Below are 57,671 nucleotides of genomic sequence, written 5' to 3'. Positions count from 1 at the left end.
CCGTTTGCGGCCAAGCTTGCGCATCAGCTCGGCCTTGTCCTCCACCAGTACGATCTCGCCGCGGTTGATGACGCCGACGCGGTCGGCCATCGCCTCGGCTTCTTCGATGTAATGCGTGGTCAGGATGATGGTGACGCCGTCTTCGCGCAGCCGGCGCACCATCGCCCACATGTCCTGGCGCAGCTCGACATCGACGCCTGCCGTCGGTTCGTCGAGGAACAGGATGCGCGGCTCGTGCGACAGCGCCTTGGCAATCATCAGCCGGCGCTTCATGCCGCCGGACAGCGTGATCGCCTTGGCGTCCTTCTTGTCCCAGAGCGACAGGTCGCGCAGCACCTTTTCGACGAACGCCTTGTCCGCCGGCTTGCCGAACAGGCCGCGGCTGTAGTTGACCGTCGCCCACACGCTCTCGAAGGCGTCGATGGTCAGTTCCTGCGGCACCAGCCCGATCAGACTGCGCGCGGCGCGGTAGTCGCGGTTGATGTCATGGCCGTCGACGGTGACGGAACCCGACGAGCGGTTGACGATGCCGCAGACGATCGAGATCAGCGTTGTCTTGCCGGCGCCATTCGGCCCGAGCAGCGCAAAGATCTCGCCGCGCACGATGTCGAGATTGATCTCCTTCAGCGCCTTGAAGCCGGTGGCGTAGGTCTTGGTGACCCCGGAAATCGAGATGATCGGCTGCATGGCTGAAAACGACTGCTTGAAACAGAGTTGTTGATTTAATCCGCTGAATGTCGGTCCGCAAATCCGGATGTCAATGGCGCTCCCGACAGTTCTGGACATCGAGGTTCGCCGGAATAGGCAACACCTGCCCGGTCGTCCAGCCAAATTCCACGCAAAAGCAGATTAACCGCACTGCGGCGTTCCGCCTCGCGGCGGGACGCCGCTTTGACCGTCCGGTGCATCAAGCCTATCCTTCAACAAACAAGCAGCAGCCGGAGCCGCCATGGACCCGCTCATTCTGTCGCGCATACAGTTCGGCGCGAACATCTCGTTCCACATCCTGTTCCCGGCGATCACCATCGCGCTCGGCTGGGTGCTGCTGTTCTTCAAGCTCCGCTACAACGCGACAAACGATTCCGCCTGGATGCGCGCGTATTTCACCTGGGTTAAGGTATTCGCGCTGTCCTTCGCCATGGGCGTGGTTTCCGGCGTCACCATGAGTTTTCAGTTCGGCACCAACTGGCCGGGCTATATGGAGACGGTCGGCAACATTGCCGGCCCGCTGCTGGCCTACGAAATCCTGACCGCCTTCTTCCTCGAGGCGGCGTTCCTCGGCATCATGCTGTTCGGCTTCCGCCGCGTCTCGAACCGCGTCCATACGCTGGCGACGGTGCTGGTGGCCGGCGGCACCACCTTGTCCGCCTTCTGGATCATCGCGCTCAATTCGTGGATGCAGACACCGGCCGGTTTCGAGATGCGCAATGGTGTTGCGCACGCCACCGACTGGTGGGCCGTTGTCTTCAATCCGTCCATGCCCTACCGGCTCGTTCATATGCTGCTTGCTTCGGGGCTGACCGTCTCGTTCCTGATCGCCGGCCTGTCGGCGCTGCGCTATCTCTACGGCGATCGCTCGGAATCGATGTGGAAGGCCCTGCGCACCGGCGTCTTCACCGCCGCTATCCTGATTCCCATCCAGATCTTTGCCGGCGACCAGCACGGCCTCAACACGCTGGAACACCAGCCGCAGAAGATCGCCGCCATGGAAGCCAACTGGAACACCGGTCCCAACGTGCCGTTGGTGCTGTTTGCTCTTCCCGATGAAGCGGCCAAGCAGAACAGGTTCGAGCTCACCATTCCGGATGGCGCCAGCCTCATCCTCAGGCACAGCGCCGGCGGCATCGTGCCGGGTCTGAACGATTATGCCGGCAACCATCCGCCGGTATTTCCGGTGTTCTGGGGCTTTCGCATCATGGTCGGCACCGGCCTCCTGATGCTCGCCGTCTCCTGGTCGGCGGCCTTCTTCCTCAAGCGCCGCCACGGCCTGCCCAAGCCGCTGGCGCTCGTCATGGTGCCGATGGCGCTGTCCGGCTGGCTGGCGACGCTGGCCGGCTGGTACACCACCGAGATCGGCCGCCAGCCCTGGCTGGTCACCGGCGTGCTGCGTACCGCCGATGCTGTCGGGCCGGTCGCCGGCAGCCATGTCGCGCTGTCGCTCGCGGTCTATCTCATCCTCTACGTGCTGCTCTTGATCGCCTATCTCGGCGTGTTGGTGCATCTGGCATTGAAGGCGGCGAAGGATGGTGACACCTCGCCGCTACCGGGCGTCATGAACAGGCCGCTGTCGCAGCCGGTTGCGCAACCAGGAGAAACATCATGAGCTTCGACTGGCCGACCCTGCTGCCTCTGATCTTCGCCGGCCTGATGGGCCTCGCCATCCTGATCTACGTCATCCTCGACGGCTTCGATCTCGGCATCGGCATCCTGTTCGCCGCAGCCGAAGACACCGAACAGGATACGATGATCGCCGCCATCGGCCCGTTCTGGGACGCTAACGAGACCTGGCTGGTGCTGGCGGTCGGCCTGCTGCTGGTCGCCTTTCCATTGGCGCATGGCACCATTCTGACGGCGCTCTACATTCCGGTCTTCGTGCTGCTGGTCGGCTTGATCCTGCGCGGCGTCGCCTTCGATTTCCGCGCCAAGGTGCCGGCCGGCAGGAAGCACCGCTGGAACCGCATCTTTTTCCTCGGCTCGGTCGTCGCGTCGCTGGCGCAAGGTTATATGCTCGGCGTCTATGTGCTCGGCCTCGACGTCGGCCCCGGCGGCGTCGCTTTCGGCGCGCTGGTGGCGCTCTGCCTTGCCGCGGCCTACGCGGCGATGGGCGCGGCCTGGGTCATCTATAAGACCGAAGGCGATCTGCAGAAGAAGGCGGTGCTGTGGCTGCGCACGGCGCTGGTGCTGACCGCGCTCGGCATGGTCGCGGTATCGCTGGCCACGCCTTTTGCCAGCGCGCGCATCTTCGACAAATGGTTCGTCTGGCCGGCCATGCTCTATTTGTCGCCGCTGCCGATCCTGTCGGCAGTGCTGTTCCTGTGGCTGTGGCGCCAGACCTTCCATCTGCCGAAACCCGGCGACCGCCACGCGCTGCTCCCGTTCCTGACATTGGCCGCGATCTTCACGCTCGGCTTTGCCGGCCTCGCCTGGTCGTTCTACCCCTTCGTGGTGCCCGACCGGCTGACCATCTGGCAGGCTGCTTCGGCACCCGAAAGCCTGGCCGTCATCCTGGTCGGGACGGTCGTCGTGCTGCCGATCATCATCTTCTATTCGTTCTTTGCCTACCGGGTGTTCGCCGGCAAGGCGACGGATCTGACCTATGACTGACCGGCATCGCCGTCGCAGCCTGAAACAGAATATTCATCTTCAAGCGGAATAACCTTCTCTGGCCGGCCCAGCAGAATCGCCGGCAAGAAGAAGGGCAACAGAATGAACCCCTTTTCTGCGGCAGGACAGGATCGGCTGCTGCTTTTGCTGATCCGGACGGTCGCGCTGATCGGCGCACTCGCGCTTGCCGGCCTGCTGCCGGCCATGCCGCAGGCGCATGCCCAGGACGCGGCCAACTGGACGGGCGTGTGGGACACGAAGTGGCGCGGCGGCGGCGCCCAGATCAAGTTCGAGCAGACCGGCACTGACGTAAAGGGCGTGTACCCGCTTTATAACGGCCGTATCGAGGCCAAGGCCGAAGGCGACAAGCTTGTCGGCCACTGGTTCGAAGGCGACCGCCAGGGCGCCTTCACCTTCGTCCAATCGCCCGACGGCGGCAGCTTCATGGGCCGCTTCGATGCCGCCACCGCCGAGTGGTGGACAGGTGTGCGCGTCAGCGCCGTCGAGGACGTCCGCGTCGACCAGTCGAGCCCGATGAGCACCATGCGCTCGTTCCTGCAGACGATGAACGAGAGCGGCGCCGACAACGTGCCGCGCGCTACCGGCGGCGGCATGGGTCTTGCCGGTCTGGCAGCGGGTCTCGTCGACGTCACCGAGGCCGACCGCGGCGGCCTCAACATGCCCGATTACACCAAGCTTCTGTTCACCGTCATCGACAACGCGACGTTCCGTCTGTGGAGCCTGCCGCATGATGCGATCTCCGGCGACGAGGTGACGGCGACGCTGCCGCAATACGGCACCAGGGTCTCCTTCGCCGTCACTTTTCGCCGCAAGAATGGCGACTGGTTCATCGTCGGGCCGCCACTTGGCCAGCTCCAGGCAAAGCTCGCCGAATTCCAGGAAGCGCGTGGCGAAGCCGTCGACATGGTCGACGATCCGAGCAGGCTCGCCTCGCCGCGCGACACGTTCAAGGTACTGTTGAGCGGCCTCACCGAAGCCGGCGACCCGGCCCAGGCGGCGCTCGACCTGCGCAACTACAGTCAGGCGGTGCGTGGCGACGAGGCGTTCCTGCTTGAGCGCTATCTCAAAAAGGTCATCGACCGCATCGGCTACGTCTATTGGCAGGAGATCCCCGACGATCCGAAGAGCAACACCCCCTTCGTCTATTTCGAGCATCCCGCCGGCAACATCGTCATCGGCCCGGTCGAGACTGAGAAGGGCAAGATCTGGCAGTTCACGCCCGAGACGCTCGCCCACATCCGCGCGCTCTACGCCGATGTCGAAGACGTGCCGGTGGCGCCGGAATTCGCCGCCTTCGCCAGCACCGACCCGTTCTTCATCGCCCGTGGCCTCGCCCGCGAGATCAGCCCCGGCCTGCTCACCCGCGCCGGCCCGATGGAGCGCTGGCAATGGTCGATGCTCGGCCTTGCCGCACTGGCCGGCATCGTCTTCGGTTTCATCGCCAATGCGCTGATTTCCTTGTTTGTGCGAAGGACGGACAGCCCTGCCTTCTTCCGCATCGTCGAATGGGCGGTGCGCTCGATCGTGCTTGGCTTCTTCCTGCTGTTGACGCTGCGCCCGCTCGGTCTGCCGCAAGTGGTCGCCGCCCCGGTCAAGGCAATCGCCTGGAGCCTGGTCGTGATTGGCGCCGTGCCGGTGGTCTGGCACCTGATCGGCAAGGTCGCCGACCATTACCGTGGATTGTGGCAGGTGCCCGGCTATCACGACACGCTGATTTCGCTGTCCACCGGCGTGGCGCGCGTCGCCGTGCTGGTCGTCGCCTTCCTGCTGCTGGCCGAAGTGCTCGCCATCCCCTACGAAGGCGTCATTGCCGGTCTCGGCATCGGCGGTTTGGCGGTGGCGCTGGCCGCGCAGCCGACGCTGCAGAACTTCCTCTCCGGCCTGACGCTCTATGCCGATCGGCCGGTCAGCGTCGGCGACTTCTGCAAGTTTGGCGACCAGTCCGGGACGATCGAGCATATCGGCATGCGCTCCACCCGCATCCGGTCGCTCGACCGCACGATCATCTCGGTGCCGAACTCGGATTTCGCCGGCATGCAGATCGAGAACTACGCGCATCGCGATCGCACCCGGTTCGCGACGACGCTGCAGCTGCGCTACGAAACGACGCCCGATCAGCTACGTTACGTCCTGGCCGAGCTGCGCAAGCTGCTGATTGCCCATCCGCGCGTCATCGATGAGCCGTGCCGCGTGCGCTTTGCCGGCTTCGGCGCCTATTCGCTCGACATCGACGTGTTCACCTACGTCAAAACCGCCGACGTGGCCGAGTTCCAAGCCATCCGCGAGGACATCCTGCTGTCCATGATCAACATCATGGATGATGCCGGCGCGCAGTTCGCCTTCCCTTCGTCACTGGAATACAGAGCCACCGACCTTCCGGTCGACGACGAAAAACGCATCGCCGCGGAGAAAAGGGTCAGCGATTGGCGCGAGACGGAAAACCTGCCTTTCCCCGACTTCAGCCAGATCGACAAATTCGCCCTCAACAACACACTTGCCTACCCGCCTGAGGGCTCGGCGCATTATCGCGAGACAGAGCCCGATCCGGACTCGACCGAGGCAAAGGCGACGCTGGAGAAGGTGCGCTGGAGCCTGCCTTGGAAAAAGGGGAACTAGTGCGAAGCGCGGAAACTGCTGATCTCCCCCCTTGAGGGGGAGATGTCGCTGAAAGCGACAGAGGGGGTCGCCGCGCGTGGAGTGCCAACTTCGTCTTCCTCGATATGCCGGACCGCGTCGCGCCAACCGAACCGACCCCCTCTGGCCTGCCGGCCATCTCCCCCTCAAGGGGGGAGATCAGCAGGCCCTGCAAAAGCTCAGCTCTTGTTAGCGGCCAGCACCAGCACCGGCTTTTCGCGGTAGAGGTTGGGGAACAGCCGCTTCAGGTTCTCGACCTTGGGCAAATCGTTGTAGACGATATAGGGATAGGTCGGGTTGAGCGTCAGAAAATCCTGGTGATAGTCCTCGGCCGGATAGAAGGTCTTGCCGGTCTCCAGCGTCGTCACGATCGGCTTGGGAAACACCTTGGCCTTGTCGAGCTGGGCGATGTAGCTTTCGGCGATCTTTTTCTGTGCGTCGTTTTCGGCAAAGATCGTCGAACGGTACTGGGTGCCCGTGTCCGGGCCCTGGTAGTTCAGTTGCGTCGGGTTGTGCGCCACCGAGAAATACACCTGCAGCAGCTGGCCGTAGGTCACCTTGGACGGCTCGTAGGTGATCTCGACGGATTCGGCATGGCCCGTCCGGCTGGTGCCGACCATTTCATAGATGGCCGTGTCCTGGTCGCCGCCGGCATAGCCGGAAACGGCGCTGGTGACGCCCTTGATGTGCTGGAACACGCCTTGCACACCCCAGAAGCAGCCGCCGGCGAAGACCGCCTTTTCGGTGCCGGCGGTGGCCTTCTCGTCCATTGCCGGCGGCGGGATCACCACCGCGTCTTCGGCCGAGACTGCCGGCGTCTGCCAGAATCCGGCCGCGGCGGCCGTGAGGATGAGCGCGGCAAGTGCTGCTTTTGCGAAAATCGACGATCGTTTCACGGCTCCGGTCATGTCTGATCTCCCATGATGCTGGTTTGGATTATACGACGGATAGGTCCGCCGGGCTCTCACATTGCTGTGCGCATCGCCTATTTGGTCGGAGCCATGGCATCGCAGGCCTTGGTCGCTTCGGCTTTCTTCATGGCGTCCGTCTCGGCGGCGGCCTTGTTCATGCAGTCGGCCTTCATCGGATCGCCCGCCCTCATCGCGGTCGTGGCCATCGCGTCAGCGGCCATGGCGCCGGCCGGCTTCATGGCATCCGTTGCCGGCTTCATGGCGTTTGTCGCCATGGCCGGCTTCATCGCATCTTCGGCCCGCGCCGCGCCTCCTGCGAACAGCGCCGTCGAGCAAAGTGCGAAGGCGAGTGCCGCCAGGGTCGGGCGATTGGTCAAACGATTGGTCATGATGATCTCCTAGGGTTCTGGCAGGGTTGATCGCATGCGGCGGCGCCGCTGCGCGTTGTGAAAATTTCGGCAGGGTTTCTAGTTCGTAGCGGCAGCAAGGATCGGCCCGCCGCCCGGCACCTGCACCAGCACCGCTGTGCTGAGGCCGCCCGTCGCCGCCGGCAGCGGCAGTGCGGTGGTGTCGCCGGTCCAACTGCCCAGCCTGGTCAGCGAATGCACGACATTGGCGTGCGGCAGCGTGCGGCCGGTGTTTTCTCCGCGCGCCACCGGCACCTCGACGACGCCCTTGTCGTAACGCACCAGCCAGACATCGGCCCTGCCGCCGGGCACCGGACCGGCGCCGATGCTGACCTTCCCGCCGGCGAGCGACAGCGAAGGTCCGTCAGCGTGGCCGCCACTCGAAATCAGCTGCTCGATCTCGCCCGGCCTGGCGCCGACGGCATCGGCCCTGCCGTTGACCACCACTTGCGGCGTGAACGGGCCGGAACGGCCGAGCGACGGTTCATAGCGGACCTGGCGCTGCGTGAATTCTTCTTTGCCGAATGTGTCCTTCCAGCCGAGATAGTCCCAGTAGGTGACGTTGAAGGACAGCGCCAGCACGCCGGGCCGGTCCTTGACCTTGATCAGATTGGCGTTGGCCGGCGGACAGGACGAGCAGCCCTGGCTGGTGAACAGCTCTACGACCGTCAGCGTCTGTCCGGCGGCCGCGCTGGTTGCCGACAGCACAGTCGCGGAAAACAGTGCCGCGGCGAGCCCCATCAGGGCTGTGCGTCGTTTCGCTGTCGATCCGGGCATCGCATTTCTCCTGCGCAGACATCGTTTCATGTCCACACTTCGCCGCCGACGCACGCTTCGTTACAGCATCACCGCTTCGTGATTGAGGAGAAGTCCGAGTTCCTAGAGCATTAGCGAGGGCCGAGGCAATGTCCGATCTCCCCCCTTGAGGACCCACAAGGGGGAGGTCGGCACTCAAGTCGCCCCTATTGTGTGAGCACGGTTTCCGAAGGCCGCTTGTTGAACGCGCACTTGCCGGTCACAAAATAGGAAAAATCGGCATCGTCTATGGTGTTGTTGGTAAGTGATCCGCCATCTTCCCACGCTTGACTGCTGGTGATGCCGCACGGCACGGCCTCAAAGATGTCGACAGTCGTATTGGCCAGTGTCTTGACCTTGTCGATGAACAATCGGTCGGACGTGGCCGGATCGTCCGATCGCAGGGTTTCTTTCGTGCCCGAGGCCAGATAGCCGCCGCCAAGACCAGGATTGGGATTCGGAATCTTCATCTCCAGAGACAGGTTATCCATGTCCTTCACGTCGATCACCGCACCGGCGCCGGTCGCGGGATACATCGTGTTGACGCAGGTGGTTGCGTATTTCCTGGTACCGCTGATCTGAGTGATTGTGCCGGTGGGCAAGCCATAGAAGCTGGTCACCGTGACGGTCGTGCATACTTGTTTCTGGACCAGCGTCTCCGTCGTTCCGTTGATCGTGTAAACAGAGGACGTCCCGTAGCCTTTGGGATCGCCAAACCTGTTGTACGCGTAGGAGATCCTCATCAGCTTGTTGGCCACCGTGTCCCCGAATTTGGTGCCGTAGAGCGTCACCGTCTTGTCCCACCAGCCAGAGATCTTGTCGACCTTGAACGTGGCCTCCACCAATGCCGGCCGCTTTGTCACTGCCGACGCAACGCCGACCTGCACCGTGTTGATCCTGGCGATCTGCATGAAATTCGTCGGCATGGCAAAGCCGGCCGAAGCCTTGATGCTGGCGGCGCCGTCGGTGGCGACGACGAAGCTGTCGAGCTTGGCCGTGCCTTGCCCGCCATTGGCCAGATATGAGTCCTGCAGGCTTACCTGGCGGTCCGCCAACGTCGTGGTCGTCGCAAGCGTCGTGATCGACAGCGACGCTGCATCGAGGGCGTTCTGCATCGATGCCCTGGTTGAAACCGCGGAGGTATAGTCGATGGAAAAACCCAATGCGGCAACCATCGGGATAAGCAAGATGGCGAGCAATGGCGCGAACGAGCCGCTCACCGATCTGAGAAATTTGCGTGCTGACGGCGGCATTCCGATCCCCCCGAAACGGCGATAGACCGGTGGGCTACCACGCCGGGCGCAAACTATGCTCTAATCTCATGGATCAAAGTTTAACGACTTTGCCGCCCCGCCGCCGCACCCGCGCCCCGCCGCTTGCCGATGTAGCGTGCCCCTGCTAAAGCGCGCCGCATGACCACGCCGATCAAGAACATCCGCAACTTCTCCATCGTTGCCCATATCGACCATGGCAAATCCACGCTTGCCGACCGGCTGATCCAGTCGACCGGCGGGCTGGAGCTGCGCGACATGAAGGAGCAGGTGCTGGACTCGATGGACATCGAGCGCGAGCGCGGCATCACCATCAAGGCGCAGACGGTGCGGCTAAAATACCGCGCCAACAATGGCGAGGACTATATCCTCAACCTGATCGACACGCCCGGCCATGTCGACTTCGCCTATGAAGTGTCGCGCTCGCTCGCCGCCTGCGAAGGTTCGCTGCTGGTCGTCGACGCCTCGCAAGGCGTCGAGGCGCAGACGCTGGCCAATGTCTACCAGGCGATCGACAACAACCACGAGATCGTCGTGGTGCTGAACAAGGTCGACCTGCCCGCCGCCGAGCCCGAGCGCATCCGCGAACAGGTCGAGGAGGTGATCGGCATCGACGCCTCCAACGCCGTGCTGATCTCGGCCAAGACCGGCCTCGGCATTCCCGACGTGCTCGAAGCGATCGTCAACGATCTGCCGCCACCGCGCGAGGGCGACATCACGGCCCCGCTGAAGGCGATGCTGGTCGACAGCTGGTACGACGCCTATCTCGGCGTCATCGTGCTGGTCCGCATCATCGACGGCGTGCTGAAGAAGGGCCAGACCATCCGCATGATGGGCACCGGCGCCAGGTACCTGGTCGAGCGCACCGGCGTCTTTACGCCCGCCCGCATCAATGTCGACGAGCTCGGCCCCGGCGAGTTCGGTTTCTTCACCGGCTCGATCAAGGAGGTTGCCGACACTCGTGTCGGCGACACCATCACCGAGGACAAGCGGCCGACGGCGCAAGCCCTGCCGGGCTTCAAGCCGGCACAGCCGGTGGTGTTCTGCGGCCTGTTCCCGGTCGACGCCGCCGATTTCGAGGATCTGCGCGCCGCTGTCGGCAAGCTGCGTCTCAACGACGCCTCCTTCTCCTTTGAAATGGAAACCAGCGCCGCGCTCGGCTTCGGCTATCGCTGCGGCTTCCTCGGCCTGCTGCATCTCGAAATCATCCAGGAGCGGCTGGAGCGCGAGTTCAATCTCGACCTCATCGCCACCGCACCTAGTGTCGTCTACCGCCTGCTGTTGAACGACGGCACGGTAAAGGAACTGCACAACCCGGCCGACATGCCCGACGTGGTCAAGATTTCGGCCATCGAGGAGCCGTGGATCCGCGCCACCATCCTCACCCCCGACGACTATCTCGGCGGCATCCTGAAGCTATGCCAGGACCGGCGCGGCATCCAGGCCGACCTGTCCTATGTCGGCAAGCGCGCCATGCTGATCTACGATCTGCCGCTCAACGAGGTGGTCTTCGACTTCTACGACCGGCTGAAGTCGATCTCCAAGGGCTACGCCTCGTTCGACTATCACCTCACCGACTATCGCGAGGGCGACCTGGTCAAGATGTCGATCCTGGTCAATGAGGAGCCGGTCGACGCGCTGTCGATGCTGGTCCACCGCACGGCGGCGGAAAAGCGCGGCCGCCAGATGTGCGAGAAGCTGAAGGAGCTGATCCCGCATCATCTGTTCAAGATCCCGATCCAGGCGGCGATCGGCGGCAAGGTCATCGCCCGCGAGACCATCTCGGCGCTGCGCAAGGACGTCACCGCCAAATGCTACGGCGGCGACGTCTCACGCAAGCGCAAGCTGCTCGACAAGCAGAAAGAGGGCAAGAAGCGGATGCGCCAGTTCGGCAAGGTGGACATCCCGCAGGAAGCGTTTATCCAGGCGCTGAAGATGGGCGACTGAGGCGGGCCGGCCCGCCCGCTTAATCCCCAAGGGGTGAGGGGACCGAAGGCAGCAAAAAGCAAACGATTTGGCTTTTGAGCGACGAACGCCCGGAGCCATGCGGAGGGCAGAGCGATCCCGCCTGCGACCGGATGCATCAACTTGGGCGAGCGCGAGTGCGATCGCCAGTGTTCTATCCTTTTGTTATTTTAGGTCCGAGATACAATATCTTTAGCTTTCTAGAAGTTGAAGGCACCGGCCACTCAAAATGAACTCTGAAGACACGGTGGCTAATCTTCCCGTGCCAGTGCGCGAAAATTTCACCGCCAACAATCTCAGGATCAGCAAAGGTGAGTTCAGTACGGAAGATATTTTGGTTCGACTGCGATTCGCCCGTAAAGAGTGCGCGTTCGCCAACAAAAAAGTTTTGTACAACGCCTCTTGCCACTGGTCCCTCGGCGCCGTCTGCGCCCCGGTCCGCCATATAACTGTTCAAATGGTCGAAAAGAACCAACGTTCTTTCCCGGATAGCGGGGTCAAAGGGCTCCCGAGCGAGCAAACGGTTCTCATAAACTGAATCAGCTACAATAAGATTGGGAAACCGCTCCCGTGCAGCCTCGACCAATGTCCGCCAAGACGAGATAGATGGCCCAGACAAAATAGCTCGTTGCGTGAGCTCTTCAGTCGACCATACGTTGTCTACATAATATGCTCCAAGTCTGTCGCCTTCCAAGCCATGATAAACGATCAACGGCGAAGCAGCAAAATTTAACGGCCCCCCCTGGAAACTGAAAGCCGAAGCTAGCTCTTTTGACTTTACTCGACGCGTCGCCTCTCCTAGGCCGGCATCGGTAACATCGGTCTCAATACATTCGAAGTAGTCATCGATTTCCTCAAGTCGTTCATTTTCAACAAAGGGACCAGTTTGATCAAGCCATGAGAGGACCGCTCTGAGTAAATCCCGATCGCGGCTTCCCTGAACAGCAGACCGAACCGTTATCCCTGGTGCAACAACGCCCTCTGGGAACATACGCGTTGTTCTGAGTTCGTTGCGAAGGCGAACTACCCGAGCGCGGGCAGCGAGTATCCCAGTAAGAACTGCGATAAAATCTTCTCTTCCGGAAAACTGACCTTGTAACGATGTTTCATTCACATACCATTTCATAAGTCAGGACCACCCCGATAGGCGGGAAAGATCCTTTTCGGATTGGTCGAAGAAACCATCGGGCCATTCATTGATACGGCCTTCAGAATCAATAGTCGGAGACACGACACCATGCCCAGAAGGCGAGGGGCCTGTAAAAAAATGAATTCGCAGAATATCCGGAGCAATTACAGCTTCCTTCACAGCTAGGCGGGCGCCATTTAAAAGATGATCGCTATGAGTCTCCACGAGTATTTGAACTCCGGAACCTGCAAAGTGAGCCAAAATCCTACCCATCTGTGATTGCGCCAACGGGTGCAGATGTGCCTCTGGGCTATCAATTACGACAATTTGCCCAGGTCGCGCAGTCAACAGAGAAACCAAGATCGGAAAAGCATACGTAAGGCCGTAGCCGACATTAGCCGGGCGGCGCCATTCTCCAATTTCAGATAATCGAAACTGCAAGCTCAGGAGAGAGACCAGCGGAATTGATTGCACATTGACTTGCGCGCCGGCAAACAGCGCACCGAACCACGCGTCGAGTTGCTTTCGCATAGACGTAGCAGATTCACCCGGGTACATCTTGGCAGATGACACTTCGTTGTCGACAGAACGATCATAAAGGTAGGCTGCAAACCTTCCATCAGAACCGACATCGCCAAGACGCTCGCTGGCGGAATCAGGAATTGGGTATGCCTCGGCGGTACCCTCACGGATTGCGCTCAGATATGCGAGATCCGCCAGCGACCTTGCGACCGCAGTCTCAGAAGATTTCTCCGAACCGGCGGCGGTCTTGGCAGACAAGTACCTGTCACCCGCCCGAGGGTTGAAGGTCCAGAATTGCGCTCCATGCGTTCCCAACACGCCAAATTTGACGTCGGGATCTTTGGTCTCCGCGGGCAATATATCGCCAACTGTGCCAAGTCGTACAAGCTCCCCATTTAATTCAAAAACCCGTTGTGTAGTCGAAGAACGAAATCCCTGAGAGAGCAGAAGTAAAGGTTGCACTGCGGTCGATTTGCCTCCGCCATTAAATCCAGTAATTAAGGTTAAGGACCCAAAAGACAGCTTCAAATTATCGAAACATTTGAAGTTTTGAATTTCAATAGAGTCTATCAAGGAAATAGCGCGCGACTAATTGCGCCCTCCATCGCTACAAATCTCTTTTGAACAGCAACGGTACTATTGGTAGAATATGTTATTGAGCGCGAAAATTCCTCATCCCTAACAAGATCAATAATTATTTGTTTTAAGCGATGTTCCTCGGCAGCGTCTCCGAATACATGGAAATCAGCCATGGTCACGGCACAGACCTCAAACAGAGAAATATTAATAACGCTACGACTTGGTGCCAAGTCGAACGATGCGAGGGATTTTCGAAATGCATGTTCACCAAATAAGGTCCTATTTAATACCATCGCGCGGTCGAACGAATTTCGTAGCCCTGCTCGTTCTTCATCGGAGGAGCTTCCAAGGAGGAGTAGGCCAGATGCTAAGAAACCGTCCATGTCCCCGGTTGTGTAACTCTTTCGCCCTATTAACTTGAACGCGCAAAATCGATTAATCGCTTCTCTATCGCGCATAGTCTTAGGGTTAAGGGTCTGCGCTGTTGCTGACCTGAAAGCGTCGCCTTCCGCCGCTTGTTTTAGCCATTGAGTTGCCGGGCCATTATACAACGCGTTACGCATCTGCTGCCTAGTAAGAGGTTCTCCACTATTGACACGCTCAAATATATCGAGGCGCGCTCTCTCCGGTGCTTTTGCATCTAGAATATACATCGTGAGCTGTGTGTCTAGAACGCGCTCTTGAAGGTTTAGAGGAAGATCTCGAAAGAACTTACCTTCAAGCGCATGGGAGCTTGTTCCGCCCTCTCCGCTGGCCAAGCCGACTAGTCGAAATTGGTTGCTCACGAATCGAACAAAAGTTGTTAGCCTCTGCAACCCATCCACTACGATGATGCGCCCGTCGCGGGCTTCTGCCACATAAAACACGGGCAGGGGAATGCGCATGATGCAACTTTCAATTAATTTGGATTGCTTCGGATTCGGCCACACGAAATCCCGCTGGAAATCGGGATCTAGTACATATCTCTTGTTTTCGATCCGCTTCACGACTTCAGAAACGGATCGCGTTTCTGTTCGGACAAAGACGGCATCGAGTGGATAGTCACCCCAACCATCACTTGCGCCGACATCGACGCCTTCGACTTCAGTGTCTTCGAGGGGAGCGTCGGTCATCAAAATCTCGATACCTTGCAATTTGCGATCAGAGAAAAGTCGGCCGCAACGTCCCAGAATGATGGTCTATGTCAAGGGGAGTTGGGTTGCATTGCTTGTTTTTGCATGAAACGGGGCGTCTCGGCGCTCGCAGTTCCACCTTCTCCCGCAAGAAGAGGAGCGCGTCCTTCCTAACTTGACGCCGTCTGGGCCACCGCCATAGCGTGAGGCTTGAGCAAAGGAGCGCAGCTATGGCAGGCATGCTCGAAGGCGAGAAGATCGACGTCGGTTTTTCCGGCCGGCGCTGTATCCATTCGCGCAACTGCGTGCTGGGCGATCCGCATGTCTTCGTGCCCAACGCCAAGGGCCAGTGGATCCATCCCGAGGCGGCCAGCGTCGAGAAGATCGTGGCGATCGCCGAAAGCTGCCCGTCGGGCGCCATCACCTATGTCAGGAAGGATGGCGACCCCCAGAAGAAGCCGCCGGTGGTCAACACCGTGCGCATCCGCAAGCATTAGCACAAGGCATTGCAGCGACGAACGATAATTGGCGATCCTCGTGCACGGTCTAACGGTTCTCCAACAGCGTCAGCGCGCCGAAAACCTTCGCTATGTGGACGCGCCTGACCGCGCTAGCCGGAGAGGAGTCTTCCTTACCAACCCCGCGCCTTTCGTGACGCAAATGCCGCAATCCGCCTCTTCCACCCCTCGATCCTCTATGCCATGTTCTCGCTCGCGGCCGGGCAGGCCGCTTCATTCCGGGGGAAATCATCATGTCGTCCTACGCTTTCGCGCGCCGCGTCGCCGCGTCGCTGTTCATTGTGACGCTGTTTGCGCCCGTCGCGCATGCCGGCGATGTCACCTTCGAGATCAAGAACAGCCATCCGAACGCCATGCGCGTCGAGCTCTACAGCCAGGACCGCGATCACGTCTGGCCGGGCAGCAATCAGGATTACTATCTCAACGATGGCGAGACCAAGTCGATCCCGCTGTCCTGCAGTGACGGCGAATCGATCTGCTACGGCGCCTGGGTCGACGGCGACGAGAATACCTATTGGGGCGTCGGCCGCGGCAATACGGAAAAGTGCGACGATTGCTGCTACACCTGCAGTGGCGGCGAGACCGAGGAAATCGATCTGGTTCCGTGACGTGGCAGATCTCCCCCCTTGAGGGGGAGATGTCGCCAAAGGCGACAGAGGGGGTCGCCGCGCATAGAGCGCCAACCTGTTCTGCAGCAGTAGGCCGAGTCCGGTCGTGCCGACCCCCTCTGGCCGCTGCGCGGCCATCTCCCCCTCGAGGGGGGAGAGGGCCGTCCCGCGAGTGCAGGCCGGCAACGGAATTTCAAAGCTGAAACAAAAAACCCGCCTCGGCGGGCGGGTCGTTGGAGCCAATTGGCACCATGCGCAAATTAGTAGCATAGCTGCCGGCACAAAGCAAGAACAAAATGTGGTGCTGCGAGCAAAAAATGGGAATTCCCTTACCGCCGCGCCCGAGGTCGGCCCTCACGAGGGGAGAATGCTGCCTTGACGTCGTCCTGACTGTCGCCATAGCGTAGTCCGACAGGAGACCCACCCATGGCAGTGGTCGAAGGCGAGAAGATCGACATCGGCTTTTCGGGAAAACGTTGCATCCATTCGCGCAACTGCGTGCTTGGCGATCCGCATGTTTTCGTGCCCAACGCGCCCGGCCAGTGGATCCACCCCGAGGCGGCCAGCGTCGAGAAGATCGTGGCGCTCGCCGAAGCCTGCCCGTCCGGCGCCATCACCTATGTCCGCAAGGATGGCGGGCCGCAGGAACAGCCGCCGGTGGTCAACATTGTGCGCATAAGGGAAAACGGTCCGCTTGCCGTCCATGCCGAGATCGTGTTGGGCGGCGAAACGTTTTACCGCGCCACGCTCTGCCGCTGCGGCGCCTCGGAAAACAAGCCGTTCTGCGACGGCAGCCACGCCAAGGCGGGCTTCACCGCCACCGGCGAGCCGGCGCTGAAGGACACGCCGGCGCTGGAGGTGCGGAATGGCCCGCTGACCGTCACACCGACGACCAACGGCCCGCTCAAGCTCGAAGGCAATGTCGAAATCGTCACCGGCACCGGCCACACGGTCGACCGTACGCAACGCACCTTCCTCTGCCGCTGCGGCCACTCCGCCAACAAGCCGTTCTGCGATGGCTCGCACAAGCGCGTGGGGTTTGTGGGGTAGCCTAGCGATCTCCCCCCTTGAGGGGGAGATGTCGCCGAAGGCGACAGAGGGGGTCGGTACGTCCTGACGCCAACGCCATCGCGGCCAGAGAATGCCGGCGCTCCACGCGAGACGCCCCCCTCTGGCCTGCCGGCCATCTCCCCCTCGAGGGGGGAGATTACGCTGCCTTGGCCCAGCGCTCGTGCCTTTATCGGCCCGTTCATATCCGCTAAGGGGCGGAGACGAATTCTCCGGACCCAAATATGACCGCCAAGCCCAAACCCTCACCCCTGTTCCTCGGCATCGACACCGGCGGCACCTATACCGACGCCGTGCTGTGGTCGGAGGCCGGCGGGCCAAGCGGAAAGGTGCTGGCCAAGGCCAAGGCGCTGACCACGCGCCATGATCTGGCGGTCGGCATCTCCGGCGCGGTCGATGCGGTGCTCGAAATGGCCGGCACCGACCCGGCAGCGATCAAACTGGTATCTATGTCGACGACGCTAGCCACCAACGCGCTGGTCGAGGGCCAGGGCGGCCGCGTGGCGCTGGTGATGATCGGCTTTGCCGAGGGCGACCTTGCCCGCGACGGGCTGAAGGCGGCGCTTGGCACCGACCCGGTGGTGTTCTGCCCCGGCGGCCACGATGTCCACGGCAATGCGGCAAAGCTCGATCTGTCCGGGCTGGAGGCAGCTTTGCCGGAACTGGAAAAGTCGGTGTCCGGCTTTGCCGTCTGCGCCTATTTCGCCACCCGCAACCCGGCGCATGAGCTAAGCGCGCGGAACCTGATCCGCGACAGGACCGGCCTGCCGGTCACCGCCAGCCACGAACTGTCGGCCAAGCTCGGCGGCCCGCGCCGGGCGCTGACGACATTGCTCAACGCCAGGCTGATCTCGATGATCGACCGGCTGGTCGCGGCAACGGAAGGCTTTTTGGCCGCGCGCAACATTGCCGCCCCGCTGATGGTGGTGCGCGGCGACGGCGCTCTGGTCTCGGCTGCCTTTGCCCGCCAGCGGCCGATCGAGACCATCCTGTCCGGCCCGGCCGCCAGCCTCGTCGGTGCCCGCCACATGACCGGCATCGACGATGCCGTGGTCTCCGATATCGGCGGCACCACCACCGACGTCGCCGTGCTCGACAAGGGCCGGCCGCGGCTCGATCCGGAAGGCGCCACCGTCGGCGGGTTCCGCACCATGGTCGAGGCCGTCGCCATGCGCACCTTTGGCCTCGGCGGCGATTCCGAAGTGGCGCTGGAGGACGGCGCGCTCAATCCGAGAATCCTGCTCGGCCCGCGCCGCCTGGTGCCGCTGGCGCTGGCCGGCTTGATGCATGGCGAGGCCGTCACGGCGGAGCTCGAGCGCCAGCTGCGCGCACCCAATTCCGGCCGCATGGATGGCCGCCTCGCGGTGCGCACCGGCGTGCCGGAGCGGCTGGCGGCCGGACTGACCGGCGCCGAAGCCAAGCTTTACGAGATGATCGGTGCTGTGCCGCAGGCTCTCGACAGATTGCTGACCTCGAACGCCCAGAACGCCACCTTGAACCGGCTGGTGTCGCGCGGGCTGGTGCATGTCGCCGGCTTCACGCCGTCGGACGCCGCGCATGTGCTGGGCAGGCAGGCCAATTGGGATGCGGCCGCGGCGCGTCTGGGTGCCGAGCTGTTCGCGCGCAGGCGCGACGGCCGCGGCCAGTTCATCGCCGCCTCGCCGGAGGCGATCTCGGAACGGGTGCTGACCGCGCTGACCCGCCTGTCGGCCGAAGTCATCCTCGAAACCGCCTTTGCCGAGGACGGGCTGGATGGCGCGGCGACCGTCGCCCATGCCCTGGTCCAGCGCGCCGTCGACGCGCATCCCGGCATCGCCCGCTTGAGCGTCGCGCTCGACCGTCCGGTCATCGGCCTCGGCGCCTCGGCACCGCTGCATTATGCCGGCCTCGCCGAGCTGGTCGGCAATCGATGCGTGGTGCCGCAGGATACCGATGTCGCCAACGCGCTCGGCGCCGTCGTCGGCCAGGTCCGGGTTTCGGCCGAGGCGCGGGTCAGCCAGCCCAAGGAAGGCCTGTTCCGCGTCGCCTCCGGTGAAAGCGTGCGCGATTTCAACGACGAAGCAGCGGCGATCGCCGCGGCGGAGAAGGATGTGCGGGCGATTGCCGCCGGGCGGGCTAAGGACGCCGGCACCGACAGTGCCGAAATCGAAATCGCCAGCGAGTTCCGCGTCTCCACAGTAGAGGGCCAGCGCATGTTCATCGAGGCGCATGTCGTGGCGGTGGCGTCGGGACGGCCAAGGATTGCGGTGTGAGCGCGTAATCGCCCTCCTCAAGGGGGAGATGTCGCCGAAGGCGACCGAGGGGGTCGCCTCGCATGAAGCGCGACGCGATTTGGTGCAAAGAAGAGGTTGCACTTCCACGCGAGGCGACCCCCTCTGGCCTGCCGGCCATCTCCCCCACAAGGGGCCCTCAAGGGGGAGATCGGCAGCGAAAACGCCCTACCTTCACCCTGAGCTGAATTGACCCTGCCACCGTGACATGCCAAAGGCCCGGCCTAGCCTTTCGTCTGGAGAAGCCCTGATGACCGATCGCGTCGAGATCGCCGGATTGCGGATTGCCCGCGAGCTTCATGATTTCGTCGTGAACGAGGCGCTGCCGGGCACCGGCATTGAAGCGGAGGCATTCTGGAGCGGTTTTTCGGCGATCGTCCATGATCTCTCGCCAAAAAACCGGGCGCTGCTCGAAAAGCGCGATGCCATGCAGGACAAACTCGACCGCTGGTATCGCGACAATGGCGCGCCCGTCGACATGGAGGCCTACAAGACGTTCCTCCGCGAGATCGGCTATCTCCTGCCCGAGGGGCCGGCGTTCAGCGTGACCACCGAAAATGTCGACCCGGAAATCGCTTTGGTTGCCGGGCCGCAGCTGGTGGTGCCGGTGATGAACGCGCGTTATGCGCTGAATGCCGCCAATGCGCGCTGGGGCTCGCTGTACGATGCGCTCTACGGCACCGACGCTATCCCGGAGACGGCCGGCGCCGAGCGAGGCAACAAATTCAATCCGGCGCGCGGTGCCAAGGTCGTCGCCTGGGTGAAAAGCTTCTTCGACGAGGCGGTGCCGCTCACCACAGGCAAATGGGCCGGCGTCAACGGGCTTTCGGTCGCCAACGGCATGTTGCGGCTCGGCGAGGGTGCCGGCGCCACCACGCTTGCCGACCTCAGACAGTTTGCCGGCTATCGCGGCGATGCCGCCGACCCCGAAGCCGTGCTGCTCACCAAGAACGGCCTGCATATCGAAATCGTCATCGACCGCAACAACCAGATCGGCCGCACCGATCCGGCCGGCATTGCCGATGTCGTGCTGGAATCGGCACTGACCACCATCCAGGACTGCGAGGATTCGATCGCCGCAGTGGATGCGCAGGACAAGGTGCTGGTCTACCGCAACTGGCTCGGCCTGATGAAGGGCGACTTGGCGGAGGAGATCACCAAGGCCGGCAAGAGCTTTGTCCGCAGGCTCAACCCCGACCGCACCTATACAGCGCCCGATGGCGGCACGCTGACCTTGCCCGGCCGCTCGCTGATGCTGGTCAGGAATGTCGGCCACCTTATGACCAATCCGGCGATATCAGACCGCGACGGCAACGAGGTGCCGGAAGGCATCATGGATGCGGCGCTGACGGCGCTGATCGCGCTGCATGACATCGGCGTGAACGGGCGCCGCGCCAATTCTCGCGCCGGCTCGATGTACATCGTAAAACCCAAGATGCACGGGCCCGACGAAGTCGCCTTCGCCGTCGAGATTTTCGACCGCGTCGAAGCGCTGCTCGGCGTGCCCAAAAACACCGTCAAGATGGGTATCATGGACGAGGAGCGGCGCACCACCGTCAACCTCAAGGAGGCGATCCGCGCCGCGAAAGAACGCGTCGTCTTCATCAACACCGGCTTCCTCGATCGCACCGGCGACGAGATCCACACCTCGATGGAAGCCGGCCCGATGATCCGTAAGGGCGACATGAAGCAGGCCGCCTGGATCGCCGCCTACGAAGCCTGGAACGTCGACATCGGGCTGGAATGTGGGTTGGCCGGCCACGCCCAGATAGGCAAGGGCATGTGGGCGATGCCCGACCTGATGGCGGCGATGCTGGCCGAGAAAATCGTGCATCCCAAGGCCGGCGCCAACACCGCCTGGGTGCCGTCGCCGACGGCGGCAACGCTGCACGCCACGCACTACCACAAGGTCGACGTCCATGCCGTGCAAGCGGCGCTGAAGAGCCGGCCCAAGGCAAAACTCGACGACATCCTGTCGGTGCCGGTCGCTGTGCGGCCGAACTGGTCGCCAGAAGACATCCAGAAGGAGCTCGACAACAACGCGCAGGGAATTCTGGGCTATGTCGTGCGCTGGATCGACCAGGGCGTCGGCTGTTCGAAAGTGCCTGACATAAACGACGTCGGTCTGATGGAGGACCGCGCCACGCTGCGCATCTCCTCGCAGCACATCGCCAACTGGCTGCATCACGGCGTCTGCACGCCCGAGCAGGTCATGGAGACGATGAAACGCATGGCGGCGATCGTCGACCGCCAGAACGACGGCGATCCGCTCTACCGGCCGATGGCGCCGGATTTCGACAAGTCCATCGCCTTCCTCGCCGCCTGTGACCTGGTCTTCAAGGGGCGCGTGCAACCCAACGGCTACACCGAGCCAGTGCTGCACGCACGGCGGCTGGAGCTGAAGGCGCGGGATAACGGCTGAACCGAAAGCACGATGCACGCCGGCCAAGGGTAAGCGCCGGCGTCCCCCTCCCCCTTGAGGGGAGGGTGGCCCGAAGGGCCGGGTGGGGTCGCCAACGCAGTGCGCCAACCCAATTCTGACGGTGCGCCTTAGGAGGAGCATCGCAACGCTCCGCACCTCGGCCGGTTTCGAAATGCGACAGGCCGAGCGTCTCACCGGCGACCCCACCCGGCCGCTTCGCGGCCACCCTCCCCTCAAGGGGGAGGGGAACGTCACGCCGCCTGTGCCATCCGTTCCGAGCTCATGCGGTAGGAAATCGCTTCGGCCAGATGGATGCGGCCGACCGTCTCGCTGGTCTCGAGATCGGCCAGGGTCCGCGCCACCTTCAAGACGCGGTGATAAGCTCGTGCGGAAAAGCCGAGCTTTTCGCTGGCATCCCTCAGCAGCGACAGGCCGGCGGCGTCGGGCATGGCGATCTCCTCGATGACTGACGGCGAGCAATGCGCGTTGGTGGTGGCGGAGGTCGCGCCGAGCCGCTCGAAGCGCTCTCGCTGGATCGTACGGGCGCGGGCAACACGTAGTGCGACGGCGGCACTTTTCTCCGCCCGGTCCGGCCGGATCAGATCGCTGGCCGAGACCGCCGGCACCTCGATCCTGAGATCGATACGGTCGAGCAGCGGGCCGGAAATGCGCGCCTGGTAGTCGGTGCGACAGCGATCGCCGCGCAGGCAGCGATAGCCCGGCTCGCCGGCCATGCCGCAACGGCACGGGTTCATCGCCGCGACCAGCTGGATACGCGCCGGATAGGTGACGCGATGATTGGCGCGCGCGATCATGCAGTCGCCGGTCTCGAGCGGCTGGCGCAGTGCATCGAGCGCCTGCGGCGAGAATTCGGGGAACTCGTCGAGGAACAGCACGCCGTGATGGGCAAGCGAGGCCTCGCCCGGCCGCACGCGCAGACCGCCGCCGACCATCGCCGCCATCGAGGCCGAATGATGCGGCGCGCGGAACGGCCGCCGGTCGGTGAGTTTTCCTTCGCCGAGTTCGCCGGCCACCGAGGCGATCATCGAGACTTCGAGCAATTCCTTGGGCGCCAGCGGCGGCAGGATCGACGGCAGCCGCTGCGCCAGCATCGACTTTCCCGACCCCGGCGGTCCGACCATCAAAAGATTGTGGCCGCCGGCGGCCGCCACCTCCAGCGCCCGCTTGGCGGTCTCCTGGCCCTTGATGTCGGCGAGATCGGGCAGGTCGCGCGCCGCGGCATGGATGCCGGCTTCCGGCCGTGACAAAACCTGCGTGCCGCGAAAATGATTGGCGATGGCGATCAGGCTGCGCGGCGCCAATATGTCGAAATCCTTGCCGGCCCACGCCGCTTCCGGCCCGCAGGCGAACGGGCAGATCAAGCCCTTGCCTTCGGCATTGGCGCCGATCGCCGCCGGCAGCGCGCCCGCCACCGCGGCAATGGTGCCGTCGAGCGACAATTCGCCAAGCACGACATAGCCGGCCAGCATGTCGCCCGGAATGGCGCCGAGCGCCGCCATCAAACCGAGCGCGATCGGCAGATCGTAATGGCTGCCCTCCTTGGGCAGGTCGGCGGGCGCCAGATTGACCGTGACCTTCTTCGACGGCATCGACAGGCCGGATGCATGCAGCGCTGCCTGCACCCGCTCGCGGCTTTCGGCTACAGCCTTGTCGGCAAGGCCGACGATGTGCATGTTGACCTTGCCCGGCGCGATCATCACCTGCACGTCGACCGGCACGGCCTCGATGCCCTGGAAAGCAACCGTGCGAACCCGCGCCACCATGTCTTCACCCCGGATGCAGGCTTTGCCCCAAGCCTTTGCGATCATGCCGCGAACGGCGTCACCGGAGACAACCACAGATTTCCGGCGAAGGCAAGAACATTTGGGGAACAGCTGAGCGCAACGGCTGCAATGGTTTGCAACGCGGCCGCTCGCGAAGCGAGGCTAGTTGCGCTTCTCCTCCACGGCATCCCAGAACAGGCTGGCGATGTCGGCGCCGCCGAAGCGCTGCACTTCGCGTATGCCCGTCGGTGAGGTCACGTTGATCTCGGTCATGTAGTCGCCGATGACGTCGATGCCGACGAGGATGAAGCCGCGCTCTTTCAGCGCGGGGCCGATGCGGGCGCAGATCTCGCGTTCGCGTTCCGTCAATTCGGTCTTTTCGGCGCGGCCGCCGACATGCATGTTGGAGCGCGAATCATGCTCGGCCGGCACGCGGTTGATGGCGCCGACAGGCTCGCCGTCAATCAGGATGATGCGCTTGTCGCCAGCCCGCACCTCCTTGAGGTAGCGCTGCACGATGTAGGGTTCGCGGAACATCTGGCCGAACATTTCGAGCAGCGAGGCGAGGTTGCGGTCGGCCTCGTGCAGGTGAAAGATGCCGGCGCCGCCATTGCCGTAGAGCGGCTTGACGATGATATCGCCGAACTCCTTGCGAAAGGCGGCGACCTCGAGCGGGTCCTTGGTGATCAGCGTGTCCGGCATCAGGTCGGGAAATTCGGTGACGAAGATCTTTTCCGGGCTGTTGCGCACCCAGGCCGGGTCGTTGACCACCAGCGTCTTTGGGTGGATGCGCTCGAGGATATGCGTGGTGGTGATGTAGTTCATGTCGAAGGGCGGATCCTGCCGCAAAAGGATGACGTCCATCTCCGCAAGATCGGTGCGCACCTTCTCGCCCAGCGAATAATGGTTGCCCTTCTCGTCGCGGACCTGCATCGCCTCGATACGGGCAAACACCTTGCCTTCGCGCAGCGACAGCCGGTCGGGCGTGTAGTGGAACAGCTGGTGCCCGCGCCGCTGCGCTTCCAGCGACAGCGCAAACGACGTGTCGCCGGCAATCGACACGGTAGAGATGTGGTCCATCTGGACGGCGACTTTCAGGGGCATGGGTGCTCTCCGGCGCAGTTGCAACAAACGTGCGTCCACCCGGACGCACATACGCTCCAACACTTTGAATCCATGCATCGTGCTTTCCGAAAATCATTTCCGATTTTTCGGGCCGATGCATCGACGAGAGCGATATAAGGAAATCGGCGGCCTCTGCCAATCGGCCAAGGTCATGATGAGGCTGCGCTTCTGGCGCAGACCCCAATGCGATGTGCGTTCAGCGGTCGAAGACCAGCTTGGAATAGCCGAGGAAGGACAGCGCCATGGCAACCAGCGAGGCGACCGCAAGGGCGACGAGCGGCGGCACCATCGGCAGCGCGAACAGCATGGCGCAATAGACGAGATAATTGACGAGGCTGGTGGCGATGCCGACGCCGCCATAGCGTGCGCCCTCTTGCGCGACGCCGCGGCTGGAAGGCGAGAAGGTCAGATGGCGATTGATCAGCCAGGTGACGGACAAGGCAAAACCGATCGAGATGATGCGAGCCGCGAAGGGGCCAAGCGGCGCTATCGCCAACACCAGCCAAAGCGCCGCCGCGTCGGCGACGAAGCCGATGCCGCCGGCGACAATGAAGCGGGCGAGGCGTCCCATTTAGGGCTCTAAGCCGCCCGCGGGGTCTTGCGCGGTCCGGTCTTCAAAGTCGCGAGCGCACTTGCGCGTTCGCGTTCGACGCGGCCGGAAGGCATCGACAGATAGAAGATGCGCTTCTGTTCGGCCCGGCCGCGCGACACCGAATCGAGGATTACCCCGGTCACCGCCGCCAGCATCGACAGCAGCAGCAGCCCGACCGACAGCACCCACGTCGGCATGCGCGGCACAAGCCCGGTTTCGGCGAACTCGATCAGCACCGGCGCCATCAGAAACAGGCTTGATGCCAGGAAGAACACCGAAAAAGCGCCGAAGAAACGCAGTGGCTGCGTCTCCTTCATCAGCATGGCGAACATCCACAGGATCTTCGCGCCGTCGCGAAAGGTCGACAGCTTCGACGAGGAGCCTTCCGGCCGGCGGCCATAGTCGAGTCCGATCTCGCTGACCGGCAATTTGAGCTGCGAGGCGTGCACCGACATTTCGGTCTCGATCTCGAAACCGCCGGAAACGGCGGGAAAACTCTTGACGAAGCGCCTGGTGAAGGCGCGGTAACCCGAGAAGATATCGGTAAAGTCCGAGCCGAACAAACGTTTGTAGAGGCTGTTGAAGATGCGGTTGCCGAAGGCGTGGCCTGTCCTGCCGGCGTCGTTGGCGACGCCGCGCCTGGTGCCCACCACCATGTCGGAGCGCTCGGTCAGCAGCGTGTTGATCAGTTGCGGCGCGTCCTCCGGTGCATAGGTGCCGTCGCCGTCGGCCATCAGGTAGATGTCGGCCTCGATGTCGGCGAACATGCGGCGCACGACATTGCCTTTGCCCTGGCGCGGCTCGCGCACCACGATGGCGCCGGCGGCGCGGGCTCGGAGCGCCGTCAGATCGCGCGAATTGTTGTCGTAGACATAGATCGCGGCGGCAGGCAGCGTTTCGCGAAAGCGCCGCACCACTTCGCCGATCGTCAGCTCCTCATTGTAGCAAGGCAGGAGCACGGCGATGCTCGGCTCATGGCGCACTTCTTGTGGCATTTTCGTCTCCGGATGCCCTGTAAGGCCCCTGACCGCTCAAACGCCGGCCTCGCTCGGGCGGCTTTACTATTTATTGAAGCTGTTAAGGCTAGGTTTAAACCGCACCGTATTCCTTCCAAAGGTCCCGATATGAGCACAGCCGACGATGGCGCCTCCATTTGGAGGTCCGATATCGCGCTGGCACTGCTTGCCACGGCGCTGGCGCTTACCGTCAATGCCTTTGCCGGCTTCCCGGCACTGACCAATGCCGGCGGCGACAACGACAATCTGCTGCGCCTCGTCGAAGTTCGCGACATGCTGGCCGGCCAAAGGTGGTTCGATCTCCACCAGTACAGGATGGGCCTGGAAGGCGGTTTCGTCATGCATTGGTCGCGGCTGGTCGATGCGCCGATCGCCGCCATCATCATCGCCGTATCGGCCCTGACCGGCAGCGCGGCCTTTGCCGAGAATGTTGCGCAAGTGCTGTGGCCGGCGCTGCTCTTCTGCCTGACCGTATTTTTCACGGCTCGCGCCGCGCGCAGCTTTGCCGGTGACAGCGCCGTGCTGCCCGCTGTCGTGATCGGCGCTGCCGCACTGTATTTCCTCGGCATTTTTTCGCCTGGCGCGCTCGATCACCACAATATCCAGCTGATGCTGAGCATGGCCAGTCTGAGCCTGTTGCTTGAAGCGCCAACGCGCAGGCCGGCGGCATTGCTCTCCGGCCTGTGCGCCGGATTGATGCTGGCCGTCGGCATGGAGACCGCGCCTTATGTGGCCACCATCGGCGCCTCTGTTGCCATACTGTTCGCCCTCGGCGCCAATGGCGAGAGGCTGATCGCCCGGGATTTCGGCCTCGGCTTTGCCGGCGTGTCCGCTCTCGTCTTTGTCGCCACCATTGCGCCGTCTGCCTGGGGTCAGGCGCAATGCGACGCCTTCTCGGCCGTGCAGTTCGTCGTCGCGGCGATTGCCGGAACCGGCCTTGCGGCGATAGCGTCGGTCGAGCCGGCCGGCCGCACGCGCCAATGGCGCATCGCCTCACTTGGCCTGCTTGCCCTGTTATTGGGCGCTGTCGTCGTCTTGTTGTTCCCACAATGCCTGGCAGCGCCCTACGCCAACCTCGATCCGCGCCTCAAGGAGCTATGGCTTGATCACATCGACGAGGCGCAGTCGCTGTTCAAGCTGCTCGCTGAAGATCCGGCCGGGGTGGTGGCGCGCTATGCCACGCCGCTCATTGCGCTCATGCTGATGGCGCTTCGCCTTGGCCGCGGTGGCTGGCGGCGGCAGGACAGCCTTGTCGGCGCGCTGCTTGTCGTGGCCTTCATCGTCAGCGCCTGGCAGGTACGCGGTTCGACATTCTCGATCGCCTTCGCCGTCATCCCGCTTGCCGCCTGGATTGCCAAATGGCGTCAACGGGCCGAGGCCAGCGCGTCGCGCGGTGTGGCGCTGCGCATGGCTGCCGTCTGGCTGGTTTCGGTGAATGCGGTCTGGACTGGGGCTGCCGCGGCGACCTCGGTAGCCTTCGACGACAGCAACACCACGGCAGATAATGGCGACGGCGCCGATGTCGCTTGCCAGCGCATGGCCTCCTTTGCGGCGCTTGGCCGCCTGCCAGGCACCACCATACTGGCAATTTCCAATCTCGGATCGCCGATCCTGGCCTATTCCGGACATCGCGTCTTCGCCGGGCCCTATCATCGCAACGTCGCCGGCAACCTGTTGGCGCTCGATGCCTTCCTTGGGTCCGATGCCGATGCCAGGACCATCCTGGCGGATCATCACGTCGGCCTCGTCGCGCTGTGCCCCGGCAGCGCCGAAAGCAAACTCCTCGCCGCCAAGGCGCCGGCAGGCTTTCTTGCCGGGCTGATGCGCGGCAGCGTGCCGGAATGGCTTGAGCCGGTTGCCGGGACCAGCGGAGCCGCCGTCGAATTGTACCGCGTCCGGCTGGGCAGCTGATCGATCGGCGGCCCGTGCGGCCTTTTGTCGGACATAAGTCCTGACAATCCACTCTTTCGCCCTTGCCCGCCCGACACGGCTGGATAGGATGCGCGCCGGCCGACCGAGATCATTGGACCGGGAGAGAATTTCATGATGCCATCGGCACGCTTTGCCGACCTCGAAGGCGCTTCGGTGCTGATCACCGGTGGCGGCTCCGGCATTGGTGCTGCCTTGACCGAAGGTTTTGTCCGCCAGGGGGCAAAGGTCACCTTCATCGATATCGCGGACCGTCCGAGTGTGGCGCTGGCCGATCGGTTAGACAAGGAACTGGGCCGGCGGCCGCTTTATCTCAAGACCGACATACGCGACATCGAGGCGTTGCGGCTATCGGCGGGCAAAGCTGCAGAGGCGCATGGCGACGTGACGGTGCTGGTCAACAATGCCGCGCAGGATGACCGTCATGCCGTCGAAGACGTCACGGTGGAGTTCTGGGACAACAACCATGCCATCAACCTGCGCCCGCATTTCTTCAGCGCACAGGCGGTGGCGCCGGGCATGAAGCGGGCCGGCGGCGGCTCGATCATCAACTTCACCTCGACGTCGTTTCTCATCAACCATCCCGATATGCCGGCCTACACCGCCGCCAAGGCCGGCATCGTCGGTCTCACCAAGGGTCTTGCCGGCAAGCTCGGCGTCGACGGCATCCGTGTCAACGCGATCGCGCCCGGCTGGGTGATCACCGAGCGGCAGAGAAAGCTCTGGGTCACCGAAGAAGCGCTCGCCGCTCATGTCGCCAAACAGTGCATCAAAGAGGTGATGCAGCCGGAAGACATTGTCGGCACTGTGCTGTTCCTGGCGTCGGATGCCTCACGCATGCTGACCGCGCAGATGCTGATCGTCGATGGGGGATTCCTGTGATCTCATCGAGCAAGGCAGCTTCCGTCGCGGCCGTCGACTGGGGCACCACCCGCATGAGGGTCTGGCTGCTCGACGGCGCCGGCAAGGTTCTCGCCGAGCGGCGCGGCGATGACGGGCTGATCACCGCCCAGGCTAAAGGATTTTCGTCCATTCTCGAAGGGCATCTGGCTGCCTTGGGCGCAGCCGAGGCGCTGCCGGTCATCATTTGCGGCATGGCCGGTTCGCGCCAGGGCTGGCTGGAGGCACCCTATGTCAGCGTGCCGGCGCCGATCGGCGCTATTCTCGCCGGCGCTGCCCGCATTCCTGGCCAGCGCCGCGACATCCGCATCGTGCCCGGCCTTGCCCAGCGTCTGGCCGACGCCCCGGATGTCATGCGCGGCGAGGAGACGCAGCTTGCCGGCGCCGGTTTGCCGGCAAAGGGACGCCATCTCGTCTGCATGCCTGGCACCCATTCGAAATGGGTGCTGGTCGAGGACGGCTCTGTTGCCGGTTTCGGCACCTGGCCGACCGGCGAGCTGTTTTCGGTGCTGGCCGCGCACTCGATCCTGCGCCATTCGCTGGGCGAGCCGCCGAAGCCGGTTGCCGCCGAAAATCCATTTTTCCGGGAGTGGTGCCTGAAGGCGTTGGCCGAAGGCGGTGACATCGGTTCAAGACTGTTCTCGATCCGCGCCGCCAGCCTGCTGCAGGATCTGAAGCCCGAGGATGCCGCCGCCTGCCTGTCCGGCCTGCTGATCGGCGGCGAGATCGCTTCGGCAAGTCGCCGTTATGGGGCGAGTGCCGTGCCCGTCGTGCTGATCGCGTCGGGCGCACTCGGCAAGCTCTATGCCGACGCCCTCGGCCTTGCCGGGCTCGCGGTCAGGGTGGTCGACGCCGACGAGGCGGTGCGTGCCGGTCTTGCTGAAGCCGCGCGCGAAAATGGCATGATCGCTGGAAATGGAGTTGCCGCATGACCGAAACCGCACCTTTTCCAAAGCTCGAGCGGGGTCTGGTCGCCATCCTGCGTGGCCTCAAGCCAAGCGAGGCGGTGGCGATCGGCCAGGCGATCTTCGGCGCCGGTATCGAAGCGATCGAGGTGCCGCTCAACTCGCCCGATCCTTACGCCTCCATCGCCAGCATTGTCGGAGCGCTTCCTCCAACAGCCTTGGTCGGTGCCGGCACGGTGCTCAGCGCCGCCGATGTCGACGGCCTGCACAAGGCCGGCGGGCGGCTGCTGGTCAGCCCGAATATCGATGCCGAGGTCATGGGCCGGGCCATGCACTACGGCATGGTGACGATGCCCGGCGTGTTCACGCCGACCGAGGCATTTCAAGCAATCCGGCTCGGTGCCTCGGCATTGAAATTCTTCCCGGCGAGCGTGCTTGGCGCGGCAGGCATTTCGGCGATGCGCGCGGTGCTGCCGGCCAGTGTGCTGGTCGGCGCGGTCGGCGGCGTTTCAGATAAGGATTTTGCCGGCTACAAGGCAGCCGGCGTCAGCGTCTTCGGTCTTGGCTCCAGCCTCTTCAAGCCGGGCATGAGCGTCGACGAAGTGGCAGCGCGAGCGAAAGCCGCAGTTCAGGCCTGGGACGCGGCGTTTGGAGCGGCATGATGAGCGAGACCATTGTTTCGGTTTTTTCCGACCATGTCTGCCAACTCGGCGAGGGACCAAGCTATGACCCTGCCACCGACACGCTCTACTGGTTCGACATCGTCAACGGCCAGCTCCTCGAACAGCGCCTGTCGGGCGGTGCTGTCAAAATCCACGAGCTCGGTCAGATGGCCAGCGCCATCTGCATCATCGACGACCAACGCCAGCTGATCGCCACCGAGACCGGTCTGCATGTCCGCGACGTCGCGACCGGCAAGCTGACGCTGCACACGCCGATCGAGGCCGACAATGCGGTCACCCGCTCGAACGATTCACGCGTTCACCCTTGCGGCGCGCTGTGGGTCGGCACCATGGGCAAGGGCGAGGAGAAGGGTGCCGGTTCGATCTACTGGTTCTTCAAGGGCGAGCTGCGCCGGCTTTATGCCGACATTACTGTGCCCAACTCGATCTGCTTTTCCGAGGATGGGACGATCGCCTATTACACCGACACCAGCACCGGGCTGTTGATGCGCGTCGGCTGCGATCCGGTGACCGGACTGCCGGTTGGCGAACCGAAGGTCTTCGTCGACCACCGTTCGGCCAAGGGCTATATCGATGGTTCGGTGCTCGACCGTGACGGCATATTGTGGAACGCCTGCTGGGGCGGCAGCGTCGTCGAAGCCTATGGACCCGACGGCAAGCTCGTCCGTTCGGTGGCGATGCCGGCGACGCAGCCTTCCTGTCCGGCTTTCGTCGGCAGGAATGCCGACCGGCTGGCGGTCACCTCCGCCTGGTCGGGCAAGAGCGAGAAGCAGCGCCTGCTCGACCCGCAAGCCGGCATGACATTCATGCTCGACATTCCAGTCAATGGTCGCTTCGAGCCGCGTGTGCTGATTGGCTAGACCCATATCTAGCACTGTCGTGCAGGCGTCCAGCTGACGTCGGTTCCGCGAAAGCCGAATGCGCTCGCCGTGCGATGCTTGAACGCTTCATCGTTTCGCAGGAACGCTGAACCGCTCTATCTCTTTGTTTTGACGCAATTCCGGACGGAAAACCGTTTCACGCTTTTCCTGGAATTGCTTTAGGCAATCGTGCTGCCGGGAAATCGTTTCGATCATGTCAAGCCGCGAGCCGAAGCTGATCCTTGTCTACGAGCCAGAAAAGGCTTGCTTCGATCGGCTGGTCGCCGATAACCACGTGCCGGAGCGTGCCGCCGAAATCGCCTCCTATCTGGCGCAATCGACCGACTTCGCTGCTGAATTCGACGCACTTGCCGCCGCTTGCCAGAAGCGCGGCTTGTCATTTGCCCCGCTGGCGCTCGACGACGCCGCAAGCCTTCTCGGCGGCGAGGACCCGAAGACCACGCTTGTCTGGACGCTGACCGACGGCGTCGCCTATTTCCGCGGCGGCGCGGCACCGGCTCTGGCACGGCTGAATGGCCTCAAGGCGATCGGCGCCGACGATGCGCTGTTCGCGCTCTGTCAGGACAAGTTCCGGTCCGGCGCCGTGCTCGGCGCGCTCGGCTTGCCGGTGCCGCAGGCGGGCCTTGCCCGTGACGGCGCCTGGCTGGTCGCGCCGCCGGCTTCGCCCACCGGCTGGTTCGTCAAGCCGAACCGGCTCGGCGCCAAGATCGGCATCTGGCCAGATTCGCACTGCCACGATCTCGGCCACGCGCTGGAGCTTAGCCGGCGCGTCTTCGCCGCCTATCGCGACGATGTCATCGTCCAGCCCTATGTCGCCGGCCGCAACGCGCGCGTCAGTTTTCTCGGATTGAGGCCGGATACCGGCGTCGAGGCGCTGGGCATCGCCTTTGTCGATTCGGGCGGCGACTTCCAGACCATGCAGGACAGCCTGGCGCTTTACAGCGATGCCGGCGCAGCGGCGAAAGCTTCGGGAAAATATACCGAGCCGGTGCTGCTGCCGGTCGCCGGCAGCCAGCCTGAAGCCGATGCAAGAATCCGTCGCATCGCCGAACGCCTGATGGTCGGGCTTGGCCTGCGGGATGTGTTTTCCATCGATTTCCGGGTCGAAGCCGACGACAGCGTCCACCTCATCGAGTTCGAGGTCTGCCCCGGCCTGCCCTGCTTCGATTTCCGCGATTACTGTCGCCAGCAATGGGGCTTGAGCCTCGCCGATGCGATGGCGGAGGCAGCGGCGAATCGGCTTCTCGCCTAAATCCCCTCGACCAGCACGATTTCGCCCTCGGCCACCTTCTGGCGGATCGCGACAGCGCGCTGGTATTCGGGCGAGTGGTAGCAGTCATGCGCCGCCGCAAGCGACGGAAACTCGATGATCACGTTGCGGTCGCGGCCCGGCCCCTCGGCCTTCTCATGCGCGCCGCCGCGCGCCAGGAACTTGGCGCCGAAGCGGTCGAAGGCCGGTTTGGCGGCAGCGACATAGTCTTTGTAGCCTTCCGCATCGCGCACGTCGACGCGAGCGATCCAGTATCCCTTGGGCATGGTATTTCTCCTGGTTTTTGGCCGTGCGCGGACCGATTTTGAAAGTCGCTCCGGTGAGATGGCTGGGGGTGTTTTCGAGTGCCGGAGCGGAGCGTACTTAAAGTACGTGAGCACCGGAAGCGGAGAAAACGCCGTCAGACGGCTGCAGGAGCAAGTTTCGGAATTGGTCCTCAGGCCGAGCGCATTTCATCGAGGATCGCTTCCGCCGCCGCCCGCCTGTCGGCCGCTCCGACGATCGGCCGGCCGATGACGAGATGGCTGGAGCCGTTGCGGATCGCCTGCGCCGGCGTCACCACCCGTTTCTGGTCGCCATGGTCGCTGCCCTTCGGCCGGATTCCCGGCGTCACCACGGCCAGGTCGGGGCCGACGATGCGGCGCACCGCCTCGGCTTCTTCGGCCGAGCAGACGATGCCGCCCATGCCGGCATGCAGCGCCTGCTCGGAGCGCCTCAGCACCAGTGTATGCGGATCATACTCATAGCCGGCGTCGATCACGTCCTGCTCGTCCATCGAGGTCAGCACGGTGACCCCGAGTAGGCAAAGGTCGCTGCCCCTGGCAGCCTCGACCGCCGCCTTCATCGTCTTCGGATAGGCATGGATGGTCAGCATGCTCATGCCCATCCTGGCGATGTTTTCGACCCCCTTGGCCACCGTGTTGTCGATGTCGAGCAGCTTCATGTCGAGAAAGATCCTGGTGCCGCCGCTGGCCAGCTCGCGGGCGAAGTCGAGCCCGCCGGCAAAGGCGAGCTGGTAACCGATCTTGTAGAAGGAGACGATCCCGTCGAGCTCGCGCACCGCTTTCTCGGCCTCCTTCAGCGTCGGCAGGTCGAGGCCGACGATCAGCCTTTCCTGCATCGTGTCGGCATGCGCGGCGTCCGGGATCATGCCTCGATCCGCGTCGACAGCATGCGCGAGGTTTCGATCAGCGTTCGGCATAGGTGCTCCATCGATTGGCGTAGTCTCTCGTCCCTGAACTTGCCCTCGTCGTCGAAGGCGTAGCCGCCCTCCGGCACCGAGCATTCCGGTGTCACCACCTCCATCCGGCAGCGTACCAGAACGGCGCGCAGATGGTTGATGCAGCGTATCCCGCCGAAGGGTCCGTTGGAAGACGAGCAGAGGCCGGCGACCTTGCCGGCAAGTGGCCTGAACGTCCGGCCGCCATCCTTGCGCAGCTGGCTCACCCAGTCGATGCTGTTCTTGAGCAACGGTGGAATGGAGCCGTTATATTCGGGCGTCGCGACCAGCAGCCCGTCATGGGCGGCGATCATCCGGCCGAGCTTGAAAGCATTGTCGGGAATGCCTTCTTCCTTTTCCAAATCCTGGTCGAGGATCGGCAACGGATAGTCGGCGAGCGAGATGCGGGTCACCTCGGCGCCCTGCATGGCAAGTTCCTTCTGTGCCACGTCGGCGGTCCTGCCGCTATAGGCGCCGCTGCGCACCGAACCGGCGACGACGAGAATTTTCGGGATCACAGCCATGGGTCTGCCTTGTCACCCGATGGGTATAAGACAAGTGCCATTCAAACCCAACGCTTCAATTCATGCGGCCCCGCGTCGGTAGATCCAAAGCTGCGTCGGCGGAATGTTGCGGATGACGAAATGGAAATGCTCGACCGTATAGTCGCCGCGGCCCGGCGGGATCGGCGACAGCGGCCCGTAAGTCAGCTGCACGATCGGCCGGCCCGCCGGGATACGGTCGAGCAGGCTCTCGACATAGGCGATGCGCTGGGCGACAGGGAAATTGAGCAGCGGCACCCCCGATATCACGGAATCGAAGATCAGGTCGCGCTTGTCGCCGAGCGTCGCGTCGAGATTGAAGGCGTCGCCCTCGATGACGTTGACGCCTGGATAAAGCTGGCGCAGATGGCGCACGAAATCAGTGGAATATTCGACCGCGTAGAGATTCTCAGGCTTAATGCCCTGGGCGAGGATGGCGCGGGTGATGACGCCTGTACCGGGTCCGACCTCGAGCACCGGCAGGCCGGATGTCGGATCGACGATCGAGGCCATCTTGCCAGCGGTGATGGAACTGGTCGGGACGATCGAACCGACCGCCTTCGGCTTGTCGATCCAGCCCTTGAAGAACTTCAGCTCGTCGTCGAACTTTTCCGCCAGCGTCTTTCGCAGTCCGGGACTACGCGTCATCGAAAGTCCTCCTCAACGCTCCCTCGCATGCTACTTAGCAGTTACGAGGTGCAAGACAAGGCGAATCCCCGGATAAGGTGTTGATGACGCTCGGGAAGCGTTTTCCAGGGATCAGCTTCAGTGCTCGCCGAACGTTTCGAAAAAGTCTTTCATGCGGGCGAAAAATCCGCTCGACTGAGGCGAATTGTCCTTTGAGGAAAGCTGCTCGAATTCCTCCAGCAATTCGCGCTGACGGCGCGAAAGGTTCTGCGGCGTCTCAACCACGGTCTGGATGTAGAGGTCGCCGATATTGGGCTGGCGCAGCACAGGCATGCCCTTGCCCTTGAGGCGGAACTGGCGACCGTTCTGGGTGCCTTCCGGCACCTTCACCTTCGTCTGGGTACCGTCCAGTGTCGTCACCTCGAACGAGCCGCCAAGCGCTGCCGTCGTCATCGAGATCGGCACCTTGCAATAAAGATCGGCCCCGTCGCGCTGGAAGAATTCGTGCGGCTTGACCGCGAGGAAGATGTAGAGATCGCCCGACGGGCCGCCGCGCAGGCCGGCCTCGCCCTCATTGGCCAGCCGGATGCGGGTGCCATCCTCGATGCCGGCAGGGATGTTTACCGACAGCGAGCGCTCCTCGGTGACACGGCCCTGGCCGGCGCATTTCGGGCACGGATCCTTGATGGTCTGGCCGCGCCCCTGGCATTGCGGGCAGGTGCGCTCGATCGAGAAGAAGCCTTGCGTGGCGCGCACCTTGCCGTGGCCGTTGCACATCGAGCAGGTGACGGGCTGGGTGCCAGGCTTGGCGCCGCTGCCCGAGCATTCCGAGCAGGAAATCGAGGCTGGCACCCGAATCTGCGCGGTCTTGCCGGAAAATGCCTCTTCCAGCGTAATTTCCATATTGTAGCGCAGGTCGGCGCCGCGCTCGCGGCCGCCGGACGAGCGGCGCTGGCGCCCGCCCATCATGTCGCCGAAAATGTCTTCGAAAATGTCGGCGAAGCCGCCGGCGCCAAAGCCTTGCGCCCCGCCATTCATACCGCCGTGCTCGAAGGCGGCGTGGCCGAAGCGATCATAGGCGGCGCGCTTCTGCGGGTCCTTCAGTGTCTCGTAGGCTTCGTTGATTTCCTTGAACTTGTGCTCGCAGGCATGGTCGCCTGGGTTGCGGTCGGGATGGAACTGCATGGCGAGCTTGCGAAAAGCGCTCTTGAGCTCCTTCTCGTCGGCGCCCTTTTGCACGCCTAGCGTTTCGTAAAAATCAGCTTTCATGTTTTCCCGCAGTCCGGATAGTCAACGTCTTGAAGCATCGTTGCGTCGTTTGCCGGCACGCTGTTCCGATTTAGGTGTGATGGAGCCGCGATGCCAGTGTCTACGAGGCTTTGTCCGCATTTTTTCGGGCAGCTCAGCGTTTTTTCCGGCAAAGGGTTGCAAAAAAGCCCGGCTGTGCGCCGGGCTTTTTCCCTTACCTGTACCGTCAGGCGGTTCAGGCCGACTTCTTCTTCTCGTCGTCTTCGTCGATTTCCTCGAAGTCGGCATCGACGACGTCACTGTCCTTGGCGGCATCAGCCTTGGCGTCGGCCTCGGCGGCTTCCTTCTGCGAAGCCTCGTACATGGCCTGGCCGAGCTTCATCGAGACTTCGGCGAGCGTCTGCGTCTTGGCCTCGATCTCGGTCACATCGTCGCCTTCGGCAGCGGTCTTCAGCGCCGCGATCGCATCGGCAATCGCCGTGCGGTCGGCCTCGGAAACCTTCTCGCCGTATTCCTTCAGAGACTTCTCCGAGGAATGCACCAGCGCCTCGGCCTGGTTGCGGGCCTCGACCAGCGCGCGCCGCTTCTTGTCGGCTTCGGCATTGGCCTCGGCGTCCTTGACCATCTTCTCGATGTCGGCGTCCGAAAGGCCGCCGGACGCCTGGATGCGGATCTGGTGCTCCTTGCCGGTGCCCTTGTCCTTGGCCGAGACGTTGACGATGCCGTTGGCGTCGATGTCGAAGGTGACCTCGATCTGCGGCACGCCGCGCGGCGCAGGCGGGATGCCGACCAGATCGAACTGGCCGAGCGCCTTGTTGTCGGCGGCCATTTCACGCTCGCCCTGGAAGACGCGGATGGTCACCGCCGACTGCGAATCCTCGGCCGTGGAGAACACCTGGCTCTTCTTTGTCGGAATCGTCGTGTTGCGTTCGATCAGCCGCGTGAATACGCCGCCCAGCGTCTCGATGCCGAGCGACAACGGCGTCACGTCGAGCAGCAGCACGTCCTTGACGTCGCCCTGCAGCACGCCGGCCTGGATAGCGGCGCCCAACGCGACGACCTCATCCGGGTTGACGCCCTTGTGCGGCTCCTTGCCGAAGAACTGCTTCACGATCTCCTGGATCTTGGGCATACGGGTCATGCCGCCGACCAGGACGACTTCGTCGATTTCGCCGGCCTTCAGGCCGGCATCCTTGAGCGCCGCCTTGCAAGGATCGATCGTGCGCTGGACGAGATCCTCGACCAGGCTCTCGAACTTCGCCCGCGTCAGCTTCAGCGTCAGGTGCTTGGGGCCGGTGGCATCGGCGGTGATGAAGGGCAGGTTGATCTCGGTCTGCGTGGTGGACGACAGCTCGATCTTGGCCTTTTCAGCCGCTTCCTTGAGGCGCTGAAGGGCGAGCTTGTCGTTCCGCAGGTCGATGCCCTGTTCCTTCTTGAACTCGGCCGCCAGATATTCGACCAGACGCATGTCGAAATCCTCGCCCCCGAGGAAGGTGTCGCCATTGGTCGACTTCACCTCGAACACGCCGTCGCCGATTTCGAGCACCGAAATATCGAACGTGCCGCCGCCAAGGTCATAGACGGCAATCGTCTTGCCTTCCTTCTTGTCCAGTCCATAGGCAAGTGCTGCCGCCGTCGGCTCGTTGATGATGCGCAGCACTTCGAGGCCGGCGATCTTGCCGGCATCCTTGGTCGCCTGGCGCTGGGCGTCGTTGAAATAGGCCGGAACGGTGATGACTGCCTTCTCGACCTTCTCGCCGAGATAGGCCTCCGCCGTTTCCTTCATCTTCTGCAGGATCATCGCCGAGATCTGGCTAGGCGACTGCTTCTTGCCGCCGGCCTCGACCCAGGCGTCGCCATTGTCGCCCTTGACGATCTTGTAGGGGACAAGCTTCTTGTCCTTCTCCGTCACCGGATCGTCGTAGCGGCGGCCGATCAGGCGCTTGACCGCGAAAATGGTGTTCTCAGGATTGGTAACCGCCTGGCGCTTGGCCGGCTGGCCGACGAGGCGCTCGCCGTCGCTGTTGATGGCGACGATGGAAGGGGTCGTGCGGGCGCCTTCCGCATTCTCGATCACCTTGGATTCCTTGCCGTCCATGATGGCGACACAGGAGTTGGTTGTTCCCAGATCGATACCGATTACTTTTGCCATTTCTCTAATCTCTCCGCTAAGCAGGCTCTCAGGACCCGTACAGGCGTTCCGACGAAAGCCCCTGTTCACAAGAAATTCCGCTCCGGCAACCGGCATTCGGCGCTGGACGGCTTGGCGCGTATATAAGAACAGGCTGCGTGGCGCGCAAGCATTCTGCGCAAGGCGTTCACCATTCATCGCGGTTGATCGGATTCGGGACCGGCAGGCCCGTATTTTCCGACGGTGATCCAGCCGGCCCGGCCCCGGCCCATGAACCTTTCCGCCTCGCCCCGCGACTGACGCTCAGGTGCCGCGTGGTGCGGCCCCGGAAAGGAAAGCCCCATGACCACAGATCCAGAGGCTCCATGGTCTCCGGGAACAGCAGGAGCTCAGCGCGACCATCGCCTTCGGGACCGGGTCGATGCGCTGGGCTTTTCGCCGGTTCCGTTGACCCTGCGCGGACCCAGGCGTATCGTGACGTTGAGGAAAGCAGACAATTCGATCAGGGATGAACGTGCCGGAACGCCGCGCCTTGCCCTGATTTGCGCGCCGGGACCGGATGTTTCTCCCATGACCTGTGGGGGGAGATCCATGTCTTGCGACCACGGCGCGTTCGTGCGCTCTCGTGCCGGCCGTTTGCGCCGCGCCATCGAGGCTGCCAGCGGATTGTCGATCCTGGCGCTCGCCGCTGGGCTCTGGCTCGGTGGCTCGGCACAGGCTCAGGAAACCCGGATCATCTATCCCGGCTCGATGGCAATGACCGGATTCTCCGGCACCATCATTCCCAATTTCGAGGAAGGCCTGCCGCCGGGCGTCGATCCCGTCGACGAAACCTTCATCGACACGGCGCGCGCGACCTTGCGCATCTTCGACGTCTCAAGGCTGGGCGGGCCGGCGTCTGGCCAATTGGTCTTCACCCCGCCACCGTTCGAGGTCACGGCCGGGCAAATCGGCCAGGTGTTCGGCATCACCTACGACGACGGCGTGCGCGACGGCGTTCCATCGGCCATTCCAAACCTCTATGCCGGCGCCACGTCGCTGCACGGCATCCGCATAGTCACGCCAGACGGCGACGCCGACGGCCGGCCGGAGCGGCAGCGCCGCGGCACGGCTGACGCTGTCTTCATGGACGGCCAGTTCGGCACCGAAAACGGCGGCGGCCCCGGAACGATCTGGAAGATCGACGGCATCACCGGCGCCGTCTCGAAATTCGCCGATATCGACGCCAATAGCGGTCCCGGCATCGGCGACGTCACTTTCGACAATATCCACCGCCAGTTCTTCGCCAGCGATCTCGATACCGGCCTCATCCACCGCATCGACGCCAATGGCGCGCTGCTCGACACGTTCGACCACGGCATAGCCGGCCGCCCGGCGCACGGGCTTGCCGCCCTTGCCGACGACGGCTCGGTGATTGACATCCAGGGTGCTGCCTTCGATAGCGAGGACCCCGACAGCTGGGGCTACACGCAGGACGAGCGCCGCGTCTGGTCGGTCGCCTATCGTGGCGGCCGGCTCTATTATTCGGTCGGTGATAAGGCGGAGATCTGGTCGGTGGGCGTTGCCGGCGACGGCAGTTTCGCCGGCGACCCGCGCTGGGAACTGACGGTCAAGGCCGACAAGGATTACGCGGTCACCGACATCGCCTTCGACAACGAAGGCTTCATGTACCTGGCCCAGCGCGGCCCGGTGGAGAACCGCTACGACTACAGCCAGTTCGCCGATTCCGGCAAGGGTGAGGTCATCCGCTACTGGCGCGAAAATACGGACGATCCGGCGACGGAATCGGCCTGGGTGGAAGTGCCGCAGGAATATGCGGTCGGCTTCCCGCAAGACAACCGACAGTCGGCCGGCGGCCTCGACCTGCAATATGGCTACGATGCCGAAGGCAATCTCGATATCGGCGTCTGCACTGACACGCTGGTCGATACCGGCGACAAGTTGCGCGACAACCCGGAGCTTGCCGAACAACTCGCAGCCGGCGGGCCGCTCGCCGTGCACGGCGTGCAAATCACGCCGACGGCACTGGCCAAGCCGGCCAACATGCCGCCTTTCGGCTCGTGGTTCGTCGACTTCGACAATTATTTCGAAGACCCGGAAGTCGAAGGCCATGTCGGCGACGTCGAGGTCTGGCGCCCCTGCGAGGGCCGTGCCGGCTATTACGAGCAGGTGCCGGGCGGCTATCTGCCGCCGTTCTATCCGCCGGACTTTCCGCCCCCCGGCAATCTGCCTCCTTGCCTCGATGTCGAGGATGTCAGGTATTTCTGCACACCCTCCGGCCTCGAGGCCGATCTCTATCTCCATGACCATGCCGGCTTTGGCGGCGATTCGATCAAGGCTCTGTCCAGGACGCCTGGCGTTGGGGTGACTTCACCTCTGTCGCATGCGCCCGGCGCGCCATACACGATCGGCATCACCGGCCATTACCCTGGCGATACGGTCGACGTCGGGCTCTGCTTCTACAGGCAGTCCGATAGCGACAAGGGTGGCTACTACCCTTGCTGCAAGATGACCTTGCCGCTCAGAACCCCAGCCGTCAGCTGCGAACCGTGAGGAGGGGAAGATGAGCAATCTCGCATTTTTCCCGCCTGCGACGAGCAGCCAATCAACCGGCAAACAATCATTCGTCATCGAGACCATCATGAAACCCCTGTCACTCGCCAGGCGCGGTGTGCGCTGGCTGATGGCGGCCGGTATCGCGGTCGCCATGCTGAGTCCGCTGCAAGGCTTCGCTGAAGACCTTGCTCCGGCCAAGACCAAGCCTGCCGATGCGGGCATCTACACTGCCGTTACAGATCCCAGGCTCGATTTCGACAATCCTCGCATCGTCAATCCGGAGCCGGGCCGGATCGTGCCCTTGTTCACCAAGAAAGGCACCCAGAGAGGCTGCGACTATGTCGTATACTCGCTGAGCTTTGGCTTGCGCGGCAATCCGCAGGGTTTTGCCAGCCCGGACCTCGCCGCCATGCTGAAAAAGGTCAGGCTCGATTTCAGGGACCAACTCCCGCACGGCCTGCGCATCGTCGGCGTGCATGTGACCGGCGACGGCACCGATGCGTCCGACGGACCGCTGCCTGGTGCTGCGATCAGCAGTTCGGCTGGCCCGGACGATACCGCGACGGTGTCCGATTTCCGGATTTCCGCCAGCGATCTCGACGGCATCGGCGCTGCGAACGAGCGCGTCGTCACCTTCCAGATCACCGCCAAGATTGACCATGCGGCGTTTCCGTCGCCGACGACCGTTCACAACCAGAGCGTGCTTAAGGTGAGCCGCGAACGCGGCGCCGGCGTCGAAATCCCGTCGCAGGATCCGGGCAAGCCGGACGACGGCAATTATCTCACGGGTGCAAAGACGTCGATCAAGATCGACGTCACCAGGTGCAACCCGCCGCCTCCACCTCCCGGCAAGGAATGCTTCAAGGTGGAGCGCGGCACGGTCGATTGCGTGCCCGGCGGCGGCGCCTTCATCTACCACATGCCGGTCGGCCCAGAGATGGCTGGCAAATGGGTGCAGCTTTCGACGACGACACCCGGCATCACCATCATTCCCGACACGCAATTGGTGCCGGCCGGCGGCGGTGTGCTCAATTGGAAGATCGTCGGCGCTTCACCCGGCGACGTCATCCACATCATCGTCACCGGTATCGAAACCTATGCCGGCCCGAGGGAGGGCTGGGGCCTGTGCTGTACGCAGACTGTCGATATCGTCATCCCGCGTGATCAGCGCTGCCCACCGAAGGACAAGGAACCGGATCTGAAAGTCGAAAAGCGCGCCGACGTGCAACGTTGCACGATGGGTGGCGGCTGCGACTTCACCATCAGGGTCACCAATGTCGGCGATGCACCCTACCACGGCAAGATCGTGCTCAACGAAGTCACCCTGCCGGCCGGCTCCACCCTCGATTCAGGGCCGAACCCGCCTTGGGTCTGCGCGCCTGGAACCACCCCGATGATTTGCACTCATCCGGTGACCACGCTCAATCCGGGTGCCTCTGTCGACCTCAAGCTCGGCTTCAAGCCGGCCGCAGGCTGGCGAGGCAGCGCCTTGCGCAACTGCGCCACTTACAATTACGGCGCCAGCGGCAAGCCGCTTTTCGGCAGCCAGCAAAACGATCGCGGCTGTGCTTCGATCCCGGTCTGCCGGCGTGGCGATCGTGACCGCAACTGCCGGCCGCCGGTGGAGAAGAAGGTCGACCTGATCCTGAAGAAGCGCGCCCGCACCGAATTCTGTTCGGCCGATGGCGTCTGCACCTTCGTGGTCGACATAATCAACAATGGCAGCGTCCCCTATAATGGGCCGCTGACGGTCGTCGATACCTATCCGGGCGGCGTGCCGGCATCCTCGACCTTCGGCCCGACGCCGCCATGGACATGCGGACCGAACGGCCCCGGCCAGTTCCGCTGCGACAATGCCGGCATCGTGCTGTTGCCTGGCGCCTCGACGCCGATCTTCGTCAGGGCGGTGATGCCGGCCAACTACCGGCCCGACAGTGTCGAGAACTGCGCCGAGGTGAAAGCTATTCCCGGTGAGAACGACATCACCAACAACAGGGCCTGCGCCAAGGAACGCATCCGTCATCCGAATGCCGGCCAGCCGGCCCTGCGCATCACCAAGGTTTGCAATGGTTCGCTGGCCGGTGCTGCGGTCGTTTCCTGCCGCATTACCGTCATCAGTCTCGGCACCACTGCCCCGGCCGGTCCGGTACGGGTCAACGATGCCGCGACGCTGATAGCCGGCGGAGCGCCGGTCCAGATCCAGACCGTCACCCCAGACGGCGCGGAATGGACTTGCGGACCGGTTCCGGCCAATGCGCTGTCGTGCCAGATTCCCGGCGCCGTCATGACGCCTGGAACCAGCCGCCATTTCGACGTGACGGTTGCCGCGAACGGCGAATTCGAGAACTGCGCACGCGGCTCCTACGGCCCGGCTCCGGGAGACGACATCGTCTATCCGATCGGCCAGGCCTGCGCCAAGGGCAGCGGCGCCTCGACCATCCGCGTCGAGAAGACCGGTGATGCCGAGTGCAAGCCCGGCCAGCCCTGCTCGTTCGAGATCACCATCACGAACGATGGCGCGAGCGCCTTCTCCGGTCCGGTTCGCCTCGGCGATGCGATCGGCGTCGAAGGCCTCGGCCGGCTGGAAGGCGTTGCGATTACCTCGATCGATCCGCCCTTCGGCTGCTCGCCGGAGCCGGCAATCTTGCCTCTGTCCTGCATCGCCCAACTCACGCTCGGCGCCGGGGAAAGCCACGTGCACACGGTGACCGTGATCATTCCGGACGATGGCCGTCTGGCCAATCTGCAGGGCACTGTCAACGGCCAGAACTGTGTCGGCGTGCTGTCCCCGAACACGCCGGTGCAAGGCGGTGGCGACGTGCTGTCCCGCGGTGCGGCCGACGTGCAGGGTGATCGCGGCAAGGCCTATGCCTGCCATCCCTTCACCATCAGGAATGAGGTGAAGAAGGAATGCTCGCAAGGCTTCGTCATGAACGACGCCGGCAACTGCGTCTGCCCGCCCGGCACGACCTTCCGCAATGGCCAATGCTCGTCCGGGGGCGGCACGGTCATCGTGCCGAAGCCAAAACCTTGCGTTCTGCTCAAAGGCCAGATCCGTACCGAAGACGGACGCTGCGTCTGTCCGCGCGGAACCGAGCTGGAGAACGGCGCTTGCGTGGGCAGCAAGCCGCAGCCCGGGCAGTGCACCATCCGTGGCCAGATCCACGACGCTGCCGGCGATTGCGTCTGCCCGCGGGGCACCGAAGTCAAAGGCAATGCCTGCCGGCCAATCCAGCCAAAACCCGAGCAGTGCACCATTCGGGGCCAGATCCATAACGCCGCTGGCGATTGCGTCTGCCCGCGGGGTACGGAAGTCAGGGGCAATGTCTGCCGGCCAATCCAGCCGAAGCCGGAGCAGTGCACCATCCGCGGCCAGATCCACGACGCCGGAGGCGATTGCGTCTGCCCGAAAGGCACGGAAGTGCAAGGCAATGCCTGCAGGCGCAAGAAGCCTGTTGTGGTGGAGTGCTCGATACCTGGTCAGATCCACAACAAGCGTGGCGTCTGCGTCTGCCCGCGTGGGACAGAGCTGCGCGACGGCGCCTGCCGCAAACCGCGGCTGGAGTGCGCACCGGGCGCGCGGCCGATTAATGGCCAGTGCCAGCCGATCCGTAAACCGAGCCTGCTGCTGAATCCAGATGTTCTTCAGCAGCTGCCAAGGCGCAAGCCGCAGCTCGAGCAATAGGATCGCACGCGAACTTCAAAACGGTGATCATTCGATCAAGAAAACCCCGCCGGAGCGATCCGGCGGGTTTTTCTTTGGCTGGCAGATGAAAGAGCAGCGAAAACCTGAAGCCGTGGCATCAGCGGAAGGACAAACCGGCTTCCACTTTCCGGACTCGACTCATGGTCTAGGCAGGCGATACAGAGGGGCCGTAAACCGAGGCGTTCGGGAAAACCGCGTCATGAGCAAAAAAACCCTGATCGCGCCATCGGTGCTGGCTTCCGATTTCTCGAAGCTCGGCGACGAGGTCGAGGCGGTGGCGGCCGCCGGCGCCGACTGGATCCACCTCGACGTCATGGACGGGCATTTCGTCCCGAACATCACCTTCGGGCCGCCGGTGATCAAGGCGATCCGCAACCGCACCAAGGCTTTCTTCGACTGCCATCTGATGATCGCCCCGGCCGACCCCTATCTGGCCGCCTTCGCAGAGGCCGGCTGCGATGGCATCACAGTGCACGCCGAAGCCGGGCCACATCTCGACCGGTCGCTGCAAACGGTCAAAAACCTTGGCAAGAAGGCCGGCGTGTCACTCAACCCCGCGACACCGGAGACGATGATCGAATACGTGCTCGACCGGCTCGATCTTATCCTGATCATGACGGTCAATCCGGGCTTCGGCGGCCAGGCCTTCATTCCGGCGATCGTAGACAAGGTGAAGCGGGTGAAGGCGCTGATCGGTGACAGGCCGATCCGGATCGAGATCGACGGCGGCATTTCGCCGGAAACTGCGCCCCTGGTCACCGCCGCCGGCGCCAGCGTGCTGGTCGCCGGTGCGGCCATTTTCAAGGGCGGCAGCGTCGCAGCCTATCGGGCAAACATCGAGGCAATCAGGGCAGCGGCGGACAAGGCGGCCGGCTGACCGCCGCCGTTCGGCCGGAGACAGCCGCTCGGGGGGACTTTTGAGCAACCATCTGTTCGATGCTTTCCGTGCCCGGATGCCCACGCCCGGACGCCTTTTGATGGAGGCAGAGGACGGGCGCTCGATCAGCTATGGCGAAATGCTGGCGCGCTCCGCTCAACTGGCACATGTGCTGTCGCAGCTGGGTGTCGAAGCCGGCGACCGCGTCGCCGTTCAGGTCGAGAAGAGCCCGGAGGCCATTTTCCTCTATCTCGCCTGTCTGCGTGCCGGCGCGATCTTCCTGCCGCTCAACACCGCCTATACGCTGACCGAACTCGACTACTTCTTCAGGGATGCCGAACCGCGACTGATCGTCTGCGACCCGGCGCGAGTGACCGAGATCGGCGTTTTGGCGCAGGCCTCGGGCGCTGCGGTCGTGACACTCGGCAGCAAGGGCGAGGGTTCGTTGACCGATCGCGCCTCCGAGACGGCCATGGACTTCCACGACGTGGCGCGCGGACCGGACGACCTTGCTGCGATCCTCTACACATCCGGCACCACCGGCCGTTCGAAAGGCGCCATGCTCAGCCACGAAAACCTCGCCTCCAATGCGCGGGTGCTGGTCGACCTCTGGCGCTTCACTGCCGCAGACGTGCTGATTCACGCGCTGCCGGTTTTCCACACGCATGGCCTTTTCGTCGCCACCAATGTCGTCCTGATGGCCGGCGCCTCGATGCTGTTCGAAACCAAATTCGACCCGGCCCGCATCGTCTCGCTGCTGCCGCGGGCCACCGTGCTGATGGGCGTGCCGACCTTCTACGTCCGCCTGCTGCAGCAGGACGGTTTGAACCGGCAAGCGGCGAAAAACATCCGCCTGTTCATTTCCGGCTCGGCGCCGCTTTTGGCCGAGACGCACAGAGCCTGGCGAGAGCGCACCGGCCACGCCATCCTCGAGCGCTACGGCATGACCGAGACCAACATGAACACGTCGAATCCTTATGATGGCGAGCGGCGTGCCGGCACGGTCGGGTCTCCCCTGACCGGCGTTTCCCTGCGCATCACCGACCCCGAGAGCGGCGAAACACTTGCCAAGGGCGATGTCGGCATGATCGAGGTGAGGGGTCCCAATGTCTTTTGCGGCTACTGGCGCATGCCGGAAAAGACCAAAGCGGAGTTCCGTGACGACGGTTTCTTCATCACCGGCGATCTCGGACTGATCGATGCTGACGGCTATGTCCACATCGTCGGCCGCGGCAAGGACCTGATCATTTCCGGCGGCTACAATATCTATCCAAAGGAAGTCGAGAGCGAGATCGACGCACTGCCTGGCGTCGCCGAAAGCGCTGTCATCGGCGTTGCCCATCCGGATTTCGGCGAAGGCGTCACCGCTGTCGTGGTGAGGGCGCTGGGCTCGACCATCAGCGCCGCAGGGATCGTCGAGGCCATCGCCGGGCGCCTCGCTAGGTACAAGCATCCGAAACGGGTGATCTTCGTCGACGAACTGCCGCGCAACACGATGGGCAAGGTGCAGAAGAACCTGCTGCGCGAAGCCTACAAGGACCTCTATACGTCCAAAGCCGGCTAACCCTAACGAGCAGGGCTGCCTGCAAAAACCCTGGCACCATCGATCCAGACGCTTTTAATGTCCAGATCGTCCGACAGCGAAACGATGTTGGCCGCGGTACCGTTGGCGAAGCGCCCGAGCCGGTGCGATTGGCCGATCGCCTGCGCCGGATAGAGCGAGGCCATGCGCAAGGCTTCGTCGAGGTCGAGGCCGACGACGCGGTGCATGAAGCGCACCGCGGAAATCATGTCGAGATCCGCGCCCGCCAGCGTGCCGTCGGCAAGTGTCAGCCTGCCATCCTTGCGGTGGATGGTGCGGCCGTTCAGCGTGAACGAGGTCATGTCGGTGCCGATCGTCGCCATGGCATCGGTAACGAGCAGGATCTTGCCCGGCCCCTGCTTGGCGCGCAAGGCGATGGCCATGGTGGCCGGATCGACATGGATACCGTCGGCGATGATGCCGGCATAGAATGTGCCTGTATCGATTGCGGCGCCCGCCAGCCCCGGCTCGCGATTGCCGATCTGGCTCATCGCATTGAACAGATGGGTGACCACCGTTGCGCCGGCCTCGGCTAAGGCGCGAGCCGTGGCATAGCCGGTATCGGAATGGCCGATGCTGACGACAATGCCGGCCTTGCTAAGCGCCGACACCTGGCTGGCCTCGACGGATTCGGGCGCCACCGTCGTCAGCAGCACGGGCAGGTCTTTCCGTGCGGCGATCAGCATCGTCTGGTCGGAGTCTAGCATCGGCCGGATCAAAGCCGGGTCATGTGCGCCCTTGCGGGCGATCGACAGATGCGGCCCTTCGAGGTGCAGGCCCAGGAACCCCGACACCTTCCTCCGTGCCGCTTCGGCTCCGGCCGCAACCGCCGCGGCGGTGATCTCGGACGTGTCGGTGATCAGCGTCGGCAACAGCGCCGCCGTGCCGAAGGGTGCGTGCGCCCGGCAGATGGTCTCGATCGAGGCGACGTCCGGATGGTCGTTGAGCATGACGCCGCCGCCGCCATTGACCTGCAGATCGACGAAGCCAGGCGCCAGCATGCCGCCACCGGTCTCGATACGCGCAACATCGGATGGAATGGCACCGGCGGCAACAATGGCCTCGACGAGGCCGTCGCGCACGACAAGCGCCGCATTGTCGTGCCAGTCGTCGCCATCGAAAATCCGGGCGCCAGTCAGGGCAAAACGGTCGCTCATAGGGTTTCCGTTACCTTGCGCAGATTGGGCGGCGTGTCGGGGTCGAGGCCGCGATGGCGGGCAAAAGCCTCGACGAAACCATAGAACGACACGATCAGCGTCAGCGGGTCGGTCAGCGGATGACCGGTTGCGACATGCGGCAGGCGCTGAGCGCTCTTTGCCTTGTTCGACGTCACAAAGACGGCAGCGCCCTTGCCGGCCAGGCTGTCGGCGGCATCGGCCACCGATGGCTCGGACGCATCGCGAGCAGCCAGCGCCAGCACCGGGAAACCGGGACCGACCAGCGCCAGCGGGCCGTGCATGACCTCGGCGGCACTATAGGCTTCCGCATGCATGGCGCAGGTTTCCTTGAATTTCAGCGCCGCCTCGTTGGCGATGGCCGCCGACGGGCCGCGACCGAGAATGAACAGCGACTTTTGCGTCTCCAGCGCCCCGGCCAGCGCCATCCAGTCGCAGGCGATCGCCTTGCGAAAATGCTCCGGCAAGCGCGCGAGCGCCACCAGAAGTTTGTCGTCGCCGGTGCAATGCGCCATCAAGGCGAGTCCTGCGACGGCTGAATTGACGAAGGTCTTCGTCGCCGCGACGCTGCGCTCCGGTCCGGCCAGGATGTCGATCGCGTAGTCCGAAGCCCGCGCCAGCGGCGAATCGGCGGTGTTGGTGATGGCGACGGTCAGCGAACCGCCGGTCCTCGCCGCTTGCGCCATTGCAACGATGTCCGGGCTCTTGCCGGACTGCGAGATCGCCAGGCAGGCCGAGCCGCCCAGCTTCAGCTTGGCGCCATAGATCGAGGCGATCGACGGGCCGACCGATGCAACCGCCAGCCCGGCGGTCAACTCCACGGCATATTTCATGAAGGTCGCGGCATGGTCGGACGAGCCGCGCGCCACGGTGACGACGAAATTCGGGTCGCGCTCGCGAATGCCGCGTCCAGCTTCCGTCAGCACCGCGGCCGAGCCATCGAGCAGACGGGCGGTGGCCTCCGGGATCTCCTCGATCTCGCGCCGCATATGGGTCGTTGTCGCGGTCATGGCCGGCCCTCTTCGCCCGGCCCGCTCAGCCGGAGTTCGGCGACAAAATCATAGGCGTCGCCCCTGTAGATGGAGCGGGTAAACTCGATCACCTTGCCGCTCGCCAGATAGGAGATACGCTCGATGTGCAGGCCGGCAATGCCCGGCGGTACTTCCAGCAGCTGTGCGTCGCTATCGCCGAGATTGGTGGCGGAAATGCGCTGCACCGCCCGCACCGGCCTGTTGCCGGTCTTTTCCAACGCGGCGTAGAGCGACGAACCAATCGCCGCCGGATCGGGCAGCACGCTTGTCGATAGCGAGGCGCGCTCGATCGCCAGCGGCGTGTCGTTGGCGATACGAAGGCGCGCCACGCGCGCCACCAATTCGTTCGACGCCAGGCCGAGCACCATCATCTCGTCGGGCGACGGCGGATAGAGGCCGCGGTCGAGCCAAGCCGAACGCACCGCCATGCCGCGCCGTGCCATGTCCTCGGTAAACGAGGTCAGCATCGACAGCGACTGCTCGACGCGCTCCATACGTGGCGCAACGAAGGTACCGGAACCATGGCGCTGGACGAGGATGCCGCCCTTGACCAGGTCCTGCACCGCCTTGCGCACGGTGACGCGCGAAATGTCGGCCTTGCTAGCGATGTCGCGCTCGGAAGGCAGCGCATCGCCAGGTCCGATCAGCCCGCGTTTGACCGCATCCTCGATACTCTTCCTGAGCTGCAGATAGAGCGGCGCGCCACTCTGCGACGATTGTTTCAGCGCCGCGAATATCTGGTCGGCGGCCTCACTCATCGAGCTGCCTCCGCCGTGTTTGCGAAAATCCGAGCCGCCATCTGAACCGCGCCGCCCAGCGCGTCGTCGAGCGGCGGTTTCAGCAGCGCCCGGTAGCGGGCCGACAGGCGCGGCGCGTAAAGCGGCGCCAACCCGCCGAGCAGGCAGAGCGGATCGCCGCCGCCCAGGTCGAGCACGCCAAGCGCTGCTTCGACATCGGCGACCGCCTTGTCGAGGATCCAGATAGCGACGACGTCGCCTTTTTCGGCATGTTCGAACACCTTGGGCGCGAAGCCGCCGAAATCGCCGGGCTTGGCGTTGGTGGTGAATTCGACCAGATCCTCGGGATTGTTACGGAAGATGGCGAGCATGGTCTCCGTCAGCGGCGATCCCTGGCGGATGCCGTCATAGGCGAGCAGCGTCTGCTCGAGCAGGTCGCGGCCGATACGGGCGCCGCTGCCCTGGTCGCCGACCTGGAACCCCCAGCCGCCGATGGCGCGCGACTTGCCTTGTTTGCGTGCCATATAGGCGGTGCCCGTGCCGAGTATGGCCATGGCGCCGTCGCCGGAGCCAACCGCGCCTTCCAGCGCGATCTCGGCGTCGGTCTCGACACGGCTGATGCGAAACGGCAGGATCGCTTCGAGCTGCTGCCGGTAGGTGCCGACATTGGCGCCGGCAAGACCGAGAACGGCCGGAGTTTGCGGGATCAGTGCGGGATCCTTGCCCGCGGCGACAAAGGCCTGCTGCGCTGCGTCGACGATGTTCGTCCTGGCGCCGGTGAGATCGGTTCGGATGTTGGCGGCACCGCTTTTGGCGCGGCCGAGGACGATGCCGTCGGCCGTTGCAAGGGCCGCCCTGCAGCTGGTGCCGCCGCCATCGATGCCGAGCACGAATTTCACGCGATTTCTCCTCCGGGCGGATAATACCAATAAAATACCAATAGCCAAGGATTAATTTCCGTTTCAAAAAAGTTAAGGCGTAGTTTGTTGGAAAATCAGCCAATTTCGTTCGCAAGCCTGCACTGCCGCAAGGATTTCATTAATGCGTGTGGACAAGTGGTATTTTTTTGGTATGGTTTTCTCGATTGGAGGAAAGCGGATGGCCGAAACGCGCACCGAAGCGCTTCACCAGAATGCCGAGGGACTGGATATCCAGGCCCCGGAAGCCGTCCTTTCCTCTTTGGCCAACGCACAGATCGAGGCCGCCAAGGCCGTGCACGGCGCCATTCCTGCCATTGCCGCGGCAGCCGAAATCATCGCAAGCAGACTGAAAAGCGGCGGCAAGCTCGCCTATGCGGCTGCCGGCAGTTCGGGCCTGATGGCACTGGCCGACGCGCTTGAGCTGCCGGGCACTTTCGGCATCCAACGCGACCGCATCGCCATCCTGATCGCCGGCGGCGACGAGGCCTTCAAGACACTGGCCGGCGGGCCGGAGGACGACACCGAGGAAGCTTCGGCAGCAGTTGCCGCCGCCCGCATCGGCAAGGGCGACTGCCTGATCGCCGTCTCGGCCAGCGGCTCGACACCTTATGCAGTCAGGGCGATCGAGGACGCCAGGCGCCGCGGTGCGGCGACCATTGCCATCGCCAACAACAGGGATGCGCCGCTGTTGCGGCTGGCCGACATCGCCATCCTGCTCGAAACGCCGCCGGAGCTGATTGCCGGCTCAACGCGCATGGGCGCAGGCACCGCCCAGAAGATCGCGCTCAACATGCTGTCGACGCTCGCCGCCATCCATCTCGGCCATGTCCATGACGGCTACATGGTCAACCTCATGGCCGACAACATCAAGCTGCGCGACCGCGCCGCACGCATCGTCGCCGCCGTCAGCGGACGCGGCAAGGACGAGGCGGCGCGCCTGCTCGAAAGGAGCGGCGGCGTCGTCAAGACCGCTATTCTGCTCGCCGCCGGCGCCGCCAGCGCCGATGCAGCCGAGAAGATATTGGAAGGGACCGGCCACAAGCTGCGGCCGGCCCTTTCCGCGATCGAGGGGAGCAAGGGGCGCAATGCCTCTGTTCTCATCAAAACCGAACCTGAAAAAGGTCAACAGGGAGACTGAGCATGACAACGAAGCTACTGACGGCACTTCTTCTCGGCACCAGCATTCTCGGCTCCGCCGGGGTGGCTTATGCTGACGACGTAACGCTCAACATCGAAAGCTGGCGCGGCGACGACCTTGCCATCTGGAAGGACAAGCTGATCCCGGCCTTCGAAGCCAAGAACCCGGGCATCAAGGTGGTGTTCGCGCCGTCGGCGCCAACCGAATATGACGCCGCCCTCGGCGCCAAGCTCGCCGCCGGCTCGGCCGGCGACCTGATCACCTGCCGCCCGTTCGACAAGTCGCTGGAACTCTTCAAGAAGGGCAACCTCGCCGACATCTCGACCCTGCCCGGCATGGAGAACTTCTCCGACGTCGCCAAGGCCGCCTGGCAGACCGACGACGGGAAGTCGAGTTTCTGCGTGCCGATGGCCTCAGTCATCCATGGCTTCATCTACAACAAGGACGCCTTCGACAAGCTCGGCATCAAGGTGCCGGAGACGCGCGACGAATTCTTCGCCGCGCTCGACAAGATCAAGGCCGACGGCACCTACATCCCGATGGCGATGGGCACCAAGGACCTCTGGGAAGCGGCGACCATGGGCTACCAGAACATCGGCCCGAACTACTGGAAGGGCGAGGAAGGCCGCCTGGCGCTGATCAAGGGCGAGCAGAAGCTGACCGATCCGCAGTGGGTCGAGCCCTTCAAGGAACTGGCCAAGTGGAAGGACTATCTCGGCGACGGCTTCGAGGCGCAGACCTATCCGGACAGCCAAAACCTGTTCACGCTCGGTCGCGCCGCCATCTACCCGGCCGGCTCGTGGGAGATCGGCCTGTTCAACACGCAGGCGCAGTTCAAGATGGGCGCCTTCCCGCCGCCGGTGCAGAAGGCCGGCGACACCTGCTACATCTCCGACCACACCGACATCGGCATGGGCCTCAATGCGGCCTCGAAGAAAGCGGATGCGGCCAAGACCTTCCTGTCCTGGGTGGCCTCGCCGGATTTCGCCACCATCTACGCCAACGCGCTGCCGGGCTTCTTCAGCCTGAACAACACCCCGGTGAAGATGGAAGACCCGCTGGCCCAGGAATTCGTCTCCTGGCGCGGCAAGTGCAAGTCGACGATCCGCTCGACCTACCAGATCCTGTCGCGCGGCACGCCGAACCTCGAAAACGAGACGTGGGTTGAATCGGCCAACGTCATCAACGGCACCGACACGCCGGAAGCTGCCGCCAAGAAGCTGCAGGACGGCCTCGACAGCTGGTACAAGCCGGCGAAGTAAAGCGCGGCGAAGCGTTGTCTCCCCCTCGAGGGGGAGATGTCGCCGAAGGCGACAGAGGGGGTCGGTCGAGGCAGGCTGCGGCTTGATCGCTGCTGGAAAGCACGGTCGAACGACGATGGCGCGCTGCCTCTGCCGACCCCACCCGCCTCGCTTTGCGAGGCACCCTCCCCTCGAGGGGGAGGGAGGCGCCGCGCCCTTTGGCGGCAATAGCAAGACCTGATCGGCGGGGACCGAACGCATGGCCGCAGCACCGAAAAGACCGTTCCGTTGGCATATCGGCGTTTTCCTGGCGCCGGCGCTGCTGGTCTATACGGCGATCATGATCCTGCCACTGGCCGGCACGCTGCAGCTATCGCTGTTCCGCAACATCAACCAGTCGCAGGTCTTCGTCGGACTGGAAAATTTCCGCATGCTGTTCGGTGATCCCAACTGGTCGGTCAATTTCTGGAACGCGCTCAGGAACAATGTCTGGTTCTTCATCATCCACATGCTGGTGCAGAACCCGATCGGCGTCCTTTTGGCCGCACTTCTGTCCAGCCCCAGGCTACGGTTTTCCGCCTTCTACCGCACGGCGATCTTCGTGCCGACGATCCTGTCTTTCGTCATCGTCGGCTTCGCCTGGAAGCTGATCCTGTCGCCGCTATGGGGCGTGGCGCCGCATATGATGGACCTTGTCGGCCTGAAAAGCCTGTTCACGCCCTGGCTCGGCAAGGCGCAATATGCGCTGACCGCGCTCAGCCTGATCTCGGTCTGGCAGTTCGTCGGCATCCCGATGATGCTGATCTATGCGGCACTGCTGTCCATTCCCGAAGAGGTGATCGAAGCGGCCGAATGCGATGGCATCACCGGGATGGCGCAGTTCTGGAAGATCAAGCTGCCGCTCATCCTGCCGTCGATCGGCATCATCTCGATCCTGACCTTCGTCGGCAACTTCAACGCTTTCGACCTGATCTATACCGCGCAAGGCGCGCTGGCCGGGCCGAACTATTCAACCGATATTCTCGGCACCTTCCTCTACCGCGCCTTCTTCGGTTTCCAGCTGCAGGTCGGCGATCCCAACATGGGCGCGGCGATCGCCACGATGATGTTCCTGATCATCCTCGGCGGCGTCTGCGTCTATCTGTTCCTCGTACAGACGCGCTTGCGTCGCTACCAGTTTTAGGGGAGCGCGACCATGAGCACCGCAACCCGCTCGCTGCCCCGCACCATTGGCGCGCATGCGATCCTTCTGACCTACACGGCGATCGCGCTGTTTCCGGTAATCATCGTCATCGTCAACTCATTCAAGTCGCGCGCCGCCATCTTCGGTGCGCCGCTGGCGCCGCCGACGCCGAAAACCTTCGATCTAATCGGCTACACGACGGTGATCGGCCAGGGCGATTTCATCCACTATTTCCAGAACAGCCTTGTCGTCACCGTCGCCTCGCTGTTCTTCGTGCTTTTGTTCGGCGCCATGGCGGCTTTCTCGCTGTCGGAATACCGCTTCCGCGGCAATTCGCTGATGGGGCTCTATCTGGCGCTCGGCATCATGATCCCGATCCGCCTTGCCACCGTCGCCATCCTGCAATTGATGGTGGCGAGCGGGCTAGTCAACACGCTGACGGCGCTGATCCTGGTCTATACGGCGCAAGGCCTGCCGCTTGCCGTCTTCATCCTGTCGGAATTCATGAAGCAGGTCTCCGACGACCTGAAGAACGCCGGCAGGATCGACGGCCTGTCCGAATACACCATCTTTTTCCGGCTGGTGCTGCCGCTGGTGCGCCCATCGATGGCGACGGTCGCCGTCTTCACCATGATCCCGATCTGGAACGATCTGTGGTTCCCGCTGATCCTGGCGCCGTCGGAGGAAACCAAGACGGTGACGCTCGGCGCGCAACTGTTCCTCGGCCAGTTCGTCACCAACTGGAATGCCATCCTGGCGGCACTGTCGCTGGCGATCATGCCGGTGCTGATCCTCTACGTCATCTTCTCGCGGCAGCTGATCCGCGGCATCACTTCGGGAGCGGTCAAGTGAATTCGCAAAAACCCCTTCGCGTTGTCATCGCCGGCCTCGGCAATATGGGGCGCAGCCATGCGTTGGCGTATCACACCAATCCGGGATTCCAGATCGCCGCGCTGGTCAACCGCTCCGATGTGCCGCTGCCGGAAGGGCTTTCGACCTACGCCATCCGGCGTTCCTTCGACGAGGCGCTACGCGACGAAAAGCCCGATGTCGCCTGCATCGCCACCTATTCCGACAGCCATGCTGACTATGCCGTCAAGGCGTTCGAGGCCGGCTGCCACGTCTTCCTCGAAAAGCCGCTGGCAACCACCGTCGCAGATGCAGAGCGCGTCGTCGCCGCCGCCAAGGCCAACGGCAAAAAACTGGTGATCGGCTATATCCTGCGCCACCATCCGTCCTGGATCAGGCTGATTGCCGAGGCGCGGAAGCTCGGCGGCCCTTACGTGTTCCGCATGAACCTCAACCAGCAATCCTCCGGACATACCTGGGAGACGCACAAGCAGCTGATGCAGACGACGTCGCCGATCGTCGACTGCGGCGTGCATTATCTCGACGTGATGCTGCAGATCACCGACGCCAGACCAGTCGAGGTGCGCGGCATGGGACTGAGGCTGAGCGACGAGATCGCGCCGTCGATGTACAATTACGGTCATCTGCAGGTGCTGTTCGACGACGGTTCGGTCGGCTGGTACGAGGCCGGCTGGGGGCCGATGATTTCGGAGACGGCTTTCTTCGTGAAAGACGTGATCTCGCCCAATGGCTGCGTGTCGATCGTCATGAAGGAGGGTGTCAGGTCCGACGACATCGACACCCACACCAAGACCTCGACCATCCGCCTGCACAGCGCGGCGACCGGAGCCGACGGCAAATTCGCCAAACCGGACGAGATGCTGTCGATGCAAGGCGAGCCCGGCCATCAGGACCTTTGCGACCTGGAACAGGCGTTTGTGCTGAAGGCGGTCCGCGAGGATCTGGACTTGACCCGTCACATGGACGACGCGGTGAAGTCGCTCGCCGTCTGCCTTGCCGCAGACGAGAGCGTGCGCAGCGGCCTCGCCGTGAAACTCTAGAACAGGGACGACGCCGTGGGCTCGCTGAACATCGAGAACGTGAAAAAGGCCTTCGGGCCGGTCGAGGTGCTGAAGGGCATCAACCTCGAGGTGACGGATGGCGAGTTCGTCGTCTTCGTCGGTCCATCCGGCTGCGGGAAGTCGACGCTGCTCAGGGTCATTGCCGGGCTGGAGGACTCGACCTCGGGCCGCGTGGTGATCGACGGTGCGGACGTCTCCGCAACGCCGCCGGCCAAGCGCGGTATCGCCATGGTGTTCCAGACCTATGCGCTCTATCCGCATCTGACGGTGAAGAACAACATGGGCCTCGGCCTCAAGCAGGCGGGCACGCCGGCGGCCGAGATCGACCGCCGCATCGGCATCGCCTCGTCGATGCTGTCGCTGGAGCCCTACCTCTCGAGGCGGCCGGCCGAGCTTTCCGGCGGTCAGCGCCAGCGCGTCGCCATCGGCCGCGCCGTGGTGCGCGAGCCCAAGCTTTTTCTGTTCGACGAGCCCCTGTCCAACCTCGATGCCGCGCTGCGCGTCAACACCAGGCTGGAGATCGCGCAATTGCATCGCCGGCTGAAGGCCACGATGATCTATGTCACCCACGACCAGGTCGAGGCGATGACGCTGGCCGACAAGATCGTCGTGCTGAACGCGGGAAAGATCGAGCAGATCGGCGGACCGATGGAGCTTTACAATTCGCCGGCAAATGAATTCGTCGCCGGCTTCATCGGCTCACCGAAGATGAATTTCGTCGACGGCGCCAGGCTTGGCGAAACGGCAAAGACCATCGGCGTCCGTCCCGAACATTTGACGGTCGATCCCAGATCCGGCGCCTGGAAAGGCACGGTCGTCCATGCCGAGCACCTTGGCGCCGACACCAACCTCTATCTCGACTGCGAGAAGGCCGGCTTGATCACAGTGCGCATCTTCGGCGTCTATAACGCCGAACCTGGTGCCACGCTCTATGCGACGCCGGATCCGGCAAAGACATACCGGTTTGGAGCCGATGGGAAGGTGCTGAAGTAGCGCAGGCGCCGACTCCCCTTCTCCCCTTGTGGGAGAAGGTGGCCGAGCGAAGCTCGGTCGGATGAGGGGTGTTGGACGATCGCTACGCTGAAGGCGTAAGCGACGGAAGATAGTGATGGGGTGGACGCCCCCTCGACGGCATCGATGTGCCAGAATGGTGGTGTTTGACAGCCACCGTAAGAGAGGGAGCGTC

The 57,671-nt window shown here is 63.4% G+C and carries 47 protein-coding genes (1 of these 47 running past the window's edge); 25 read left to right on the top strand and 22 right to left on the bottom strand.

The window, feature by feature from the left end; translation table 11 throughout:
- On the bottom strand, positions 1-687 hold the 5' portion of the coding sequence (locus NKH67_RS24145) for an ABC transporter ATP-binding protein (protein ID WP_352472842.1). 240 nt of this gene lie to the left of the window's left edge; only the first 687 of its 927 coding nucleotides appear in the window; it begins with the start codon at positions 685-687; its stop codon lies beyond the left edge, outside the window.
- Between the two features lie 262 nt (positions 688-949).
- On the opposite strand from NKH67_RS24145, the gene NKH67_RS24140 reads away from it, so the two are divergent.
- The 3 genes from NKH67_RS24140 to NKH67_RS24130 all read left to right on the top strand — a co-directional run bounded on the left by NKH67_RS24140 (position 950) and on the right by NKH67_RS24130 (position 5,961).
- Complete coding sequence (locus NKH67_RS24140) at positions 950-2,323, top strand: cytochrome ubiquinol oxidase subunit I (RefSeq protein WP_352472841.1); 1,374 nt, start codon at positions 950-952, stop codon at positions 2,321-2,323.
- Positions 2,320-3,324, top strand: coding sequence for a cytochrome d ubiquinol oxidase subunit II (locus NKH67_RS24135; RefSeq protein WP_352472840.1), 1,005 nt, complete (start codon positions 2,320-2,322; stop codon positions 3,322-3,324). The genes NKH67_RS24140 and NKH67_RS24135 overlap by 4 nt, the downstream gene beginning before the upstream one ends.
- 102 nt (positions 3,325-3,426) lie before the next feature.
- Entirely contained in the window at positions 3,427-5,961 is a 2,535-nt protein-coding gene (locus tag NKH67_RS24130) for a mechanosensitive ion channel family protein (protein WP_352472839.1), read from the top strand.
- A 197-nt stretch (positions 5,962-6,158) separates the two neighbouring features.
- Here NKH67_RS24130 and msrA read toward each other — a convergent pair whose 3' ends face one another.
- The 4 genes from msrA to NKH67_RS24110 form a co-directional block, all read right to left on the bottom strand.
- Positions 6,159-6,887, bottom strand: a complete 729-nt coding sequence (gene msrA, locus NKH67_RS24125) for a peptide-methionine (S)-S-oxide reductase MsrA (RefSeq protein ID WP_353031897.1) — start codon at positions 6,885-6,887, stop codon at positions 6,159-6,161.
- Positions 6,888-6,964: 77 nt separating this feature from the next.
- Positions 6,965-7,279 carry a hypothetical protein gene (locus tag NKH67_RS24120; protein WP_352472837.1) on the bottom strand — a complete coding sequence of 105 codons (315 nt, stop codon included), beginning with the start codon at positions 7,277-7,279 and terminating at the stop codon, positions 6,965-6,967.
- Between the two features lie 78 nt (positions 7,280-7,357).
- Positions 7,358-8,074, bottom strand: coding sequence for a DUF1223 domain-containing protein (locus NKH67_RS24115; protein WP_502893798.1), 717 nt, complete (start codon positions 8,072-8,074; stop codon positions 7,358-7,360).
- 185 nt (positions 8,075-8,259) lie between these two features.
- Positions 8,260-9,345, bottom strand: coding sequence for a TadE/TadG family type IV pilus assembly protein (locus tag NKH67_RS24110; protein ID WP_352472836.1), 1,086 nt, complete (start codon positions 9,343-9,345; stop codon positions 8,260-8,262).
- A gap of 159 nt (positions 9,346-9,504) precedes the next feature.
- Between NKH67_RS24110 and lepA the strand changes: the two genes are divergently transcribed.
- A complete protein-coding gene (lepA, locus tag NKH67_RS24105) occupies positions 9,505-11,310 on the top strand; it encodes a translation elongation factor 4 (protein ID WP_254818048.1) in 1,806 nt (601 codons plus the stop codon).
- Positions 11,311-11,482: 172 nt separating this feature from the next.
- Here lepA and NKH67_RS24100 read toward each other — a convergent pair whose 3' ends face one another.
- From NKH67_RS24100 to NKH67_RS24090, 3 genes are read right to left on the bottom strand one after another with little or no spacing between them, the layout of a single operon-like run.
- Positions 11,483-12,442, bottom strand: coding sequence for a hypothetical protein (locus tag NKH67_RS24100; protein ID WP_352472835.1), 960 nt, complete (start codon positions 12,440-12,442; stop codon positions 11,483-11,485).
- Positions 12,443-12,457: 15 nt separating this feature from the next.
- The gene (locus tag NKH67_RS24095) at positions 12,458-13,552 is read right to left on the bottom strand and encodes an AAA family ATPase (protein ID WP_352472834.1); all 1,095 of its coding nucleotides are present in this window, start codon (positions 13,550-13,552) and stop codon (positions 12,458-12,460) included.
- Entirely contained in the window at positions 13,549-14,670 is a 1,122-nt protein-coding gene (locus NKH67_RS24090; protein WP_352472833.1) for a GmrSD restriction endonuclease domain-containing protein, read from the bottom strand. Before NKH67_RS24090 ends, NKH67_RS24095 begins: the two co-directional genes overlap by 4 nt.
- A 230-nt stretch (positions 14,671-14,900) precedes the next feature.
- Between NKH67_RS24090 and NKH67_RS24085 the strand changes: the two genes are divergently transcribed.
- The 5 genes from NKH67_RS24085 (at position 14,901) to NKH67_RS24065 (ending at position 21,556) form a co-directional block, all read left to right on the top strand.
- Complete coding sequence (locus NKH67_RS24085; RefSeq protein ID WP_352472832.1) at positions 14,901-15,167, top strand: (4Fe-4S)-binding protein; 267 nt, start codon at positions 14,901-14,903, stop codon at positions 15,165-15,167.
- 254 nt (positions 15,168-15,421) lie between these two features.
- Positions 15,422-15,796, top strand: a complete 375-nt coding sequence (locus tag NKH67_RS24080; protein WP_352472831.1) for a hypothetical protein — start codon at positions 15,422-15,424, stop codon at positions 15,794-15,796.
- A 426-nt stretch (positions 15,797-16,222) separates the two neighbouring features.
- Complete coding sequence (locus tag NKH67_RS24075; RefSeq protein ID WP_352472830.1) at positions 16,223-16,846, top strand: CDGSH iron-sulfur domain-containing protein; 624 nt, start codon at positions 16,223-16,225, stop codon at positions 16,844-16,846.
- 242 nt (positions 16,847-17,088) lie between these two features.
- Complete coding sequence (locus tag NKH67_RS24070; RefSeq protein WP_352472829.1) at positions 17,089-19,116, top strand: hydantoinase/oxoprolinase N-terminal domain-containing protein; 2,028 nt, start codon at positions 17,089-17,091, stop codon at positions 19,114-19,116.
- A 268-nt stretch (positions 19,117-19,384) separates the two neighbouring features.
- Positions 19,385-21,556, top strand: a complete 2,172-nt coding sequence (locus tag NKH67_RS24065; protein WP_352472828.1) for a malate synthase G — start codon at positions 19,385-19,387, stop codon at positions 21,554-21,556.
- 251 nt (positions 21,557-21,807) lie between these two features.
- Here NKH67_RS24065 and NKH67_RS24060 read toward each other — a convergent pair whose 3' ends face one another.
- The 4 genes from NKH67_RS24060 to NKH67_RS24045 form a co-directional block, all read right to left on the bottom strand.
- Positions 21,808-23,340 (bottom strand): YifB family Mg chelatase-like AAA ATPase, encoded by a 1,533-nt coding sequence (locus NKH67_RS24060; protein WP_352502685.1) that lies wholly within the window; start codon positions 23,338-23,340, stop codon positions 21,808-21,810.
- Between the two features lie 162 nt (positions 23,341-23,502).
- The gene (gene gshB, locus NKH67_RS24055) at positions 23,503-24,444 is read right to left on the bottom strand and encodes a glutathione synthase (protein WP_352472816.1); all 942 of its coding nucleotides are present in this window, start codon (positions 24,442-24,444) and stop codon (positions 23,503-23,505) included.
- A gap of 217 nt (positions 24,445-24,661) precedes the next feature.
- The gene (locus NKH67_RS24050) at positions 24,662-25,036 is read right to left on the bottom strand and encodes a GtrA family protein (protein ID WP_352472815.1); all 375 of its coding nucleotides are present in this window, start codon (positions 25,034-25,036) and stop codon (positions 24,662-24,664) included.
- 8 nt (positions 25,037-25,044) lie between these two features.
- A complete protein-coding gene (locus NKH67_RS24045) occupies positions 25,045-26,052 on the bottom strand; it encodes a glycosyltransferase (protein ID WP_352472814.1) in 1,008 nt (335 codons plus the stop codon).
- Between the two features lie 129 nt (positions 26,053-26,181).
- Between NKH67_RS24045 and NKH67_RS24040 the strand changes: the two genes are divergently transcribed.
- The 6 genes from NKH67_RS24040 to NKH67_RS24015 all read left to right on the top strand — a co-directional run bounded on the left by NKH67_RS24040 (position 26,182) and on the right by NKH67_RS24015 (position 32,623).
- Positions 26,182-27,984 carry a GtrA family protein gene (locus NKH67_RS24040; protein WP_352472813.1) on the top strand — a complete coding sequence of 601 codons (1,803 nt, stop codon included), beginning with the start codon at positions 26,182-26,184 and terminating at the stop codon, positions 27,982-27,984.
- A 132-nt stretch (positions 27,985-28,116) separates the two neighbouring features.
- Positions 28,117-28,884 carry an SDR family NAD(P)-dependent oxidoreductase gene (locus NKH67_RS24035; protein ID WP_352472812.1) on the top strand — a complete coding sequence of 256 codons (768 nt, stop codon included), beginning with the start codon at positions 28,117-28,119 and terminating at the stop codon, positions 28,882-28,884.
- On the top strand, positions 28,884-29,834 hold the full coding sequence (locus tag NKH67_RS24030; RefSeq protein WP_502893801.1) for a 2-dehydro-3-deoxygalactonokinase: 951 nt from the start codon (positions 28,884-28,886) through the stop codon (positions 29,832-29,834). Before NKH67_RS24035 ends, NKH67_RS24030 begins: the two co-directional genes overlap by 1 nt.
- Positions 29,831-30,469 carry a 2-dehydro-3-deoxy-6-phosphogalactonate aldolase gene (locus NKH67_RS24025; protein WP_352472811.1) on the top strand — a complete coding sequence of 213 codons (639 nt, stop codon included), beginning with the start codon at positions 29,831-29,833 and terminating at the stop codon, positions 30,467-30,469. The genes NKH67_RS24030 and NKH67_RS24025 overlap by 4 nt, the downstream gene beginning before the upstream one ends.
- A complete protein-coding gene (locus tag NKH67_RS24020) occupies positions 30,469-31,350 on the top strand; it encodes an SMP-30/gluconolactonase/LRE family protein (protein ID WP_352472810.1) in 882 nt (293 codons plus the stop codon). Before NKH67_RS24025 ends, NKH67_RS24020 begins: the two co-directional genes overlap by 1 nt.
- A gap of 214 nt (positions 31,351-31,564) precedes the next feature.
- Positions 31,565-32,623, top strand: coding sequence for a D-alanine--D-alanine ligase family protein (locus NKH67_RS24015; RefSeq protein ID WP_352472809.1), 1,059 nt, complete (start codon positions 31,565-31,567; stop codon positions 32,621-32,623).
- Here the strand turns inward: NKH67_RS24015 and NKH67_RS24010 are convergent.
- From NKH67_RS24010 to dnaK, 6 genes are all read right to left on the bottom strand, one after another.
- Positions 32,620-32,907 (bottom strand): DUF1330 domain-containing protein, encoded by a 288-nt coding sequence (locus tag NKH67_RS24010; protein WP_023679856.1) that lies wholly within the window; start codon positions 32,905-32,907, stop codon positions 32,620-32,622. The two genes, NKH67_RS24015 and NKH67_RS24010, sit on opposite strands and share 4 nt — an antisense overlap.
- 170 nt (positions 32,908-33,077) lie before the next feature.
- Positions 33,078-33,791 (bottom strand): orotidine-5'-phosphate decarboxylase, encoded by a 714-nt coding sequence (pyrF, locus tag NKH67_RS24005; protein ID WP_352472808.1) that lies wholly within the window; start codon positions 33,789-33,791, stop codon positions 33,078-33,080.
- Entirely contained in the window at positions 33,788-34,384 is a 597-nt protein-coding gene (locus NKH67_RS24000; RefSeq protein ID WP_352472807.1) for an NADPH-dependent FMN reductase, read from the bottom strand. Before NKH67_RS24000 ends, pyrF begins: the two co-directional genes overlap by 4 nt.
- A 60-nt stretch (positions 34,385-34,444) precedes the next feature.
- Positions 34,445-35,050: a phospholipid N-methyltransferase PmtA gene (gene pmtA / locus NKH67_RS23995; protein WP_023679853.1), complete on the bottom strand. Its 606-nt coding sequence runs from the start codon at positions 35,048-35,050 to the stop codon at positions 34,445-34,447.
- 117 nt (positions 35,051-35,167) lie between these two features.
- Positions 35,168-36,298, bottom strand: a complete 1,131-nt coding sequence (dnaJ, locus tag NKH67_RS23990; protein ID WP_023679852.1) for a molecular chaperone DnaJ — start codon at positions 36,296-36,298, stop codon at positions 35,168-35,170.
- A 214-nt stretch (positions 36,299-36,512) separates the two neighbouring features.
- On the bottom strand, positions 36,513-38,429 hold the full coding sequence (dnaK, locus tag NKH67_RS23985; protein ID WP_023679851.1) for a molecular chaperone DnaK: 1,917 nt from the start codon (positions 38,427-38,429) through the stop codon (positions 36,513-36,515).
- Positions 38,430-38,999: 570 nt separating this feature from the next.
- On the opposite strand from dnaK, the gene NKH67_RS23980 reads away from it, so the two are divergent.
- The 4 genes from NKH67_RS23980 to NKH67_RS23965 all read left to right on the top strand — a co-directional run bounded on the left by NKH67_RS23980 (position 39,000) and on the right by NKH67_RS23965 (position 47,111).
- Positions 39,000-40,961, top strand: coding sequence for a hypothetical protein (locus tag NKH67_RS23980; protein ID WP_352472806.1), 1,962 nt, complete (start codon positions 39,000-39,002; stop codon positions 40,959-40,961).
- A 10-nt stretch (positions 40,962-40,971) separates the two neighbouring features.
- Positions 40,972-44,649, top strand: a complete 3,678-nt coding sequence (locus NKH67_RS23975; protein ID WP_352502683.1) for a DUF7929 domain-containing protein — start codon at positions 40,972-40,974, stop codon at positions 44,647-44,649.
- Positions 44,650-44,869: 220 nt separating this feature from the next.
- On the top strand, positions 44,870-45,547 hold the full coding sequence (gene rpe, locus NKH67_RS23970; protein WP_352472804.1) for a ribulose-phosphate 3-epimerase: 678 nt from the start codon (positions 44,870-44,872) through the stop codon (positions 45,545-45,547).
- A gap of 40 nt (positions 45,548-45,587) precedes the next feature.
- Positions 45,588-47,111: a malonate--CoA ligase gene (locus NKH67_RS23965; protein ID WP_352502684.1), complete on the top strand. Its 1,524-nt coding sequence runs from the start codon at positions 45,588-45,590 to the stop codon at positions 47,109-47,111.
- A 2-nt stretch (positions 47,112-47,113) separates the two neighbouring features.
- Here the strand turns inward: NKH67_RS23965 and nagA are convergent, their stop codons facing one another.
- Genes nagA through NKH67_RS23945 form a run of 4 tightly spaced genes read right to left on the bottom strand, consistent with a single transcriptional unit; the run spans position 47,114 to position 50,971 of the window.
- Positions 47,114-48,286 (bottom strand): N-acetylglucosamine-6-phosphate deacetylase, encoded by a 1,173-nt coding sequence (nagA, locus tag NKH67_RS23960; RefSeq protein ID WP_352472802.1) that lies wholly within the window; start codon positions 48,284-48,286, stop codon positions 47,114-47,116.
- Positions 48,283-49,314 carry an SIS domain-containing protein gene (locus NKH67_RS23955; protein WP_352472801.1) on the bottom strand — a complete coding sequence of 344 codons (1,032 nt, stop codon included), beginning with the start codon at positions 49,312-49,314 and terminating at the stop codon, positions 48,283-48,285. The genes nagA and NKH67_RS23955 overlap by 4 nt, the downstream gene beginning before the upstream one ends.
- Complete coding sequence (locus NKH67_RS23950; RefSeq protein WP_352472800.1) at positions 49,311-50,093, bottom strand: GntR family transcriptional regulator; 783 nt, start codon at positions 50,091-50,093, stop codon at positions 49,311-49,313. The genes NKH67_RS23955 and NKH67_RS23950 overlap by 4 nt, the downstream gene beginning before the upstream one ends.
- Positions 50,090-50,971 carry a glucosamine kinase nucleotide-binding domain-containing protein gene (locus NKH67_RS23945; protein WP_352472799.1) on the bottom strand — a complete coding sequence of 294 codons (882 nt, stop codon included), beginning with the start codon at positions 50,969-50,971 and terminating at the stop codon, positions 50,090-50,092. The genes NKH67_RS23950 and NKH67_RS23945 overlap by 4 nt, the downstream gene beginning before the upstream one ends.
- 199 nt (positions 50,972-51,170) lie before the next feature.
- Here NKH67_RS23945 and NKH67_RS23940 point away from each other — a divergent pair, with 199 nt between their 5' ends.
- The 6 genes from NKH67_RS23940 to NKH67_RS23915 all read left to right on the top strand — a co-directional run bounded on the left by NKH67_RS23940 (position 51,171) and on the right by NKH67_RS23915 (position 57,478).
- Positions 51,171-52,130, top strand: coding sequence for an N-acetylmuramic acid 6-phosphate etherase (locus NKH67_RS23940; RefSeq protein ID WP_352472798.1), 960 nt, complete (start codon positions 51,171-51,173; stop codon positions 52,128-52,130).
- 2 nt (positions 52,131-52,132) lie between these two features.
- Positions 52,133-53,392 carry an ABC transporter substrate-binding protein gene (locus NKH67_RS23935; RefSeq protein ID WP_352472797.1) on the top strand — a complete coding sequence of 420 codons (1,260 nt, stop codon included), beginning with the start codon at positions 52,133-52,135 and terminating at the stop codon, positions 53,390-53,392.
- Between the two features lie 238 nt (positions 53,393-53,630).
- A complete protein-coding gene (locus tag NKH67_RS23930) occupies positions 53,631-54,554 on the top strand; it encodes a carbohydrate ABC transporter permease (RefSeq protein WP_023718922.1) in 924 nt (307 codons plus the stop codon).
- A gap of 12 nt (positions 54,555-54,566) precedes the next feature.
- Positions 54,567-55,406: a carbohydrate ABC transporter permease gene (locus NKH67_RS23925; RefSeq protein WP_023679838.1), complete on the top strand. Its 840-nt coding sequence runs from the start codon at positions 54,567-54,569 to the stop codon at positions 55,404-55,406.
- Positions 55,403-56,464: a Gfo/Idh/MocA family protein gene (locus NKH67_RS23920; protein WP_352472796.1), complete on the top strand. Its 1,062-nt coding sequence runs from the start codon at positions 55,403-55,405 to the stop codon at positions 56,462-56,464. Before NKH67_RS23925 ends, NKH67_RS23920 begins: the two co-directional genes overlap by 4 nt.
- A 15-nt stretch (positions 56,465-56,479) precedes the next feature.
- Complete coding sequence (locus NKH67_RS23915; protein ID WP_352449601.1) at positions 56,480-57,478, top strand: ABC transporter ATP-binding protein; 999 nt, start codon at positions 56,480-56,482, stop codon at positions 57,476-57,478.
- The last annotated feature ends 193 nt before the right edge of the window (positions 57,479-57,671 follow it).

Source organism: Mesorhizobium sp. M0968, from assembly GCF_040319065.1.
Classification (GTDB): domain Bacteria; phylum Pseudomonadota; class Alphaproteobacteria; order Rhizobiales; family Rhizobiaceae; genus Mesorhizobium.
This window is presented reverse-complemented; position numbering and strand designations above follow the sequence as displayed.

Bases quoted from the DNA above. Each gene is read 5' to 3' on its own strand.
- NKH67_RS24140 (WP_352472841.1), top strand. From the start codon at position 950: ATGGACCCGCTCATTCTGTCGCGCATACAGTTCGGCGCGAACATCTCG.
- NKH67_RS24135 (WP_352472840.1), top strand. From the start codon at position 2,320: ATGAGCTTCGACTGGCCGACCCTGCTGCCTCTGATCTTCGCCGGCCTG.
- NKH67_RS24130 (WP_352472839.1), top strand. From the start codon at position 3,427: ATGAACCCCTTTTCTGCGGCAGGACAGGATCGGCTGCTGCTTTTGCTG.
- msrA (WP_353031897.1), bottom strand. From the start codon at position 6,887: ATGACCGGAGCCGTGAAACGATCGTCGATTTTCGCAAAAGCAGCACTT.
- NKH67_RS24120 (WP_352472837.1), bottom strand. From the start codon at position 7,279: ATGACCAATCGTTTGACCAATCGCCCGACCCTGGCGGCACTCGCCTTC.
- NKH67_RS24115 (WP_502893798.1), bottom strand. From the start codon at position 8,074: ATGCCCGGATCGACAGCGAAACGACGCACAGCCCTGATGGGGCTCGCC.
- NKH67_RS24110 (WP_352472836.1), bottom strand. From the start codon at position 9,345: ATGCCGCCGTCAGCACGCAAATTTCTCAGATCGGTGAGCGGCTCGTTC.
- lepA (WP_254818048.1), top strand. From the start codon at position 9,505: ATGACCACGCCGATCAAGAACATCCGCAACTTCTCCATCGTTGCCCAT.
- NKH67_RS24090 (WP_352472833.1), bottom strand. From the start codon at position 14,670: ATGACCGACGCTCCCCTCGAAGACACTGAAGTCGAAGGCGTCGATGTC.
- NKH67_RS24085 (WP_352472832.1), top strand. From the start codon at position 14,901: ATGGCAGGCATGCTCGAAGGCGAGAAGATCGACGTCGGTTTTTCCGGC.
- NKH67_RS24080 (WP_352472831.1), top strand. From the start codon at position 15,422: ATGTCGTCCTACGCTTTCGCGCGCCGCGTCGCCGCGTCGCTGTTCATT.
- NKH67_RS24075 (WP_352472830.1), top strand. From the start codon at position 16,223: ATGGCAGTGGTCGAAGGCGAGAAGATCGACATCGGCTTTTCGGGAAAA.
- NKH67_RS24070 (WP_352472829.1), top strand. From the start codon at position 17,089: ATGACCGCCAAGCCCAAACCCTCACCCCTGTTCCTCGGCATCGACACC.
- NKH67_RS24065 (WP_352472828.1), top strand. From the start codon at position 19,385: ATGACCGATCGCGTCGAGATCGCCGGATTGCGGATTGCCCGCGAGCTT.
- NKH67_RS24060 (WP_352502685.1), bottom strand. From the start codon at position 23,340: ATGGTGGCGCGGGTTCGCACGGTTGCTTTCCAGGGCATCGAGGCCGTG.
- gshB (WP_352472816.1), bottom strand. From the start codon at position 24,444: ATGCCCCTGAAAGTCGCCGTCCAGATGGACCACATCTCTACCGTGTCG.
- NKH67_RS24050 (WP_352472815.1), bottom strand. From the start codon at position 25,036: ATGGGACGCCTCGCCCGCTTCATTGTCGCCGGCGGCATCGGCTTCGTC.
- NKH67_RS24045 (WP_352472814.1), bottom strand. From the start codon at position 26,052: ATGCCACAAGAAGTGCGCCATGAGCCGAGCATCGCCGTGCTCCTGCCT.
- NKH67_RS24040 (WP_352472813.1), top strand. From the start codon at position 26,182: ATGAGCACAGCCGACGATGGCGCCTCCATTTGGAGGTCCGATATCGCG.
- NKH67_RS24035 (WP_352472812.1), top strand. From the start codon at position 28,117: ATGATGCCATCGGCACGCTTTGCCGACCTCGAAGGCGCTTCGGTGCTG.
- NKH67_RS24025 (WP_352472811.1), top strand. From the start codon at position 29,831: ATGACCGAAACCGCACCTTTTCCAAAGCTCGAGCGGGGTCTGGTCGCC.
- NKH67_RS24020 (WP_352472810.1), top strand. From the start codon at position 30,469: ATGAGCGAGACCATTGTTTCGGTTTTTTCCGACCATGTCTGCCAACTC.
- NKH67_RS24015 (WP_352472809.1), top strand. From the start codon at position 31,565: ATGTCAAGCCGCGAGCCGAAGCTGATCCTTGTCTACGAGCCAGAAAAG.
- NKH67_RS24010 (WP_023679856.1), bottom strand. From the start codon at position 32,907: ATGCCCAAGGGATACTGGATCGCTCGCGTCGACGTGCGCGATGCGGAA.
- pyrF (WP_352472808.1), bottom strand. From the start codon at position 33,791: ATGATCCCGGACGCCGCGCATGCCGACACGATGCAGGAAAGGCTGATC.
- NKH67_RS24000 (WP_352472807.1), bottom strand. From the start codon at position 34,384: ATGGCTGTGATCCCGAAAATTCTCGTCGTCGCCGGTTCGGTGCGCAGC.
- pmtA (WP_023679853.1), bottom strand. From the start codon at position 35,050: ATGACGCGTAGTCCCGGACTGCGAAAGACGCTGGCGGAAAAGTTCGAC.
- dnaJ (WP_023679852.1), bottom strand. From the start codon at position 36,298: ATGAAAGCTGATTTTTACGAAACGCTAGGCGTGCAAAAGGGCGCCGAC.
- dnaK (WP_023679851.1), bottom strand. From the start codon at position 38,429: ATGGCAAAAGTAATCGGTATCGATCTGGGAACAACCAACTCCTGTGTC.
- NKH67_RS23980 (WP_352472806.1), top strand. From the start codon at position 39,000: ATGTCTTGCGACCACGGCGCGTTCGTGCGCTCTCGTGCCGGCCGTTTG.
- NKH67_RS23975 (WP_352502683.1), top strand. From the start codon at position 40,972: ATGAGCAATCTCGCATTTTTCCCGCCTGCGACGAGCAGCCAATCAACC.
- rpe (WP_352472804.1), top strand. From the start codon at position 44,870: ATGAGCAAAAAAACCCTGATCGCGCCATCGGTGCTGGCTTCCGATTTC.
- nagA (WP_352472802.1), bottom strand. From the start codon at position 48,286: ATGAGCGACCGTTTTGCCCTGACTGGCGCCCGGATTTTCGATGGCGAC.
- NKH67_RS23955 (WP_352472801.1), bottom strand. From the start codon at position 49,314: ATGACCGCGACAACGACCCATATGCGGCGCGAGATCGAGGAGATCCCG.
- NKH67_RS23950 (WP_352472800.1), bottom strand. From the start codon at position 50,093: ATGAGTGAGGCCGCCGACCAGATATTCGCGGCGCTGAAACAATCGTCG.
- NKH67_RS23940 (WP_352472798.1), top strand. From the start codon at position 51,171: ATGGCCGAAACGCGCACCGAAGCGCTTCACCAGAATGCCGAGGGACTG.
- NKH67_RS23935 (WP_352472797.1), top strand. From the start codon at position 52,133: ATGACAACGAAGCTACTGACGGCACTTCTTCTCGGCACCAGCATTCTC.
- NKH67_RS23930 (WP_023718922.1), top strand. From the start codon at position 53,631: ATGGCCGCAGCACCGAAAAGACCGTTCCGTTGGCATATCGGCGTTTTC.
- NKH67_RS23925 (WP_023679838.1), top strand. From the start codon at position 54,567: ATGAGCACCGCAACCCGCTCGCTGCCCCGCACCATTGGCGCGCATGCG.